Here is a 56,400-nt window from a genome sequence, read left to right on the forward strand (position 1 = left end):
GTTGGGGGCGCGCCCCCCCCCCCCAACCCCGCCCCCCGGGGGGCCCCCCCCCCCCCGGCCGGGGGGGGGGGGCGCGGGCGGCCCCGGCGGGGAGTGGGGGAACGCCTCAGCGGGCGTGCGGGCCGCGACGCTGCGGCAGCGGCACCACACCGCCGGGCGTCCCCTGCTCGACGGTGACCGGCGGCAGGCCGGCGAGCTGGCACAGCAGGTCGCACCAGGCCTCCAGGTGCGGGCCGAGGGCCGGCACCTCGCCCACCTCCGCCGGTGTCCACGAGGCCCGCATCTCCAGCTCGGTGGTGGCCTCCCGGTCGCCGAGGGACCCGAAGAAGTGCGAACCCGCCCGGGTCACCGTGCCCCCGGGCTCGTCGTACGCCGCCCCGCGGGCCTGGAGCGCACCCGTCAGCCACGACCAGCTCACCTCGGGCAGCAGCGGGTCGTTGCCCATCTCCGGCTCCAGATCCGCCCGGGCCAGGGTGACGACGCGGAACCGGCCCCGCCAGGCGTCCTGCCCGGCCGGGTCGTGGAGCAGCACGAAACGCCCGTCGGCCAGTTCCTCGTCCGGGTCGCCGGCCGGGTCCACCACCGAGACCTGCATCGCGTACGCGTGCGGCGCCATGCGTTTGGGCGCCGGCAGCACGCCGGTGGAGATCTCCGGGCGCGGCCGTACCCCGTGCAGGGTCTCGACCGCGCGCCGGAAGAGGACGGCGGCCACGCTCCCCGCGTCGTCCGCGTCGGTGGTCCCGTCCGCACCTGTGGTGCGACCGCCCGCCTGTCCGGGGTCCGAGCCGTTGGGGAAGTGTCCGTGAGCCGCCGCCATGCCCGGAAGATTAGGCCGAGGAGCGCCCGCAACCGGGGAGGACACCCGGTGGGCGGGTCGCCCGTTTGCCGCGTCCGGCACCCGGCGTGGCGCATACCGGACGCAGCCGCCGACCGTGGGTGAGGAGCCCCCTGCCGCCCGTGCGAAAATCGCCCGTGTGAGTGCCAACGACCTTCCCCCCGCGCCCGCTGCCGACCGCACGGCGGAGAACCTCCCGGGCCGGCGGGCCACCGCCGCCGCGGGACCGGACCAGTCCGCGTTCCTCAAGGCGTGCCGCCGGGAGCCCGTGCCGCACACCCCGGTGTGGTTCATGCGGCAGGCGGGGCGCTCACTGCCCGAGTACCGCAAGGTGCGCGAGGGCGTGGCGATGCTCGACTCGTGCATGCGCCCCGACCTCGTCACCGAGATCACCCTCCAGCCGGTGCGCCGCCACGGCGTGGACGCGGCGATCTTCTTCAGCGACATCGTCGTGCCGCTCAAGGCCGTCGGCATCGACCTCGACATCAAGCCGGGCGTCGGACCCGTCGTGCAGGACCCGATCCGCACCCGCGCCGACCTGGACCGGCTGCGCCCGCTGGAGCCCGACGACGTCCACTACGTCACCGAGGCCGTCGGCCGGCTCGTCGGCGAACTCGGGGCGACCCCGCTCATCGGCTTCGCCGGCGCCCCCTTCACCCTCGCCAGCTACCTGGTCGAGGGCGGCCCCTCGCGCAACCACGAGCGCACCAAGGCGCTCATGTACGGCGACCCGCAGCTCTGGGCCGACCTGATGGACCGGCTCGCGGACATCACCGCCGCCTTCCTCACCGTCCAGATCGAGGCCGGCGCCTCGGCGGTGCAGCTCTTCGACTCCTGGGTCGGCGCGCTCGCCCCCGCCGACTACCGCCGCCACGTGATGCCCGCCTCCGCCAAGGTCTTCCAGGCCGTGGCCGGGCACGGGGTGCCGCGCATCCACTTCGGGGTCGGCACCGGCGAACTCCTGGGCCTCATGGGCGAGGCCGGCGCCGACGTCGTGGGCGCCGACTGGCGGGTCCCGCTGGACGAGGCCGCGCGGCGCGTCGGCCCCGGCAAGGCGATCCAGGGCAACCTCGACCCCGCCGTCCTCTTCGCCCCCACCGAGGCCGTCGAGGCGAAGACCGACGAGGTGCTGGCCGCCGCGGCCGGGCTGGAGGGACACATCTTCAACCTCGGCCACGGCGTGCTCCCCACCACCGACCCCGACGCGCTGACGCGGCTGGTGGAGTACGTGCACGAGCACGGCCGGGGGCCGGCGGCCCACTGACCCGGCCGCCCGCCCCCGCCGAGGGGGCGAGGCTCAGCCGACGGCCGCCGCCACCGCGGCGGCGGCCTTGCGGGCAGCCACCAGCACCGGGTCCCACACCGGGGAGAACGGCGGCGCGTACCCGAGGTCGAGCGAGGTCATACCCTCCACCGTCATGCCGGCGGTGAGGGCGACCGCCGCGATGTCGACCCGCTTGCCCGCCCCCTCGCGCCCGACGATCTGCGCGCCCAGCAGCCGCCCGGTGCGGTGCTCCGCCAGCAGCTTCACGTGCATGGGGCTGCTGCCGGGGAAGTAGCCGGCCCGGCTGGTGGACTCCACCGTGGCGGTCACCACCCGCAGCCCGGCTTCGGCCGCCTCGCGCTCCAGCAGGCCGGTGCGGGCGATCTCCAGGTCGCACACCTTGGAGACGGCCGTCCCCACCACCCCGGGGAAGGTCGCGTAACCGCCGGCCACGTTGGCGCCGATGACCTGCCCGTGCTTGTTGGCGTGGGTGCCCAGCGGGATGTGGCGGTGGCGCAGCGAGACCAGGTCCAGGACCTCCACGCAGTCCCCGCCGGCCCACACCGCCTCCTGCCCCCGCACGCGCATGCTCTGGTCGGTCAGGATTCCCCCGTACTCCCCGAGCGGCAGCCCGGCCGCCTCGGCGAGTGCGGTGCCCGGCCGGACGCCCATGCCCAGCACCACCACGTCCGCCGGGTACTCCTCCTCCTGGGTGCACACGGCCGTGGCGCGCCCCGAGGCGTCGGTGCGGATCTCCGTGACCCGCCGTCCCATCGCGGTCGTGATGCCCATGTCCTCCATCGCGGTGCGCACCAGCTCGCCCATGTCCGGGTCGAGGGTGGACATGGGCTGCTCCGCCTGATCCACCAGCGTGACCCGGTAGCCGCGCTTGACCAGGGCCTCGGCCATCTCCACGCCGATGTACCCCGACCCCACGACCACCGCCCGGTCGCCCTCGGTACGGGAGAGGGTGTCCAGCAGGCGCTGCCCGTCCTCCAGGGTCTGCACCCCGTGGACGCCCGCCGCGTCGATACCCGGCAGCGGCGGCCGGACCGGCACCGCCCCGGTCGCCACCACCAGCTTGTCGAACCCCGTCCAGCGTTCCGTTCCCTCGGCCAGGTCGCGGGCCAGCACCCGCCCCCGGTCCAGGTCGATCGTGGTGACCTCGGTGCCCATGCGCAGGTCGATGCCGCGCTTGCGGTGCTCCTCGGGGGAGCGGGCGACCAGCCCCTGCGGCCCGTCCACGTCGCCGCCCACCCAGTACGGCACCCCGCAGGCCGAGTAGGACGAGTAGCGCCCCCGCTCGAAGGCGACGATCTCCAGCTCCCCGGGGCCTCGCAGCCGGCGTGCCCGGGAGGCGGCCGACATGCCCGCCGCGTCCCCTCCGACGACCACCAGTCGTTCGACCATCGCGCTGTCCCTTCGTCGCGGTGTGCTGCCGTGGGTGACGGCTGCCCCGGCAGAGGCGCCGTACGGCACGAGGCTAAGGGGGTCTTGCCAGACCACGCGGCCCGGGCGGGCATATGGCAAGGACCCCTGAGGGCACGCCCCGTCACCTGGGGTGCAGTGCGCACGGCGTCCGGTGCGCACGGCGCGTCCGGGGAGGCGGGCCGGGCCCGCGGTGCCCGCCGCCGGGGACGCCGGGGCGCGGTGAGAGAGTTGGTCTCATGGAAGCAAGCCCGTCGCCCCGGTCCGCTGCCCACCACCGCCCCGCCGCAGGGCCGGGCGACGCCCCGCACGTCGTGGTGGTCGGCGGTGGGATCTCCGGGCTGGCAGCGGCCCACCGCCTCCAGGGGGCAGGGGCCCGGGTGACCGTGCTGGAGGGCTCCGGGCGGCTCGGCGGCAAGCTGTGGGCGGGGGAGGTCGGCGGCGTCCCCGTGGACCTGGGCGCGGAGTCGATGCTGGCGCGCCGGCCGGAGGCGGTCGGCCTCGCCCGGGCCGTCGGCCTCGGCGACCGGTTGCAGTCGCCGACCACCGCCACCGCAGCGCTGTGGTCCCGCGGAGCCCTGCGTCCGATGCCGAAGGGCCACGTCATGGGGGTGCCCGGCGACCCGGCAGCCCTCGCCCCCTCCGGAGTCCTGACGCCCGAGGGCCTGGCCCGCATCGAGGAGGACACCCACCTGCCGCGCACCGAGGTCGGTGAGGACGTCGCCGTGGGCCGGTACGTGGCGCAGCGCCTGGGCCGGGAGGTCGTCGACCGGCTCGTCGAACCGCTCCTGGGCGGGGTGTACGCGGGGGACGCCTACCAGATCTCGATGCGCGCCGCCGTCCCCCAGCTCTACCAGGCGGCCCGTGCCGAACGGTCGCTGCTGGCGGGCGTGCAGGAACTCCAGCGGCGTGCCGCCGAGCGCCCCGCGGCGCAGGGGCCGGTCTTCGCCGGCCTGTCCGGTGGCATCGGCACCCTCCCGGCGGCGGTCGCGGCCTCCCTGCGGGCCGGCGGGGCCGAGGTCCGCACCGGCGCCGAGGTCACCGGACTCGCCCGTACGCCAGGCGGCTGGCGGGTCGTGGTGACCGGGTCCGAGGGCACCCGGCAGCTCGACGCGGACGGCGTGGTGGTGGCCGTGCCCGCACCGGCAGCCGCCGCACTCCTGGTGGACCAGGCGCCGGCCGCCGCCGCGGAGCTGGCCACCGTCGAGTACGCCTCGATGGCCCTGGTGAGCCTCGCCTTCCGCCGCGCCGACCTGGCGACGTCCCCTTCGGGCAGCGGTTTCCTGGTGCCGCCGGTGGAGGGCCGCCACATCAAGGCCGCCACCTTCGCCGGCAACAAGTGGGGCTGGGTCCAGGCCGGCGGACCGGACATCTTCGTGGTGCGCACCTCCCTGGGACGCGCGGGCGAGAGCGCCGTGCTGGACCGCGAGGACGCCGAGCTGGTGGAGCTCTCCCGCACCGACCTGCGGGAGGCGATCGGGCTGGACGCCCGCCCGGTGGACCAGCGGGTGGTGCGCTGGCACGGCGGCCTGCCGCAGTACCCGGTCGGCCACCTGGAGCGGGTCGCACGGGTGCGGGCAGCCGTCGCCGCCGTGCCCGGGCTCGCGTTGTGCGGCGCCTACCAGGACGGCGTCGGCATCCCCGCGTGCGTGGCGACCGCCTCCTCGGCCGCCGACGCCCTTCTCGCGACCCTGGCGACGGCCGCCCGGCCGGGAGAGTGAGAATGGGGGACATGACCAACGCTTCCTCCTCCACCCCCGCGAAGGCCGCGAACGCGGGCAAGAAGGCGAAGGACCTCAACGAGGTCATCCGCTACACCCTGTGGTCGGTCTTCCGGCTCCGCGACGTGCTGCCCGAGGACCGCACCGGCTACGCCGAGGAGGTCCAGGACCTCTTCGACAAGCTCGCCGCGCAGGACGTCACGGTGCGCGGCACCTACGACGTCTCCGGGCTGCGCGCCGACGCCGACCTCATGATCTGGTGGCACGCCGAGACCGCCGACCAGCTCCAGGAGGCGTACAACCTCTTCCGCCGCACCCGGCTCGGCCGTGCGCTGGAGCCGGTGTGGTCCAACATGGCGCTGCACCGCCCCGCCGAGTTCAACAAGTCGCACGTGCCGGCGTTCCTCGCCGACGAGACGCCGCGCAACTACGTCAGCGTCTACCCCTTCGTGCGCTCCTACGAGTGGTACCTGCTCCCCGACGAGGAGCGCCGCACGATGCTCGCCGACCACGGCAAGATGGCCCGCGGCTTCCCCGACGTGCGGGCCAACACCGTCGCCTCCTTCTCGCTGGGCGACTACGAGTGGCTGCTGGCCTTCGAGGCGGACGAACTGCACCGCATCGTCGACCTGATGCGGCACCTGCGGGGTTCGGAGGCGCGTCGCCACGTCCGCGAGGAGGTGCCGTTCTACACCGGCCGCCGCAAGTCGGTCGCGGACCTGGTCGCCACCCTCGCCTGAGCCCGACGACCACGGCCTCGCACGGGCCGGACGGCAGCCCGTCCGGCCCGCAGCGTCTCACTTCACGTGCTTCGCGGCCCGGTCCGCCTTCGCCCGCTGGGTGGGGGAGGGCTCCTTGTGCGGCCCGCAGAAGCTGCTCCGGCCCGCCGTCACGCCCTTGAGCAGGTAGTCCTCGACGTGGCGGTTGACGCAGGTGTTGTCGCCGAAGGCGATGCCGTGCGTCCCCGAGCCCCGCTCGGTCACCAGCGAGGAGCCGCTCAGCCGCCGCTGGAGCTCCAGCGCGCCGGCGTAGGGGGTCGCGCCGTCCCGCTCGGCGGCCAGCAGCAGCACCGGGGGCAGCGCCCCGGGCAGGGTCCCCACGTCCAGCGGACGTTGCAGGTCGCTGACGCGGGCCTTGTGGCCCTTGGGCCAGAACGCGCACGGCAGGTTCAGCCAGGCGTTGTCCCAGGTCTCGAAGGGCGCGCTCGCCGCGACCCGGGTGTTGTCCGCGTCCCAGGTGTGCCAGTCGCGCGGCCAGGGCGCGTCGTTGCACTCGACCGCGGTGTAGACGGCGTTGCCGTTCTCGTCCTCCTTCGCGGTCTCCGGCATGGGCGCCGCCTGAGCGAGCAGCGGCTTCTCGTCGCCCTTGAGGAACGCGGACAGGGCGGCGGCCCGGGGCGGCCAGTAGGCGTCGTTGTAACCCGCCTTGAGGAAGGCGGCCTGCAACTGGCCGGGCCCGACCTTGCCGCCCGCGGGGTGGCGCCGCAGCCGGTCGCGGACCTTCTCGTAGGCCCGCCCGACGGCCGCCTCGTCCCTGCCGAGGTGGTACGTCCCGTCGTGGCGCGCCACCCAGCGGCGGAAGTCGTGCCAGCGCCCTTCGAAGGAGACGTTCTGGGCGAGGTTGTTCTGGTACCAGATCTGGTCGGGATCAGGGTCGACCACGCTGTCGAAGACCATGCGCCGCACGTGGGAGGGGTAGAGCGTGGCGTACAGCGCCCCGAAGTACGTGCCGTAGGAGGCCCCGAGGTAGTTGAGGCGGTCCTGGCCGAGTGCCGCGCGCAGCATGTCGAGGTCGCGGGCGTTGTTGACCGAGTTGTAGTACGGCAGAGCGGGCCCCGCGGAGCGGGCGCAGCCGCGGGCGTACGCCTTGGCCTGGGCGAGCTTGCGCTGCTTGAAGTCCTCGGAGGGGTGCACCGGGCTGTCGGTGGGCGCCTGCGCGAAGACCTTCGGGTCCTGGCAGGACAGGGGTGCGCTGCGGCCGACACCGCGGGGGGCGTAGCCGACGAAGTCGTAGGCCCGGGCCGTCCGCCGCCACGCCTCCAGCTGCCCGTACAGCGGGAAGTCCATGCTGGAGGCGCCAGGCCCGCCCGGGTTGTACACCAGCGCGCCCTGGTGCTCGGAGCGTTTCCCGGTCGCGCGGGCCCGGCTGACGGTGAGCTGGATCTTCCGGCCCTCGGGGTGCGCGTAGTCCAGTGGAACGGTGAGTGTGCCGCACTGGACGGTGGACGGCAGGTGCTCCGCGGCCGGGCAGCGGCCGAAGGTGAGGGGGTGCACGGCGGCGGGCGCGGCCGGGGCGGACCCCGTGGCCTGCTCGGGAGAGGCGTCGGCCCCGGTGGCCGGTGCGGTGACGAGGGCGGTGAGGACCAGGGACCCCGCCACGGTGCCGTACAACGCTCGCGCTCTCACAGGCCGTCCCTTTCGTTCGGTTGACCCAACAAAAGCGATAATTGGTCCGATCGGGGTCGAAGTAAAGCACCGTGCAACGGTGTCGGCGGCTATGCCCCGGATGCGTGGACCGCGTACCGGGCGCGTCGGGGCCCGTCGGGGAGCGCGGGCAGGGAGGTCCGGCGGGCGCGGGCGGCCGGTGCGCCGGACGGGCGGATGGGCGGGGCAGCGCGCACCCGGTGTGCACGAGGCCCCGCGGAGGCGAGGTCGCGCGGGGGGGAGGTGCCCGGGGGAGCCCCCGCCCCGCAGGAGGAGGCCGGGCTCAACCCCCGCAGGAGAAGGAGCATCCGCAGGAAGACGGAGCCCCGCCGCCCTCCGGGGGGCCGTCGGTCCACCAGGAGCCGTTCGGGGACGGGCCCCAGTGGGTCCCGACGGGGAGGGCGCGGCCCGGGGGCGTGCCGTCCGCGGCCGCCCGGCCCGGTGCCTGGCCGGCGCTGTCCCAGCCGTCCGGCGTCCGGCCGCCGAGCGTCGCGCCGCACCAGGTGGTGCCGGTCCCGCGCCCCGTGACCAGGTGTCCTGGGACGCACCGGGCGGCGGCGAACTGGGCGCGGGTGACCGGGTCCGGCAGGGCGTCGGAACCGCGCAGCGCGACGAGCAGGGCCGTGGGGGCGGCCTGGACGGGGCCTGTGCCCAGCCGGGCGCGGTGGCCTGCCAGGGCCTTCTCGCCGGCCGGGCTCAACCGCACCCCCTGGCCGCGCCGGCACGCCCAGCCCACCGCCACCGAGGGGAGGAGGTAGGGCAGGGCGTGCGCCACGAAGGGGGTGCCGTACCCGTCGGCCCAGTCGTCGAGCCGCCCCGCCACGGTCAGCGCCAGCAGTGACGCTCCGAAGACCAGCCAGAGCATGAGGTGGGCGGCCGCCAGCGGGAGGGCCCACCGCTGACCGCGGGGGCGGCGCAGCAGCCCGCCGGCCACCAGCCGGTCCCCGATCTCCGCCACCGCCCGCGTCGCGGCCACCCCGTGGCGGACCCGGGCGAGGGAGCCGTCCGGCACCTCCCGCACCACGCGCGCCACGGCGGCCGCCACCGGGTCCGCAGAGGCTGCCCGGTGCAGTGAGACCACCCCCGGCCCGCCGATCGACAGCCGCCCGTCCTCGTGCAGCGCCGCGATCGCGGCGTCCGCCACCCGGTACGGACCGCCCGCCAGGAACGCGGCCTCCCACTCCGTCCGTCCACGCTGCCGGGGGCCGGGGGCCCGGTGCGGCCGCCGGGACCACCACGTCACCGCGAGGACCGCCGAGGAGGAGGCGCCGGCCGCCGCGGCGACCATCAGTTCCGGGCCCACCGTCCTCACCCCCGGCCCCGTCGCAGCCGCGTCACCACCCGGTGCCCCACGGGCGGTTTCGGCGCGGCACGGACCCGCCGCCACCGGGCGAGCCTGCGGCGCGCGGCCGGCTCGGCGGGCAGGTCCCGCGCGAGGAGGTGGGCGGCGAAGTCCAGGGCGTCCAGACGGTAGCCGCCACGCATCGGGCGGCCCGCCGCGTACTGCGCGAACAGCGGCCGGAAGGCCTCGCCCAGGAGGTGCGGCAGCTCCGGCGCCACCCGCGCCACCACCCCGGCGCGCTTGGCGACCAGCGCCCGGCCCTGCACCCCCAGGCGCCACCCGTCGAAGCCCTCCGGGACCGGGGCGCCCGCCACGAGCGAGGCCAGCAGCGCGGTCTGGGCGAGCGCCAGCCGCTGCCGTGCGCCGCCGCCGTCCCGCGGACCGTCGGGGGCCGCCACGAGGGGCCGGCCCGCCCCGGACGCGGTGGTGGCGGTCCGGGCGGGGGCGTCCGAGCGAAGCTCCTCCCAGGAGCCCCCGCCCGCCACGGCCGCCGGGCCCGGGAGGTGGCCGCGGGCCGCCACCTCGCGGATCGCCGCCAGCTCGCCCGCCAGCACGCCCGGTTCCGGGAAGTCCTCGTCCCGTTCCAGGAGGACGCCCGGCGGGTCAGTGCGGGCGCAGAGCCGTCCGAGGATCTCCAGCACCTGCGGCGGAACCGGATGGGCGTGGCTGTCGTGCCACACGCCGTCCCGCTCCACACCGCCCGCCACGTGCACGTACGCCAGAGCCTCCAGCGGCAGTTCGGCCAGCGCGCGGGCCGGGTCCTCGCCCCGGTTGACGTGGTTGGTGTGCAGGTTCGCCACATCGATCAGCAGCCCTACGCCGGTGCGCTCCACCAGTTCGGTCAGGAACCGCCCCTCCGACATCTCCTCCCCGGGCCAGGCGAAGAGGGCGGCGATGTTCTCCAGGGCCAACGGCACGGGAAGCGCGGCCTGGGCGATGCGGACGTTCTCGCACAGCACCTCCAGCGCGTCCCGGGTGCGGGGCACCGGCAGCAGGTGGCCCGCCTCCATCACGGGTGAGGCGGTGAGCGGTCCGCCCGCCCGGACGAACGCGATGTGCTCGGTCACCAGCGGCGCCCCCAGCGCCCGGACCCGGTCGGCCAGCGCGGCCAGCCGGGCCGGATCGGGACGGTCCGCTCCGCCGAGTCCGAGCGAGACGCCGTGCGGGATCACGGTCTTCCCGCGCTTCGCCAACTCCTCCAGTGCGGGCGGGAGATGGCCGGGGCAGAGGTTCTCCGCCACCACCTCGACCCAGTCGACGTCCAGCCGCGCGACCTCCTCGGCGATCTCCGGCCGCCAGCCGATGCCCGCGCCCAGCCGCGGCCCCGCCGACCCGCCGCCGCGCCCCTTGCCGCCCGCGACCGTGCGGGCCGGGCCCACCGTGTCCGTCTCCGTCATGCCCTCTCCCCCCGTGCCGGTCCGGCCCGCACCGCGGCGCCCGCCGACCCTGGTCCCGCCACCGGCCCCCGCGGTGTCGCGCTGTCCGGTATCTGTGCCGTCCGGGCTCCCGCCAACCCCCGTCCGCCGTGTTCAGAGCAGGAATTGAGCTTCGCGTGCGACGGGGCCGGTCCGCCGCGGTGACCACCTTCGGGGGAGGGCGCGAACGGGGCGGCTGCGCCGGCGCCGGCCGGGAGCTGCGGAGTTCCGGGGTGTCCGCGGTGTTTGCGGTGTTCGTCCCGGACGCGCGGTCCGGGGGTTCCGCCGCGCCGCTGCGGTGGTCGCTGTCGCCGATCTCGGCTAGTCGTGGCGACGGCTCCCCGGGCCGTGGGCGGCAATGCCGACAGGCCGTCATGTGACGTACGGATCACCGCGGTTGGGGAAGACCAGGTCCCCAGGTGGCGTTGACGCGGTTGCCTGGCGGGTTCGGTCGCCGGGTGCCTGGACGTGGCTCGGGAGGGACGGGGGTGGTCGGCGGGCTGCGGTGGGCCGGACGCGCCCAGCCGGTTTGGAACCGATGATCGATAACCGTTAGCATGATCTAGTTGCTGAAAGCAACCATTGGGCACTGCTCTGACGCGTCACGTCACCCGACGGGACCGGCAGACCCCCCACACCGACCCAAGAGCACGTACCGCTGGCGCCGGCACCCGCATGACCGCGCCAGGTCAGGAGGAACCACACATGTCCGACGCCGAACCGGACTTCCGCACCTTCGTGGAGGAGAACCTCGACGCGCTGGGGGCCGCCCCGGAGCGTGAGGCACTGGTGCACCAGGGGCAGCGCATCACCGCCGGCGCCTTCCGCGAACTCGTCTACCGCATCGCGCGCGCCCTGCGCGCCCAGGGCGTCGAGCGTGGCCACACCGTCACCCTGCTCAGCGGCAACCTCCCGGAGGCCATCGCCGCCCGCTACGCCGCCAACCTCATCGGCTGCCGCGTCAACCACCTCTACAACAAGCTCGCCGCCGACGTGCAGGCGACGATCGTCGGCGACGTGGAGACCCACGCGCTGATCGTCGACCCCGACTACGACGAGCGCGCCGCCGAGGTGCTGGCCCAGGCGCCCGTCCCGGCCGTCCTCACCCTGGGCCCCGCCAAGGTGGGGGCCGACCTGCTGGAACTGGCCGCCGCAGAGTCCGGCGAACCCTTCGCCGGCCAGGCCCGGCCGGAGGACGTCTGCACCATCCGCCACACCGGCGGCACCACCGGCCACCCCAAGGGCATCTGCACCACCTTCGAGCAGGTGCAGGCGTTCCGCGGGGCGACCCGCGCACAGCAGGCGGCGCACGACGCCGCGCCCGAGGACCGCAAGGTGGCGAACCCGCTGCCGCAGCCGGGTGAGGAGGCCCCGCGACTGCTGGTGTGCACCACCATCGCCCACGCGGGCGGGATGCTGGCCGACTCGGTGCTCTACGCGGGCGGCACGGTCGTGCTGCTCCCCGACTTCGACCCGGCCGCCGTGCTGGCCGCGATCGAGCGCGAGCGCATCACCCACCTCTTCCTGCTGCCGCCGCTGCTCTACCAGCTCACCGACCACCCGGACGCGGCCACCACCGACACCTCCAGCCTGCGCAGCCTGACGTACGGCGGCTGCCAGTCCTCCCCCGTCCGCATCGCCGACGCGATCCGCCGCTTCGGCCCCGTGCTGGTGCAGTTCTACGGGCAGAACGAGGCGGGCGGCATCAGCATCCTGCCGCCCGAGGAGCACGACGTGGAGCGCCCCGAGCGGCTGCGGTCCGCCGGCAAGGTGCTGCCCTGGGTCGAGGTGGCGATCCGCGACGAGGCCGGCCGCGACCTGCCGCTGGGCGAGCACGGCGAGATCTGCGTGCGGTCCGCGAGCATCATGCAGGGCTACTGGAAGCAGCCCGAGCTGACCGCCGAGGTCCTGCGCGACGGCTGGCTGCACACCGGTGACGTCGGCTTCCTCGACGCCGACGGCTACCTCACCATCGTCGACCGCCTCAAGGACATGATCGTCGTGGTCGGCGGCCACGTGTACACCACCGAGCTGGAGGACCTGCTCAACTCCCACCCTCAGGTGCAGCAGAGCGCCGTCTTCGGGGTGCGCGACGCCGACCGCATGGAGCGCGTCCACGCCGCGGTCGTCACCACCCCGGGCAGCACGCTCGACCAGGAGCAGCTGTGCGCCCTGGTACGCGAGGAGCGGGGCGCGATGTACGTGCCGGCGCAGATCGTCTTCGTCCCCGAACTGCCGCTGACCGACGCCGGCAAGCCGGACAAGAAGGCCCTGCGCCACCAGGTCGAGGCAGAGCAGGCCGCCTGACCGGCGCACCGTCGGATGACATCCGGCCCGGCCCGGGGGAGCTCCACGGCCGGGCCGGCTGCTTCGCGGGCCGGCCCCTGCCACCCGCACGGCACCACGGCCGGTGCATGCGTGGGCCGGTACCGGGGCCGGTCGCCGGGGGTGCCCCGGGGTCAGCGCCCGACGCGCGCCCGCAGGGCCGGGTGGTCGGCCACCACGGTGCACGAGCCGGGAGCCACCTCCGTGAACCCCGCGTCCTGCACCACCGGCAGCCCCGCAGCCGTGGCCTCCCGCCAGACCTGCTCGTCCGCCTCCCGTACCGCGAGCGGGAAGCCCCTTTCCTGCCACGCGGCCCGCTCCTGCGCGTCGAGTTCCCACCACGCCAACTGGGCGCCGTGGCCGACCTGCGCCATCGCCTTGCCGGCGGACATCTTCACCCCCGGGGCGAGCCACAGCACGGGCACGTCGGGGGACGGGTCCGCGGGCGGCTCCGGGTCCGTCAGTTCGGTGCCGGAGACCTGGAGGCGAGCCAGGTCCTTGGGCCAGCCGTCCAGCGGCACCGGCGGGAACACGCGCACCTGGGCCTCCTCGCCCCCGACCGTGATCCCGGGCAGGGCCTCGGCCCGCCGCCACTCCGCCCCACGGGCCCGCCGCACCACCTTGCGGATACGGGCGTCCTGCCAGTCGCGCACCACGGCCGCCCACTCGCCGGCACCGTTCGCCCGCTCGTCGGCCAGCAGGGTCAGCACGGCCCGGGCCGCCGTCTCCAGGGCGTCCACCCGGCGCGGCGGGTCCGCCTTCTCGATGTGCACCACCAGCGGCAGCACGTACTCCCGCGCGGCCTGCGGATCGTCCGCGGCGGCCTGGGCGGCGGCGGTCTCGGGAGCGGGGGCCGCCGAGGCGGCGGGGCGGGGAAGGTCGGTGCCGGTCACGGCACCAGTCTGCCAGCGGGGCGACGCCGGCGGCCGGGGAGGCCCCGCCGCCCCGGGGCCACAGCCGGGGGCCGCACACCTCGAACGGGTCCGGCGAGGGCCTCCCTCCGGCCATCGCCCCGCCCATTCCCCGCTCCCCGCCCCCGACCTCCGCCCCGGACGCTAGCGTGATGGCCGCGCGACCACAGCAGCGCGCCGAGGGTGAGGGCGAGCAACGGAACGGGGGACAAGTGAGGGACACCGGAGCCGTGTTGTCGCTGCGCAGGGTCGGTCGGCGGTACGGGTGGCGGGGGCCGTGGGTGCTGCGGGAGGTCGACCTGGAACTGGGCCGGGGCGACCTGGTGCGGGTGCAGGGCGTCAACGGCAGCGGCAAGTCGACCCTGCTGCGGCTGCTGGCCGGCATCGACGCCCCGAGCACCGGCCGCCTCACCGGACGTCCCCGCACGGCCTACGTGCCGGAGAGGTTCCCCGCAAGCCTGCCGTTCACCGCCGGCGACTACCTGACCCACCTCGCCCGCGTCCACGGCCTGCGCGGGCCCGAGGCCGGTCGCCGGGCCGCGCTGTGGCTGGAGCGGTTGGGGGCCGGCGAGCACCTGCGCACACCGATGGCGCTGCTGTCCAAGGGGACCAGCCAGAAGGTCGCACTCGCCCAGGCGTTCACCGGCGACCCCGACCTGCTGGTCCTGGACGAGGCGTGGACGGGCCTGGACCGGGCCTCCCGCGACACCGTCGACCAGGCCGTCACCGCACTCGTCCGGCAGGGCGCGACGGCCGTCTTCGTCGACCACGACCCGGCCCGGCTCGCGGACGCCGTCGACACCGAACTGCTGGTGACCGACGGCAGGGTGGTCCGGCCCGACCGGGCGGCCCCGGACGCCGGGCCGGTCGCGGTGCTCCTGGTCCGCCCGCCGACGCCCGTCCGCGACCTCCACGCGCTCGCCGCCGCGTTGCCGGGCCGGCCCGGCGTCGCGCACCGCAAGGCAGGCGGGCTGCGTCTGACCGTCCCCGCCACCCACTCCGACGACGTGCTGCGCGCCCTGCTCAACCGCACCCCCGCCTGGCACGTCGAGGAGGTCACCCCGCCGGGGCCGCCCCGGGCCGGAGCGCCGCACCAGCCGGCCGACGCCCGGAGCACCGACCCGACCGACACCCGCGGCACCGTGCCGGCCGAGGCCCCGGACACCGCGCCGACCGACGAGGAGACGCACCGATGATGACCGCACTCCTGCGCTACCAGGGCGCGCTGCTGCTCCGCTCCCGCCGCTGGCTGCCCCCGGTCCTCGTCCTCGTCGCCTTCCTGGCGATCGGGGTGCAGACGGGCGGGCCCGTGCTGGACGGTTTCGGCTACGCGGCGGCCGGTCTCCTGCCGGTCACCGCCTGGCTGGTGCGGGTCTGCGTGACGGCCGAGCCGCAGGCCGCCCGCGACTGCACCGGGGCGGCGACCGGGCCGCACCGGGTCCACCTCGCCTGGGTGCTGACCGCCGGGGGCTTCGCCGCGGTGCTGGCGCTGTGCGCCACCCTCTTCGTGGCGGTCTCCGCCGATCCGCGCTCCACCGACCACCGGGTCGCCGTCCCGCTCTGGCCCGCCGCCGGTGCGGGTTTCGTCGCGGCCCTCGCCTGCGTGCTGCTGGGGCTGGCCGCCGGCGTACTCACCAGCCGACCGGTGCTCCGCAGGCGCGGCTGGGACGTCCTCCTCGGCACCCTTGCCGCGCTGCTGCTCCTGGTCGTCGGCGCCTCCCCGGCCAACGCAGCCGTCACCGGGCTGGTCGCGGGCTCCACCACGGGGCAGGTGACGGTGGCGTGGTGGCCGGTCGTCGCCGCCGCGCTGCTGGCGACCGCCGCGACCGCTGCCGCCTGCCTGGTCAGCCGCCGCCGCACCTGAGCCCCCGCGTGCCTGCCCGTACCGCGGGCGGGCTGACGCGGGGAACCGGGTCGGCGCCGCCGCCCGCCCTGACGCCCACGGGCGTGGCTGCGCTAGCCTCCCGCCATGTCCCTGACCCCCGCCGCCGACCGTGGCCCGCGCACCGCAGCCCCCACCCCGCCGCAGGACCGGACGGAGGGCGGGACGCAGCAGGAGCGGCAGGACGCGTCCCCGCGGGCCGACTGCGTCCTGTGCGGCGAGGTGACGGAGCACCCCGCGAGCCGCCCCGGCGCCCTGCTCTGTCCCGTCTGCGAGTGGCAGGAGGCGCAGCGCAGCGCCTGTTCCGGCTGACGGGCCGCCGCGCGGCCGCAACCGGGCCGAGAGGATGCGCGCACCTGCGCTCAGGAGCCGGCGCCCCCGGCTTGGCGGCTGGGGGAGCGGGGCCGGGGCCGTCCGTCAGGCGTTGCCGGCCAGCGGCGCGGCGTCGCGGGCGAGGGCGGTCAGGCGGGAGATGGCCCGCAGGTACTTCTTGCGGTAGCCGCCCTTCAGCATCTCCTCGCTGAACAACTCGTCGAACGGCTTGCCCGCCGCCAGGACCGGCACCTCCCGGTCGTAGAGACGGTCGGCGAGCACCACCAGGCGCAGCGCCGTCGACTGGTCCGGCACCGGGCGCACGTCCGTCAGGCAGACCGCCCGCAGGCCGTCGCACATCGCCCCGTACCGGCTCGGGTGCACCCGGGCCAGGTGCTCCAGCAGGTCGGGGAAGTCGTCCAGCGAGGCGCCTTCGGTGGCGTGGGCGGCGCGGACCACGGTCTCGGGGTCGTGCGGCTCCGGCGCCTGCGGCAGACCGCGGTGACGGTAGTCCTCACCGTCGATGCGCACCGCCCGGAAGTGCGCGGAGAGCCCCTGGATCTCGCGGAGGAAGTCGGCCGCCGCGAACCGGCCCTCGCCCAGCTTGCCGGGGAGGGTGTTGGAGGTGGCGGCCAGCTTCACGCCCGCCTCGACCAGGCGGCTCAGCAGCGTCGAGACGAGCACCGTGTCGCCCGGATCGTCCAGCTCGAACTCGTCGATGCACAGCAGGCGGTGGTGTTGCAGGGTGCGCACCGTCTGCTGGAAGCCGAGGGCGCCCACCAGGTTGGTCAGCTCCACGAAGGTGCCGAAGGCCTTGCGCTCGGCGGGGGCGGGCACGGCGTGCCACAGCGAGGCCAGCAGGTGGGTCTTGCCGACACCGTAGCCGCCGTCCAGGTAGACGCCGGCCGGCCCGGTCGGGGCCGCGGGGCGCCGCCCGAACCAGCGCCGCCGGCCGCCGCCGGACCCCTCGCCCTCGCCGATGGTCCGGGCGAAGGAGCTGAGGACCTGCACCGCCTCGCCCTGGCTGGGCTGCGCGGGGTCGGGGACGTAGGTCTCGAAGCGGGCCGAGCTGAAGCGTGGCGGCGGCACCAGTTCGGCCACCAGCCGGTCGGGTGGCACGTGCGGGGTGCGGGAGGTCAGCGCCGGCGGGCCGGCGACGGCCGGCGCGTCGGAGGCGTGCGGCGCGGAGCCGGGAGCGGAGGAGCCGGTGGGATCGGCGTGCGAGGACGACACAACCCTCCACCTTAGTAGCCACCCCACCGGCGTGGCCGGTCGCGCGAGGCATGTCACACTGCGCCCTATGCGACGCCTGTTCCCCGCCCCCGAAAACCCCGCTGACCTGCACGACCACGAGTGGAGCCTGGACGAGCTGGCGGATGCCTACGCCTACCCGGCGACAGCGACCGGCACGGCCTTCACCCGGGCCAACATGGTGGCCTCCCTCGACGGCGCGGCCCATCACGACGGGCGGTCCGAGCCGCTCTCCGGCGCAGCCGACATGAGGATCTTCGGCGTGCTGCGGGCGCTGGCGGACGCCGTGGTGGTGGGCGCCGAGACCGTTCGCCGGGAGGGGTACCGGCCGGCGCGCGCCCGGGAGGCGTTCGCGCGGCGGCGCGCCGAGGCCGGCCAGGCGCCGGCCCCCGCCGTCGCCGTCGTCAGCGCCGGCCTGGACCTGAACTTCTCGCTCCCCCTCTTCACCTCCCCGCTCGTCCCCACCGTGCTGCTCACCGGCGCCGCGGCACCCTCCGACCGCGTGGCGGCGGCTCGCCACGCCGGTGCGGACGTCGTCTTCGCCGGGGAGGGCGCCGCCGTGGACCTCGCGCGCGTCCCCGCGGCCCTCGCCGGGCGGGGCATGACCCGGCTGCTGACCGAGGGCGGCCCGCGGCTGCTGGGCCAGTTCGCGGGGGCCGACGTGCTCGACGAGCTGTGCCTGACCGTGGCGCCGCTGGTCGCGGCCGGTGACGCCTCGCGGATCATGAACGCCCCGGTGCTGGAGACCCCCGCCCGGTACGCGCCGGCGGCCATCCTGGAAGAGGACGGGTTCCTCTTCACCCGCTACCGCAGGGCGGTCCCGGCCGCCTGAACCTCCCGGTCCGGTGGAGGGCGCCCCGCGGCGGCGCGGAGGAGGGCGCGTGCGGCACTGGGGGAGGTGTGCGGGTGATCGGAGCTCACGGCAGTTCCCCGCCGCGATCGCTGGGCACACTGTTGACCAGTGAGTCCCCAGGTACCAGGGGAAGAATGGTTTCTGCAGAGTGCGCGGAGGCGCGCCTCCAGACGAGAAGAAGGGGCTGACGGTCGTGTTCCGAAGCGTTTTGATGATCGAGAAGCCGTTGACGCCCGCTGACGTGGAGTTCGTGACCACCCTGCACGAGGAGCCGGTCTCGTTCGTCGTGCTCATGCAGCCGCGAGGCCGGCAGGACGTGCTGCTCCGCGCCATCGACGACGTGGCGCTGGGCGAGTTCGACGAGATCGCCCGCGAGGAGTCCGAGGGGGACGGCGACGAGCAGCCGGCCGAGCGTGCCGTGCACCACACGGTGGCGGCGCTGCGGGCGGTCGGGGCGGAGGCGGTCGGCGAGGTGGTCGAGAACCACCCGCTGGACCGGCTGCGGACGGTGGTCGAGGAGAGAGCCGCTGACGAGGTGATCGTGTTGACCGCCCCGCACTTCGTCGAGGAGTTCTTCCACCGCGACTGGGCCTCCCGCGCTCGCCACAAGGTCGGCGTGCCGGTACTCAAGCTGTTCTCGCACGCGGGCGACGAGGAGCCACCGGGGCACGACCCGGTCGCCGACGCCAAGGGGAGCTGAGCCGGCCCCGTCGCCCTGCGTGGCCGTCCCGCCACCGACAGGCGCCGCGGGCCACCTCGGTGCGGGCGCCGGCGCGTGCCCGCGTGCCGCGTCGGTGCGAGGGCCCGGCCCGCCGCCGGGGGAGCCGCAGGTCGCCGTCGGGGCCCGGCCCGCCGCACCCGCCCCGTCCCGCCCTCGCGACGCGCCACGGCACGCCCGGCGTCGTGTCCCCGCTGCACGGACCGGATGCGAGAATCGTGCGCGCACCGGCCTTCCGTCCGCCGGCGTCCCCGGCCCGGCGCCGGCGGATGTCCCGGACGGGTCGGCGACGACGACCGGTCAGCGGCAGCGGACGACAGCGCGGCACAGCGCTTCAGCGACACAAGAGCACCAGGGAGACACGTATGGCACCGGCCCCCGGCATCCCCGCCACCATGGACCGTCCGCACTTCGTCGGGATCGGCGGCGCGGGGATGTCGGGGATCGCCAAGATCCTCGCGCAGCGCGGCGCGCGGGTGGCCGGCAGCGACGCGCGGGAGTCCGCGACGGTGCAGGCGCTGCGGGACTTCGGCGCCACCGTCCACATCGGCCACGCGGCGGGCAACCTCGCCCCCGACGCGACCGCCGTCATCGTCTCCTCCGCCATCCGCGAGGACAACCCGGAGCTGGCCGCCGCACGCGAGCGGGGTCTGCCCGTCGTCCACCGCTCCGACGCGCTGGCCGCCCTGATGACCGACACCCGGCCCCTTGCCGTGGCCGGCACCCACGGCAAGACCACCACCACCTCGATGCTCGCCGTGGCGCTGAGCACCCTCGGCCTCGACCCGTCCTACGCCATCGGCGGCGACCTCGACGCCCCCGGCTCCAACGCCCGCCACGGCGCCGGCGAGATCTTCGTGGCCGAGGCCGACGAGTCCGACCGCAGCTTCCACCGGTACGCCCCCGAGGTCGCCGTCGTCCTCAACGTGGAGCTGGACCACCACGCCAACTACGCCTCGATGGACGAGATCCACGACTCCTTCGAGGTCTTCGTCGGGCGGGTCCGCCGCGGTGGCACCCTGGTGATCTCCGCCGACCACCCCGGCGCCCGCGAGCTGACCAGCCGGGTGCGGGACCGCGACGGCCTGACCACCGTCACCTACGGCCTCGCCGAGGACGCCGACCTGCGGGTGCTGGCGATCACCCCGCGCGGCCTCACCAGCGAGGTCACCGTCCTCCTCGACGGGCGGGAGCTGACCTTCACCGTCAGCGTCCCCGGCCGCCACTACGCGCTCAACGCCGTGGCGGCCCTGGCCGCGGGCGTGGCGCTCGGCGTGCCCGCGGCCGACCTCGCGACCGCGCTCGGCTCCTACACCGGCGTCAAGCGCCGCCTCCAGCTCAAGGGCGAGGCCGGCGGGGTCCAGGTCATCGACTCCTACGCCCACCACCCCACGGAGATGACCGCGGACCTGGAGGCAATCACCCAGGCCGCCGTCGGCTCCCGGGTCCTGGTGGTCTTCCAGCCCCACCTCTACTCGCGCACCCGGGAACTGGGCGTCGAGATGGGCCAGGCCCTCGCGCTGGCCGACGCCTGCGTGGTGCTGGACATCTACCCGGCCCGCGAGGACCCGATCCCCGGGGTCACCAGCGCGATGATCATCGACGCGGCCCGGGACGCCGGCGCGGACGTCACCGCCGAACCCGACAAGGACGCTGTTCCCGAGGTGGTCTGCGGAATGGCGAAGCCCGGTGACCTTGTTCTCACCATGGGCGCGGGTGACGTCACCGAACTGGGGCCGCGCATCCTCGCCCGCCTGGAGAGCTGACCGAGAGCCGACCGCCCCGCCGAGGAGAGCACAGCGATGGCACACGAGAAGACCTACCCGGTCGACAAGAGCGACGAGCAGTGGCGCGCGGAGCTGTCACCCGAGGAGTACCAGGTCCTGCGCCAGGCAGGCACCGAGCCGGCGTTCGTCGGCGAGTACACCGACACCACCACGCCCGGCGTCTACTCCTGCCGGGCCTGCGGCGCCGAGCTGTTCCGCTCCGACACCAAGTTCGCCAGCCACTGCGGCTGGCCGTCCTTCTTCGACCCCAAGGACACCGACGCGGTGGAACTGCTGACGGACCGCTCCCACGGCATGGTCCGCACCGAGGTGCGCTGCGCCCGCTGCGGCTCGCATCTGGGCCACGTCTTCGAGGGCGAGGGCTACCCGACCCCCACCGACCAGCGCTACTGCATCAACTCGATCTCCCTGCGGCTGAGCCCCGAGGAGGGCTGAGCACCACCACGGGCCGGCCCTGACCGGCCTCCACGGGCGCCCTCGACCTCAGGCGGTGGCGCCGGGCGCCACCCCGCGTCCGGCGCCACCGGTGCGTCCGGCCCCACCCGAGCGTCGAGCAGGCTCCGCCGGATGTCGAGCAGGCTCCGCCCAGCCGGCGCACCCTTCCCGCCTCGTCGCCGGGGAGCGCCGGTACCCTTCCGCCGCCGGAGTGCCCGCGCGGGCACTCCGGCGGCGTACGCCGTGGTGCACGAACGCGATCGCACCGATCACCCGGCGGTGCCCGCACCGCCGCCTTCCCCGCTCAAAGGCGCGGGACGGCCGTGCTCGGGCGTCGCGTACTGAGCGAGGCCCTCGCCGAACGACCAGTCGATCGACGCGTTCTCCGTCAGTGCGACGAACACGTTGCGCGGCTCGGTGCCCGCGTACCGCTCGGCGAGTTCGGCGATGCGCCGGTACAGCGCCTGTTTCCGCGCGGGTGTCCGACCGGCGCGGAGGGTGATCGAGACGTAGACGATGCCCTCGTCGCGTCGAATGCCGGGATAGCCCCCGTAGCGCAGCGTGCTGTGGACGCCGTCGTGGCCGGCCAGGACCTGGAACAGGTCGTCCGGCGGGATGCCGACCGTCTCCACCAGGGCCTCGTGCACCGCACGGCCGAGGGCGTCCAGGCGAGCACGGGCAGCACAGCACACGCGGCCGAGCAGGACTGTCCCCCGTCCGGGCCACGAAGTGTACATACTAGTTGGTACAGCGGTGGGTCGGGTGGGTGCCATGGCATCCCGGGTGCCGATCGGTGTGCGGTCCGCGTTCGGCCGGTGCCCCTCCCGTCATGGCTGGGTGTCAGTGGGGCCCGGGCGGGGTCCAGGGGGTGGTCCGGGTTTTCACTTCGCGAAAAGTTGTCCCGCTCCGCGGGCGATGCCGCAGGCCGCCGATTTCCCCGCTGGTCTGGACCACAGGGGTTTCCCTGTTCCCCTTTACTCGCGCGGTCGTCCATGGGTCACTCATTCCTGACGAGTTCACGTCAGACCCTTCGGGACCGGTGCCCACGCGGTGCACCGCCGGCGCGCACGCCCCCGGACGCCATCCGGGAAGCGGCTCCCGGGCGCCGGCCGGACCGCAGGCCACGGCAGCGGCCCGCCCCACCGCGAGCAACCAGCGGTTCTCGCCCTGCTCACCCCCCACTCGCCCCAGGAGGCACACCTTGTCATCCCGACCCCGCACCCCGCGTGCCGTCCGCCTGAGACTCATGGCGGCCGCGGTGCTCGGTACGAGCGCGATCCTCGCTCCGGTACTGGCGGCCGGTCCGGCCGCCGCGCAGCCGGCTCCGGCGAGCAGCTCCATCCCCCTCGGTGACGGCTACCTGGGGGTCGGCTACCTCCAGGACAAGACGGCGTTCAAGCCGGACACCAGGCAGCTGCGGCTCGACGCCGAGGGCCTGGCAGCACCGTTGGCCGCCCAGCTCCCCGGGATCGACGTCTCCCACTACCAGGGGTCGATCAACTGGTCGTCGGTGAAGTCCGCGGGCATCCAGTTCGCCTACATCAAGGCGACCGAGTCCACCACCTACAAGGACCCCACGTTCAGCACCAACTACCTCGGTGCCTACAACGCCAAGGTGGTCCGCGGCGCCTACCACTTCGCACGGCCCAACCTCTCCTCCGGGGCCGCCCAGGCCACCTACTTCGCCGCCAACGGCGGTGCCTGGTCCCGGGACAACCTGACGCTGCCGGGCATGCTGGACCTCGAAGGCGGCTGCTACAGCATGTCGACCACCTCGATGCGGTCGTGGATCCTCGACTTCTACAACACCTACAAGGCGAAGACCGGCCGGGACGTCGTCCTCTACACCAGCGCCAGCTGGTGGAACACCTGCACCGGCAGCTGGACCGGGATGTCCGCCAAGAGCCCGCTGTTCGCGGCGCACTGGACCACCGCGGCGAACCCCACGATCCCGGCAGGTTTCCCGTACTGGACCTTCTGGCAGTACACCGACTCCGGATCGGTGAGCGGCATCTCCGGAGCCGTGGACCGCGACCGGTTCAGCGGCGGCAGTGACCGGCTGCTGGCCCTGGCCAACAACACCCCCTGACAGAGCGGTCCGCCCCCCGGACAGGCGCCGCCCCGAACTCCCTGACGGGTGCGGCCCGGACGCAGGCGCCGCCTGGGCGCAGACGCCGCCCGGGAGGCAGGGAGCCGCCCCCTCACCGCGCCGGCGGCCCCCTCCGCAAGCCGCGTCCGGGACACCACGTCCCGGACGCGGCGCTGCCGGCCCGCCGGGTCAACGCCCGCCCCACCGCCGCACCAGCCGCCCGAAAGCCCCGGGCCGGTTCCACGCCCGGAAGCGCTCCGCCCACCGTTCGGCGACCCGGGCCAGCTCCTCCTCCAGCGCCAGCACCTCCTGGGGCGAGCGGGCGCGCACCGCCGGCCGCAGCACCTGGTCCAGCAGGGCGGCGCGGGTCCTCTCCCAGGCCTGGCTGGCGCCCTCGCAGCTGTGCCAGGCCACGAAGCAGTCCGCCGCGAAGGCCGCCCCGGTACGCAACCGCTCCCGGCCGTCCGCGCAATCCACCGCCTGGTGGTACGCCGCCAGCAAGGCCTCGTCGCCGGTGGCCGCCAGCGAGTACAGCTGCCCCTCGGGCCGGTCGGCCCGCAGCAGCCGCCCGGCGAGGGCCGCCCCCGCCTGCTCCACCACCACCGCCGGCACCTCCCCGGCCTCGGCGCGCAAGGTCTGCACCCGTGCGCTCCAGTCCTCGTCCGCCGCGGCGCGCCCGGAGCCCAGGTCACCCGCGTAGGCGCGCAGGGACAACGCGGCCCGGGTGGGCGGGGTGAGCAGGTCGAGGAAGCAGCGCAGCAGGTCCGCGGCGAGCTCCGGGGCGGCCCAGTCGTCGGCGGGGGCGTGCAGGGCGGTCGCCACCAGCGTCCGCCAGGTGCCGGCCGCCCGGTGCACGTCCGAACCGGTCTCCTTCACCAGCAGCCGCGCGGCGGCGGCGGACGGCAGGCCGCCCTCCCAGACCAGGGCCAGCGCGGTGGGCAGCACCTCGGGGGCGGCGAACAGCGAGGTCCCCGACGCCCGCAGCACCGACCGCAGCGCCTCGGTGCGGTCCGGGTCGGTGACGCCCGGGCCGGGTCCGCCCGGAGCCGCGACGGCGGCGCACATCCGCAGGTGCGGCAGCGCCCGCTCGGTGTCCAGGTCCAACGGCAGCCGCCGCAGCAGCGCGGCGACGGCGCCCGGGTCCGCCACGGCCCGCTCCTCCAGCGCGTCCAGCACCGGCATCCGCAGCCATCGCGAGTCCCGCAGCACCCCCGCCGCCTCCGGGGTCGCCGTGCCCTCCTCCGCACAGAGCAGTGCCTGCGCCAGCCGGTCCGCCACACCGGGCAGGACGGCCGCACAGTCCACCTCCAGCGACTGGGCGAGGTGCAGCAGACCCAGCGCGCGCGGCAGCTCCGCCTCCGCCAGCTGCCGGCGCAGCGGCCCGGCCAGCCCGGCCGCCAGCGAGCGGCGCAACGGCTCGGGGAGGGCGCCCGGCCGGAGCGCGGGCACTGCCGGGCCGCCCTCGTGCACGGCGTCCGTCAGCACGGCGGCGGTGAGCGGCGCGAGCACGGCGGCCGGCAGGGGATCGGTCAGGACGCCCAGCAGCCGGGCCCGCGCCGCCGCCTCCACCGGGGTCCCGGCGAGCCGCTCCCCGGCCGGGCACAGCGCGGCGAGCAGCGCCTCCCACCGGTCGCCGCCGACCGCCGCGGGCCGCTCGCACAGCAGGTGAGCGGCCGCCGCCCGCGCCGGGGAGTCGAGCTCCACCCCCGCCTCCGCGGCGACGACGGCGAGTGCGCCCGCGTCGAACGGCTGCGGGCTGAGGGCCTCCGCCCGGGCGAAGACCTCGGGCAGCCCCCGCCGCCACACGGCCGCGGCGGTCCGCGCCCACACGTCGTCCTCGCCGGGGCCGCCCGCAGCACCGGGCCGGGAGGCGTCGAGGACCAGGTAGTGCTCCGCGTCACCGAGGACGGCGGAGGAGTCCTCCGGCCGGACGCCGAGGATCTCCTGGGGCGCCAGCCGCGGGTGGCGGGTGTAGGTGGTGAAGGTCAGCGCGTGGGCCCAGGCGCGGGGCAGCACCGCGGCGGCCAGCGCCGTCCAGCGCGCCACGTGGACGGGGTCGTCCTCCACCACCACCAGCTGCGGCCCGGCCCCGGCGAGGCCGCTCGCACCGCCGTCCCCGCCCCCAGGGCCCCGCGTAACCCGGCGCAGGGCGGCGAAGAAGGCGGGCAGGGCGGCCGACCGGGCCAGCGCGAACGCGGTCAGCCCGGCCCGGTCCAGGACGGCCGAGGGGGAGAAGCCCGCCAGCGGGGGCGGCGCCTCCTCCGGCGCCTGGGTGCGCCACTCGGGCGCCCCCCAGGCCGCTATCGGGGGTGCCCCGCCGGGCAGCGGGGTGCCCGGCGGCAGGTACACGGCGTGGGCGTGGAAGGCGCCCGCCGGGTCGCCCTGGCCGCTGCCGGTCGGCACCACACGGGCCAGCAGTCGGCCGCCGTCGGACAGGGCGGTGCAGCTCAACGCCTTCGGCAGGGCCCGCAGCCGCTCGTCACAGAGGTCGGCCGGGGTGCCCTGCGGCGGCTCGTAGCCCAGCAGGGCCACCGCCTCCCGCAGCACCGACGGCGGTGTTCCCGGCGTCACCGCGGTGCGGGCGCAGCCCGGCCCGTCCGGCCCCGCGGGAGCCGGGGTGTAGTGCAACTGCGCCAGGCTCACGCCGGTTTCCCCTTCGTGCTTGTCCGTCTCGCCGCCCGGGGCCTGTCGCGGGCGGCCGCCCGGGGCACCGGGGCGCCCAGCGTACTGGCCGCGCAGCCCGCCGGCGCCGGCCGGTCGGCAACGCCCGGGGCCGGCGGCCCACTTGGGGCCGGGCCGCCGCTCGCCGACGGGGACGCCTCAGGACCCGGCGGCGCCGCTGCCGTGCCGCACCCGGGTGGCCAGCCACAGGTCGAACCGGTCGTCCGCGTCGTCCAGGTGGCGGCCGGCCAGGCGCATCGCCTTGTCGACCCGGTTGCGGACGGTGTGCCGGTGGACGCCGAGCCGGCGGCTGGCGGTGTCCCAGGAGCCGCCCGCGTCCAGCCACACCGCCAGGGTCTCCACCAGCTCGGCGCCGCTGTCGGCGGCGTCCAGCGGCCCGAGCACGGCGTCCGCGTACCCCGACAGCGCGTCCTGCCCGCCGAGCCCCAGCAGCAGCCTGCTGGCGTCGCTCTGCCGGGCCTCCACCGGCGCCCCCGTCGCCCTGCTCACCGCGAGCAGCCCGGTGGCCTGCCGCAGCGAGACGCGGGCGGCCTCCGGCGGGGTGGGCGCCCCGATACCGGCGGGCGCCCGGGGGGCGAGGCGGGCCAGGACGCCGAGCAGGTCCTGGGCGGAGACGGTGTGCGGCGCCACCGCCTGGACCAGGTCGCCCACCACGCGCACCAGGCCCCCGGGGAGCGCCAGCGCCAGATCCGCCGCGGTCTCCCGGGCGGCCACGGCCACCGCCCCCGCCGGCGGCCCGTCCGCCGGGCCGTCCGCCGGGTGGTCGCCGCCGTCGGCCGGGCCGGTGTCCACCACGAGCACCCGGACCCGGTCGGTGGTGACGCCCACCTCGGCGAGGACCTCGTGGGCGCGGGCGGGCGAGGGCGCGTCACCGGCCAGCAGTTCCGTCAGCAGCGCCCCGCGCCGCCGCCGCTCCGGCTCGTCCAGCAGGTGCCGCCGCTCCAGCTCCAGCGACAGCAGGGACACCAGGCCCGGCAGCACGGCCCGGGCCGCAGCGTCGGGCCTGCCGCTGAGCACCAGGACGCCCCGCAGCCGGCGGGCACCCAGCGGCTGCACCTCCAGCCGCAGCCCGTCAGCGGTACCGGCGGCGCTGGACCGGAGCCCCTGCGCCGCCACCCGCCGCACCAGGGGCTGCGCGGCGCGCGGTGGGGCCTGGGAGGTGTCGGAGGCCAGCAGGCGGCCCAGCGGGTCCAGCACGGCTGCGCCCATCCCGGTGGTCGCCGCCCACTCGCGCAGCATCGGCCGCAGCCCGCCGTCGGTGGCCGCCGCCGTCAGGCGCCGCTGGGCGGTGAACGCCCGCCGCACGTTCTCGTGCTCGTCGCGGGCCCGGGCCTGGAAGACGGCCTTGGTGACCGCGACGAACGGCACCTCCTCCGGGACGGTCAGCAGCGTCAGCCCCGCCTCCCGCGCGGCCTCCACCAGCGCGGCCGGCGCCTCCCGGAAGGGCAGCCCCGCACCCAGCCCCAGTGCCAGGCAGGCGGCGCCGCCCGCCACGACGTCCTGGACGTAACCGGTGAGCGCGGGGTCCGCGCCGCCCGCCGGCACGCTCAGCCCCGTCGTCATCAGCAGCTCCCCGCCCTCCAGCCAGCGCCCCGGCCGCTCCAGGTCGCACACCAGGGCGGCCTCCACGGTGCGCTCCAGCCCCCCGGGGCCACCGCTGTGTGCCACGGAGAGGTGCAGGTCGGGACGGGCGAGGAGGTCGCGGACGCGCAGCGGCATGGCCACAGTGTCCATCACCTGCGGCTGCTCGGGACGCGGGGGCCCGCACCGCGCGGCGAGCGGCGGCCGTGGCAGCCGGGCCGGACGTGGTTCGGGGGTGTGCGTGGGGTTTCGCCCGCTTCCGGGCGGCTACGCGGAAGAGGAGAGTCCGCGAGCGCAGCGCCGAGCCGCCGCCCGGTGACGGGCAACGCGTCCCGGCCGGTGGCACCCCTCGCCCGCGGCAGGCACTGACACACGAGCTAAGGAGACGGGTCCCATGCAGGTGGCTTTCCTCGTAGCACCCGAAGGCATCGAGCAGGTGGAACTCACCGAGCCGTGGCAGGCGGTCGAGGGGGCCGACGGCACACCGAAGCTGATCTCGACGCAGTCCGGCAAGGTGCAGGCCTTCCACCACCTCGACAAGGCCGACACCTTCCCCGTCGACCAGACAGTGGAGGAGGCGACGGTCGCCGACTTCGACGGCCTCGTGCTGCCCGGCGGCGTCGCCAACCCCGACGCGCTGCGGCTCAACCAGGCGGCGGTCGCCTTCGTCAAGAGCTTCTTCGACGCGGGCAAGCCGGTCGCGGCCATCTGCCACGCGCCGTGGTCGCTGATCGAGGCCGACGTGGTGCGCGGCCGCACCCTCACCTCCTGGCCGAGCCTGCAGACCGATCTGCGCAACGCCGGGGCCACCTGGGTCGACCAGCAGGTGTGCGTGGACGACTCCGGCGGCAACACCCTCATCACCAGCCGCCGCCCCGACGACCTCAAGGCCTTCAACGACGCCCTGCTGACGGAGTTCTCACGGGCGGACCGCCAGGTCAAGGCCTGACGGCGGATCTCGGCCCCGCCGGTGCAGGACGACCGGCGGGGCCGAGGCGTGCCGCGGACACTCAGCCCACCCGCACCACCACCGCAGACTCCCCGGGCAGGCGCAGCAGCCCCCGTTCCCCCGTCACCTCCGGCAGCGGCCCCGCCCCGGGCCCCCGCCCGTCCGCGCGGTAGGACTCCGGGCCTGGCCAGGCCGCCAGCACCGTCACGTCCGCGGCGTCCAGCGCCACCTGCGCCACCCGCTCGCGGTGCAGGTTCACCGCCACCCGTAGCCGGCCGCGGCGCAGACACAGCCAGCGCGCGTCCTCGTCCCAGGTGACCTGCGCGGACCGCAGGTCGGGGTCGGTGAGGTCCGGCTCGGTGCGGCGCAGCGCCAGCAGCGCGCGGTACCAGGACAGCAGGGCCGCGTGCGGCGCCGCCTTCCGCTCCGACCAGTCCAGGCAGGAGCGGTCCCGGGTGGCCGCATCCTGCGGGTCGGGGATGTCCGCCGCCTGCCAGCCGTGCGAGGCGAACTCCCGCCGCCGGCCGGTGCGCACCGCCTCCGCCAGCTCCGGGTCGGTGTGGTCGGTGAAGAACTGCCAGGGCGTGCGCGCCCCCCACTCCTCGCCCATGAACAGCATCGGCGTGTACGGCGAGCACAGCACCAGTGCCGCCGCGCACGCCAGCAGCCCCGGGGAGACGCCGGCGGCCAGCCGGTCGCCGAGCGCCCGGTTGCCGATCTGGTCGTGCGTCTGGGCGTAGGCCAGCAGCCGGTGGGCGGGGGTCGTGGCCGGGTCCAGGGGGGCGCCGTGGTGCCGGCCGCGGAAGGAGGAGTAGGTGCCGGCGTGGAAGAAGCCGCGGGTGAGGGTGGTGGCCAGCGCCGTCACCGGTTGCCGGGCGAAGTCCGCGTAGTAGCCCTGGTCCTCGCCGGTCAGGGCAGCGTGCAGGGCGTGGTGGAAGTCGTCGTTCCACTGGGCGGTGAGGCCGTGGCCGCCCCGGTCGCGGGGGGTGGTGGTACGCGGGTCGTTCAGGTCGGACTCGGCCACCAGGAACAGCGGCCGCCGCAGGTGCGCGGCGAGCGCGTCGACCGCCTCGGAGAGTTCCGCCAGGAAGTGGCGGGAGCGGGTGTCCACCAGCGCGTGCACCGCGTCCAGCCGCAGGCCGTCGACGCGGAAGTCCCGCAACCAGGCCAGGGCGCTGCCCACCAGGTAGGCGCGGACCTCGTCCGAGCCGGGCGCGTCCAGGTTGACCGCCGACCCCCACGGCGTGGAGTGGGTGTCGGTGAAGTAGGGCCCGAAGGCCGGCAGGTGGTTGCCGGAGGGGCCCAGGTGGTTGTGGACGACGTCCAGCACGACGCCCAGGCCGTGGCCGTGCGCGGCGTCCACGAACCGCTTCAGGCCCTCGGGCCCGCCGTACGGCTCGTGCACCGCCCACAGCGCCACCCCCTCGTAGCCCCAGCCGTGCCGCCCCGGGAACGGGCACACCGGCATCAGCTCCACGTGGGTCACGCCCAGTTCGGCGAGGTGGTCCAGGCGCTCGGCCGCCGCGTCGAAGGTGCCCTCGGGCGTGAAGGTGCCCACGTGCATCTCGTAGAGGACCGCGCCCGGCAGCGGGCGCCCCGCCCACGGGTGGCGCCAGGGGAAGGCGGCGTGGTCCACCACCGCGGCCGGCCCGTCGGGGCCCTCGGGCAGCCGTACCGCGCGGGGGTCGGGCAGCGGCGGCCCGTCGCCCACCCGGAACGCGTACCGGTCCCCGTCGCGGGCCTCGGCCTCCGCCTGCCACCAGCCGGGCCGGGCCGGTTCCCGCTCCAGCGGGACGACCAGCCCGCCGCCGGTCCGGTCCGGGTCGTCGTACAGCTCCAACGCGACCCGCTCGGCCTCGGGGGCCCACACCTCGAACCGCACCCGCACTCCCTCCCACCGACCTGACGGACGTGTCCCCGCCGCCCGCACCGGGGGCGGGACACGCCGGACATCCGGCCGCCGCCCACCGGGGCGTGGCGGCCACCCCTGTTCGTACCCACCCCCGCGCCGCGCGGCACCCCGGCCCGATCCGCCCCGGCCCTCACTCCTCCCGCACCAGCAGCGCCACCGGGTACCGCGCGGTGAGTTCCGCGAGGTCCACGGTCGGGCCCGGCACCCGGCGCCCGGTCAGCTCCTCCCGCCATGCCCGGCCGCCCGTCGGCAGCGTGAGCCGGGTGCCGCGCCACCCGCCGCCTTCGGCCAGACGCAGCGTGAGGCGGGTGACGACGGTGACCGCCCGGCCGCTGCGCGCGAAGGCCACGCAGTGTCCGGCCGCGGGCCCCTCGGCGTACAGCGGACGGTAGGTGGCGTCGGCGCCGAACCACTCCGGCCGGCGGCGGCGCAGCCGCAGGGCCGCCGCCGTCAGCAGCAGCTTCTCGCCGGACAGGCCGGCCGGCGGAGCCCCGTCGTCCAGGTCGGTCAGGAGCTCCGGCGAGAAGCGTGCCGGGGCCCGGTTGTCGGGGTCCACCAGAGCCTCGTGGACCTGCTCCGAGCCCTGGTAGAGGTCGGGCACGCCCGGCATCGTCAGGTGCAGCAGCGCGGCGCCCAGCACGTTGGCCCGCACGTGGGGGGCGAGTTCCGCGGCGAGTTCGGTCAGCGCCCGGCCCGGCTCGCCGCAGGGGCCGCTGCGCACGTAGTCGGCGACCTCCTCCTCCCAGACATGGTCGGGCTCCGTCCAGGTGGTGTGCAGGCCGGCCTCGCGCACCGCCTTCAGTACCGCCGGCACCACCCGCTCGGCGTCGCGGCGCCCCAGCCCGAAGACGGTCTGCCAGGCCGTCCAGGCGACCTGCGGGTCGGGCCCGGTGAGGTCCGTGGGGCCGGGCTCCACCGGTTCCGCTCTTCGCACCGCACCCCCCGGCCCCGCGCTTGCCTGCCCGCCCACCACGGCCCGCCAGCGCTCGGGTGCCTGCGTCAGCACCGCGATCCGGGCCCGGACGTCCGCGCTGCGCTTGGTGTCGTGGGTGGCGAGCACCGTGCCGGTCAGCGGCCAGTCGCGTTGCAGGCGGGCGCAGTGGGAGTGGAAGGCGTCCACCGACAGCGCGGGCTCGCCGGGCTCGCCGCCCACCTCACAGGCCGACAGCAGCGGCACGTACCGGTAGAACGCCCGGTCCTCCACCGACTTGGCCCGCAGCGCCGAGGACACCTGGGCGAACCGGGCGCGGAAGTCCCACTCCTCGTAGTCGCAGCCCGCCTCCCCGGGGCCGTCCACCGCGTCGCCGCCGGCGCCCGGTGCCCGGCCCGGGTCACCGCCGACCACCAGGTCCCGGACGAACTCCAGCGCCCGCGCCGCCTCCTCCCCGCCGAGCGCCTCCCGGGCCTCCTCGGCGGCCCGCGAGACCATCGCCGCGTCCCGCTCCCGGCAGCCGGCGTCCGCGGCGTAGGGGCGGTACACCGGCATCCGCACCAGCAGTTCCTCGACGGCGGCCCGCAGTGTCCAGGGGGCGTGGTCGCCGTGGTGCGGGGCCCGGGAGCTGATCCGGACGGCGGTCCGCACCAGCCGCGACACCTCCGCCGCGAGGTCCCCCCTGACCACCTCCTGGGCGGCCCGGCCCACCGTCTCCTCCCAGTCGCCGCCCGCGTCGGCGAGCGGTGCGACCCGGTCGCGGTAGACGGCGGCCAGTTCCTCGGCGCCGAGCGGGCAGACGAAGAGGGCGTCGATGCGGCGCAGCGAGTCGTAGCCGGTGGTGCCCGCGCAACGCCAGCCGGCCGGGAGCGTCTCGGGGCCGGTGAGGATCTTCTCCACCACCGTCCAGCACCCGTCGGTCGCCGCGGCCAGGCGCCGCAGGTAGCCGCCGGGGTCGGCGAGGCCGTCGGGGTGGTCGACCCGCAGCCCGGTGACGACGCCCTCGGACACCAGGCGCAGCAGCGTCGCGTGGGTGGCGGCGAAGACCGCGGGGTCCTCCACCCGGACCGCGATCAGCTCGTTGATGGTGAAGAACCGCCGGTAGTTCCCCTCCGTGCGGGCCAGCCGCCACCAGGCCAGCCGGTACCACTGGGCGTCCAGCAGCGCGGGCAGCGCCAGGTGCTCGGTGCCGGGCCGGACCGGGAGGACGTGGTCGTGGTAGCGCAGGACGGCGCTCCCGTCCTCGCGGTCGCGCTCCACCCGCAGGTCGCCGGTGACGGCGGCGAGCGGCCCGCCGAGTACCGGCAGCAGGATGCGGCCGTCGTGCCCGCCCTCCTCCCAGTCCACGTCGAACCAGCGGGCGTAGGGGGAGTGCGGGCCCTCGCGCAGCACGTGCCAGAGCGCCTCGTTGCGGGACTCGGGGGCGGGGACGGCCATGTGGTTGGGCACGATGTCGACGACGAGCCCCATGCCGTGCTCCCGCGCCACCCGCGCCAGGTCCCGCAGCCCCGCCTCGCCCCCCAGCTCCGGCCGTATCAACGCGTGGTCGACCACGTCGTACCCGTGCGGCGACCCGGCCACGGTGTCCAGCACGGGGGAGAGGTGGAGGTGGCCGACGCCGAGGGAGGCCAGGTAGGGCACGGCCTTCTGCGCGGCGGAGAACGGGAAGCCGGGCTGGACCTGGAGGCGGTAGGTGGAGGTGGGAACGGTCGGCGGGGCACCGGGCGGTGGCGTGGCCGGGGCGGCGGACGAGGCGGGTGCCGCGGGGCGGGAGGCGCTGCGGTCGGGCGTCATGGCTCATCCGTACCCGCCCGGCGGCCTCTCTTCTCCTGCGATTGTGCCGCCGGGCGCACCCGCACGCCTCAGGACGGCCGGTGCAGGACCACCAGGCTGCGCGCGGCGAGCGTGAGGCGGTCCCCCGCCTGCACCTTCTGGCCGCTGCCCGCCAGTACCGCCTTGGGGTCGGCGGTGTCGACCACGGCCTGCCACTGCCGGCCGTGGTCGACGGGCACCGTGAACTCCCGCTCCTCCTCGTGCGCGTTGAACATCAGGAGGAAGGAGTCGTCGGAGATCCGCTCGCCGCGTTCGCCCGGCTCGGAGATGGCGTGGCCGTTGAGGAAGACCGTCAGCGACTTCGCGTGGGCGGCCTCCCAGTCGTCCCTGTGCATCTCCTCGCCCTCGGCGGTGAACCACGAGATGTCCGAGAGCTCGTCGTGGGTGCCCTCCATCGGCCGGCCGTGGAAGAAGCGGCGCCGCCGGAAGACGGGGTGGTTGCGGCGCAGCCAGACCATCTGGCGGGTGAAGGCCAGCATTTCGCGGTCCAGGCCCGGCTGGACGGCCCCCTCGGCGGCCGGGTCGCCGCCCGCCTCGGGCTCCACCGGCCAGTGCACCCAGGAGAGCTCGTTGTCCTGGCAGTAGGCGTTGTTGTTGCCCTGCTGGGTGCGGCCGAACTCGTCACCGTGGCTGAGCATCGGCACGCCCTGGGAGAGCATGAGCGTGGCCACGAAGTTGCGCATCTGCCGGGCGCGCAGCTCCAGCACGCCCGGGTCGTCGGTCGGCCCCTCGGCGCCGCAGTTCCAGGACCGGTTGAAGCTCTCGCCGTCCCGGTTGTCCTCGCCGTTGGCCTCGTTGTGCTTGTCGTTGTAGGCGACGAGGTCGTGCAGGGTGAAGCCGTCGTGGCAGGTCACGAAGTTGATGGAGGCCAGCGGCCGGCGCCCGTCACCCTGGTAGAGGTCGGAGGAGCCCGTCAGCCGGGAGCCGAACTCGGCCAGCGTCGCCGGTTCGCCCCGCCACAGGTCGCGGACGGTGTCGCGGTAGCGGCCGTTCCACTCCGTCCACAGCGGCGGGAAGTTGCCGACCTGGTAGCCGCCCTCGCCGACGTCCCAGGGCTCGGCGATCAGCTTCACCTGGGAGACCACCGGGTCCTGCTGGACCAGGTCGAAGAACGAGGACAGCCGGTCGACCTCGTGGAACTGGCGGGCCAGCGTCGCCGCGAGGTCGAAGCGGAAGCCGTCCACGTGCATCTCGGTCACCCAGTACCGCAGCGAGTCCATGATCAGCTGGAGGACGTGGGGGCTCCGCATGAGCAGCGAGTTGCCGGTGCCCGTGGTGTCCATGTAGTACGCGGGGTCGTCGGTGAGCCGGTAGTAGGAGGCGTTGTCCAGGCCGCGGAAGGAGAGCGTGGGCCCCAGGTGGTTGCCCTCCGCGGTGTGGTTGTAGACCACGTCCAGGATGACCTCGATGCCCGCCTGGTGCAGGGCCCGCACCGCGGACTTGAACTCCAGCACCTGCTCGCCGCGGTCGCCCCAGGAGGCGTAGGCGTTGTGCGGGGCGAAGAAGCCGATGGTGTTGTAGCCCCAGTAGTTCGTCAGGCCCGCGTCCACCAGCCGGTGGTCGTTGACGAACTGGTGTACGGGCATGAGTTCCAGGGCCGTCACGCCGAGCCGGGTGAGGTGGTCGATGATCGCCGGGTGGGCCAGCGCCGCGTAGGTGCCGCGCAGGTCCCGGGGCAGCTCCGGGTGGAGCATCGTCAGGCCCTTGACGTGCGCCTCGTAGAGCACCGTCTCGTGGTAGTCGGTGTGCGGCGGCCGGTCGTCGCCCCAGTCGAAGTAGGGGTTGACCACCACGGAGGTCATGGTGTGCGGCGCCGAGTCGAGGTCGTTGCGCACCTCGGGCCGGCCGAACCGGTACCCGTAGACCGCCTCGTCCCAGTCGATGCTGCCGCTCACCGCCCGCGCGTAGGGGTCCAGCAGCAGCTTCGCCGAGTTGCACCGGTGGCCGGCGCCCGGCTCGTAGGGGCCGTGCGCCCGGAAGCCGTAGCGCTGACCCGGCATGATCCCGGGCAGGTAGGCGTGGCGCACGAAGGCGTCGGACTCGCGCAGTTCGACGGCCGTCTCCGACCCGTCGTCGTGCAGCAGACACAGCTCGATGCGGTACGCCGCCTCGGAGAACACCGCGAAGTTGGTACCCGCCCCGTCGTACGTGGCACCGAGGGGGTACGCCCGTCCTGGCCAGACCTGCATACGTCGACTCTTCCACTTCTCGAGGGGCAACCGCCACGGATCGTCACGGCGTGCGGGGGCCGCACCGCATCCTTCCCCAACTCGCACCCGACCGTGCCTCTTTGACGCAAGAATCGGAACCGGACCTCGCGGCGCACCGCGGCCGCGGGAGCCACGCGCCCACCCGGGACCCGCCGGCGCGGCCCCGTGGCACGCGTACGGCCCCGGGGGCAGTATCCGACAGCGGCGGCCCACCGCCCGTCATCTTCCCGCCCCGGGGCCCGTCGTGCCGCCGTTGCGGTGAACCGCCCGCCGCGGCCCGCGTCAACCGTGCGCCCGTCCCCTCGCCCGCCCAGGGGGCGCGCGGGCACGCCGCACGCGGCCGGTGCGGGTTCGCGCCGCTCGCACGGGCCGGATGCCCTCACAGAACGCGCACAACCACCTGCGGATGACCCGCCGCCGCCCAGGGAAGGGAGCCATCCGGTCGCACCGCCGCGACACGCGCAGTAGGGTGCGGTGATCGTTGACACGGGGTGAAGGGAAGGCGGTGTACGGGTGAGTTCGGGCGGGCTGGAGTTGCCCCCGGGTGAGGAGGACCAGGAGGTCCCCGAGGGCGGCCCCCTCGACACACCGCCGGGTGCGGTGTCCGTCGCACGGCCGATGGAGATCGGCACCGAGCTGGACTGGGACGCGGCAGCCTGGAGTGAGGTGCGCACCCGCGTCCGCCGGGCCGGCCGCGCCTACATCTGGCTGAACCTCGTCGAGCAGCGCATGCGGGCCCTGGTCGCCGCGGTGCTGCGACCGATCTACGAGCCGGTGCACGGCGACGACTGGGTCGTGGCGGCGGCCGGCCACACCGGGCAGGAGTGGGTGCAGCGGGCGGTGGCGGTGCGCGAGGTCAGTCGCCGCAAGGGCTACCTGCTGGACCCCGCCGACGACAACATCGTCAGCTTCCTGACGCTGCCGCAGCTGCGCGAGCTGATGGTGCAGCACTGGCCGTGCTTCGAGCCCTACGTCGAGGACCGCCGCGACGTGGAGCTGGCGCTGGACGAGCTGGAGGTGGCGCGCAACGTCGTCTCCCGCAACCGGGCGCTCTCCGAGACGGTGCTGGCCCAGGCCGAACGCGCCTCCGCCCGGCTGCTGGCCCTGCTCGGCGCCGGGGGCGGCGGCCGGGGGACGGGCCGGCTGCCGGGCGACGCCGTCGAGGACCTCGTCGGCGACCGCTACGCCGACGTCGTCGGGGTCCACCCCGACCGGGTGCGCCTCCAGCGCCAGCTCCCCGCCGAGGACCTCTTCGGCGGCGCGCGCCGGCTCGACGCCGTGGGCATAGGACTGAACCTGCTGGTGCAGAACTACTCGGGCCGCCGACTGGTGCGGCTGGCCGAGTCCGGCTGCCGGGTGCGCCTGCTCTTCCTCAACCCGGCCTCCAGCGCGGTACGCCGCCGTGAGCGGGAACTGGGGCTGCGCAAGAGCGAGCTGAGCCGGTCGGTGGAGATGAACATCCGCCACATGCGCAGGGTCCGTGCCGGACTGCGCGACCCCGGCGCCTTCGAGATCCAGGTCTTCGACGAGACCCCCCGGTTCACCGCCTACCTGGTGGACGGCGACGGGCCCGACGGCCTCGCCGTCGTCCAGTCCTACCTGCGGCGCAGCCGCGGCATCGAGTCCCCGGTGCTGGTGCTGCGCGGCAGCCGGCGGGAGGTCGTCACCGGACCCGGCGACCAGGAGAGCGGTCTGTTCCAGACCTACCGGGAGGAGTTCGAGCAGGTCTGGGCCGACGCCCGCCCGGTCTCCTGAGGACCCCGGGGGACGGCCCCGCCGTCCCCCGGCCCGGGAGTTGCGCGCGGATCAGCCGGGTGGCCGTGGCGCGCGGACGCCTCAGTCCACCAGAGCCTGCTGCACCAGCCCCCGCAGGACGGAGCGCAGCGGCAGCGTCCCCGCGGGCAGCAGCTGGGTGAGGAAGAGCACCGTGATCTCCTCCACCGGGTCGACCCAGAACAGCGTGGAGGCCGCCCCGCCCCAGGCGAACTCGCCGGCCGAACCCAGCCCCCGCAGCGCCGCCGGGTCCTGCACCACCGAGAAGCCCAGCCCGAAGCCGTGCGCCTCGGGCGAGGCCTCGGCGAACAGCGGACGGCCGAAACTGCCCAGGTCGGCGCCGCCCGGCAGGTGGTTGCGGGCCATGTAGTCCACCGTCCGCGACCCCAGCAGGCGCACCCCGTCGAGTTGGCCCCGGCCCAGCAGCATGCGGGTGAAACGGTCGTAGTCGGCCGCGGTGCCCACCAGCCCGCCGCCGCCGGAGAGGTGGTGCGGCGGACGGTTCGCCACCCGCCCCATGCCCGGCAGGAGCTGCGCGCGGCCGTCCGGCCCGGCCCCGTACAGCGTGGCCAGCCGCTCGGCCCGGTCCTCCGGGACGTGGAAGTCGGTCTCGTGCATGCCCAGCGGCTGGAGGATCCGGGTGCGCAGGAAGTCGTCGAGCCGCATGCCGGAGACGACCTCCACCACCCGGCCCAGCACGTCGGTGGCCACCGAGTAGTTCCACTCCGCACCCGGCTGGAAGAGCAGCGGGATGCGGGCCCACGCCTCGCAGCTGTCCGCCAGGTCGAAGCCCTTGGGGTGCGCCCACTCGAACCCCGCCGCGCGGTACATCTCGTCGACCGGGTGCGCGCGGTGGAAGCCGTAGGTCAGGCCCGCGGTGTGGGTCAGCAGGTGCCACACGGTGACCGGTTCGGCCGCCGGGACGGTGCGGGGCCGCGTCGCGTTGCCGCCGTCGAACACCTGCACCTCGGCGAAGGCGGGTATGTAGTCGCTGACCGGATCGGTGAGGGCGAGGCGCCCCTCCTCGTACAGCATCATCGCTGCGACGCTGGTCACCGGCTTGGTCATGGAGTACAGGCGCCACAGTGTGTCGACACCCACCGGCGCGCCCGCCTCGACGTCCCGGTGGCCGTACGTCGACAGGTGCACCGTCCGCCCTGCCCGGCCGACCGCCACCAGCCACCCCGGCAGTTGCCCCGCGTCCACCCAGGCCTTCAGACGGGTGTCGATCCGGGTCAGCCGCTCCGGGTCGAAACCCAGCTCCGCGGCCTCCGCGTCCACCCCGAACTCCGTCACGTCCACTCGCCTCCTGGAAACGTCCGGCGGCGGCCCTCGCCACCGCCCGAAGACCAGCACGCCGACGCGGCCCGGGGCAAGACCCGATCGGCGCCGGCGGGTGGGGGAGCGGGCCGCGGACTCAGAACGGGTACCAGCGCACCGCCGCGTCCCCCTCGCGCAGCGAGGCCACCCGCCGCCGGAACTCGGCCGCTGCCGCCGGGTTGCCCGGCGCGTGCTGGGCGACCCAGGCGCAGCTCGCCGTCTCCCGCGCACCGCGCAGCACCGCGCAGCCCGCCCAGTCCCGCACGTCCCAGCCGTAGACCTCGACGAACGCGGCGTACTCCGCCTCCGGCAGGCCGTAGCGGTCCCGGCTGAGCGCCATCACCACCAGGTCGTGCTCGCGCAGGTCGTCGGCGAAGGTCTCCAGGTCCACCAGGACCGGGCCGTCGGGGCCGACGTGCACGTTGCGGGTGAGCGCGTCACCGTGGACGGGCCCCGGCGGCAGGTGCGGTTCGAGCGCGGTCGCGGCGGCGGCGTAGGCGTCCCGGCGGCCCCGCAGGTACTCGGCGTCCGCCGCCGAAACCGCGTCCCCCGCCAGTCGCAGCCAGCGCTCCACCCCGCCCAGCAGGTCGCGCCGCGGCAACGAGGGCCCGGGCGGCGGCTTGGGCAGCGCGTGGACGCGGCGCAGCAACCCGGCGAGGTCCGCGGGCGCCGCGGGGCGCACCGCCTCCGGCAGCCGCTGCCAGTAGGTCACCGGGTGGCCGTCCACCAGCACCGCCTCCGGTTCCGCGGCCCGCACCGCCGGCACGCCCTCCTGCTCCAGCCAGGCCGCCACCGCCACCTCCCGGCGGGCACGCGGCAGCAACTCCGCGTCCCGCCCCACCCGCACCACCGGACCGGACTCGCCCACCGCGAACACGGCGTTCTCGCCCAGCGCCAGCAGCCGTGCGTCGGCGGCGACGTCGGGGCGCCCCGCGACGGCCAGCACGGCACGGGCCCGCGCCTCGGTGAAGGGGGTGGTCTGCGCCTCGCTCATGGTGGAAGCCGCTCCTCGGTGACAGGTTTCGACGGTGCTGCCGCGGCTGCCGGCACCGGCACCCAAGGCCCGGTCGCGCCGGCAGCCGGGAACAGTCTCCCACCGGGCGCGGGGCACTTGCGGCGGCGGCCGGGAACACACGGCCTACCCGACAATGCGGCCATCCCGGACACCGGCCGTCGCGGCGCTTGACGGGAGTCGCCCAGGTCACGACGATGACGGCGGCTGTTCGGCAGCCGACGGGGGCGCGCGGCCCCCTCGCGGGCACCTGCCCCGGGCCGCGCGGAGAAAAGGGGAGTGGAGTTGAGCCTCGCGACCGCGACGGGCCGGCCGCCCGGCCAGGGCCGCCGGCCCGAAGGGGGCGGGCGGTCCACGGGGACCTGGTTCCTGGTGCTGCCCGCCGTCCTGCCCATCCTGGTGCTGAGCGTCGGACCGCTGCTCTACGGCATGTCACTGGCGTTCACCGACGCCCAGTCCGGCCGCACCGCGCCCACCCACTTCGTCGGCGTACTCAACTTCGCCGACCTGCTGCACGACTCCCTGTTCTGGGAGTCCTTCCGCATCGGCATGGTGTGGGCCGTGGGCGTCACCGTCCCGCAGTTCCTGCTCTCCCTGGGCCTCGCGCTGCTCCTGACCCAACGGCTGCGGCTGCGCTGGCTGGTCCGCGTCCTGGCGATCGTGCCGTGGGCGATGCCGGAGGTCGTCGTCGGCGTGATGTGGCGGCTGGTCTACCACCCCGACGCCGGGGTGCTCAACGAGACGCTGCGCCGCCTGGGCCTCAGCCACCTCCTGGGACTGGAGGACGGCCGGGACTGGCTGAGCGGACTGGGCACCGCGCTGCCCGCCGTCATCGTGGTGGGCGTGTGGGCCGGCATGCCGCAGACCACGGTGGCGCTCCTGGCCGGCCTGCAGAACGTCCCCGGTGAGCTGCGAGAGGCCGCCACCGTGGACGGCGCCGGAGCCTGGCGGCGCTTCACCACCGTCACCTGGCCCGCGGTGCGCCCGGTGGCCCTGGCCATCACCGCCCTCAACTTCATCTGGAACGCCAACTCCTTCGCGCTGGTCTACGTCCTCACCGACGGCGGTCCCGGCGGCCGTACCCGGCTGCCGATGCTCTTCGCCTACGAGGAGGCGTTCCGCTACGGCCAGTTCGGCTATGCCGCCGCCATGGGCATGGTCCTGGTCGCCGTCGTCGCGGTCCTGCTCGGCGTGTTCCTCGCCGCCCGGCTGCGTGGCGACCGGACCTACCGGGTGGAGGAGCGGTGACGACCACCCCGGCCTGCGAGCCCCTCACCCCTGCAGCGCACCCCCCGCCCGCCGGCGCCCCCGCCCGCCGCCGCCCCCGGCGGCCCGCCCGCCGGGCCGCCGGACGCGCCGGCCAGTACCTGGCGCTGCTGGCCTACACGGCCTTCCTCGCCTTCCCGTTCCTGTGGCTGGTCTCCACGGCCTTCAAGCCGCCCCGCGAACTGGCGCGGCTGCACCCCACCTGGATCCCCGACCACCCCACGCTGGACAACTTCCGGCAGGCCCTGCGGGAGCAGCCGCTGCTGAGGTCGGCCGGCAACAGCCTGCTGACCGCCGCGGCCTGCGCGGTGGTGGCGGTGGTGATCGCCACGCCGCTGGCGTACGTGCTGGCACGCCGCCGCACCCGGCTGACCCGCGCCGCCTCGGCCTGGGTGGTGGTCAGCCAGGCGTTCCCGCTGGTCGTCCTGATCATCCCGCTGTTCCTGCTGCTGAAGTCCTGGGGCCTGGTCGACTCCCGGGCCGGGCTGGTCATGGTCTACGTGGTGTGGTCCCTGCCGTTCGCGCTGTGGATGCTGACCGGTTACGTCCGCGCGGTGCCGCGGGAGCTGGAGGAGGCGGCGGCCGTGGACGGCGCGGGCCGCCTGCGCGTACTGGTCTCGGTCATCGCGCCGCTCCTGGCCCCCGGCATCGTCGCCACCACGCTCTTCGCCTTCCTCACCGCCTGGAACGAGTTCTTCTTCGCCCTCGTCCTCCTCAAGTCCCCGGACGAGCAGACCCTCCCGGTGGTGCTCACCCACTTCATCGGCGCCGGCGGCACCCCCGACCTCGGCCCGCTGGCCGCCGCGGCCCTGCTGGCCACCCTCCCCGCTCTGGTGCTCTTCGCCGTCATCCAGCGCCGGATCACCGACGGCATGCTCGCGGGGGCGGTGAAGGCGTGAGGGGCACGGACACCGACCGCGAGACCGGCGGCCAGGACGGCACGACGGGCGGCGGCACCACCACCGCGGCGGCTCCCGCCACTGCCCCCGCCCCCTCCCGCCGCACCGTCCTGGCCGCCGCCGCCCTCCCCGCCGCGGGGCTGCTGGCCGGCTGCTCCGGCACCGGCCGGCAGCGTGGCGCCAGGGGCGCGGTCACCCTGCGGTTCCAGTCGCTGGCCTGGCAGCAGGAGTCGGTCGAGGCCAACAAACGGCTCGTCCAGGAGTGGAACGCACGCCACCGCACGGTCCGGGTCGAGTACGTCCAGGGCTCCTGGGACACCGTCCACGACCAGCTGCTGACCGCCTTCGAGGGCGGCGAGGCACCCGACGTCATCCACGACGCCTCCGACGACCTTGCCGACTTCGCCTACGGCGGCTACCTCGCCGACCTGACCGACCTGCGCTCGGACCGGCTGCGCGCCGACATCCCCGAGGCGAGCTGGCGGACCGGCACCTTCGCCGGCCGGGTCCACGGCGTGCCCTTCCTCCAGGAACCCCGCGTCCTGCTGGCCAACCGGGCCCTGCTGCACGCCGCCGGGGTCGACGAGCCGACGCCCGCACACCCGTGGAGCTGGCCGGAGTTCGAGGCCGCGACCCGGCGGCTGACCGGGCACGGGCGCCACGGCATGGCCTGGCCGCTCAAGGAGCCGGTCTCCCTCACCCTCAACCTCGCCCTGTCCACCGGCGGACGCGTCTTCTACGCCGGCGAGGGCGGCGACTGGCAGGTGCGGTTCGACTCCGCCGACTCCCAGGTGGCCCGAGTGGTCCACGACCAGATCACCGTGGACCGCACCGCCTCGCGCACCGCGCTGGGGATGAGCGGCTCGGACACCCTGCCCGCGTTCTTCGCCGGCCGCTACGCCATGGTGCCGCTGGGCTTCTCCTACCGCCAGCAGATCGTCCAGCAGGCCCCGAAGGACTTCGACTGGACAGTGCTGCCCTCCCCGGCGGGGTCCGGCCCCGGCCAGGGCGTCAGCCCGCAGACCCTCTCGGTCGCCGAGACCTGCCGCCACAAGGAGGCGGCGATGGAGTTCGTCGACTTCCTCCTCTCCCCGCCGAGCATGGTCCGCCTCGCGCTGGGCGACTGGATGCTGCCCACCGGCACCACCGCGCTGCGCGACCCGCGCCTGCACACCTCCCGGTACCACTGGGCGACGGGCACCGCCCTGGCACCGACGCTGCACGCGGCACCGGCCCAGGCGGTGCGCGGCTACGCCGAGTGGAAGGACAAGGTCGCCACCCCGGGCCTCCAGGAGTACTACAGCGGCGCCGTGGGCCTCGGCGAGCTGCGGCGCCGCCTCGTCGAGGACGGGAACCGGGTGCTGGCCAGGTACCAGCGGTGAAGGGGCGGCCCGGGCGCCGGTACGGTAAAGCGGTTGCGGGTGCGGTCCGGCGTCGGTGAGGATGACGGCATGTGCTTCTCCTCCAGCGCGCAGGGCGCTGCGGGCCCGGTGGTCTTCGACCGCTCCGGCCGCACCCTGCCCGCCCGTCGGCTCCGAGCGGTCACCCCCGTCTCCACCCCGGTGACCGCCGCCGCGTAGTTCCCGCCCTCCTCCTCGGACCGGGCCCCGCCACGGGCGTCCGTACCGCCCCGTCGAGCGGCGCCCCCCGTCCCGGACCCCGGTGTCCGAGGCCGGTGGCGCAGCCCTTCGGTGTGCCGCACGCACCTCCACCCCTGACGCACCGTTGCCGAGGGGGTCGCGGACCGTGCCGTCCCTGAGGAGCGGTGCCCTGAGGACCCCGCGGTGAGCTGCTGTCGCCGGACGTGTGGGCGATACGTCCCCACCCTTCGACGAACTCGAAAGAAGCCACATGCCGACGCGCAAGCCTGCCCACATCGCGATGTTCAGCATCGCCGCACACGGTCACGTCAACCCGAGCCTGGAGGTGATCCGCGAGCTCGTCGCCCGCGGCCACCGCGTGACCTACGCCGTCCCGCCGGCCTTGGCCGACCTCGTCGCCGCCACCGGCGCCGAGGTGAAGGCCTGGCACTCCACCCTGCCCACCGGCGACCGGCCGGAGGAGTGGGGATCGGAGACCATCGACTACCTGGAGCTCTTCCTGGCCGACGCCGTGCAGGCGCTGCCGCAGCTCTCCGCCGCCTACCAGGACGACCGGCCCGACCTGGTCCTCGCCGACATCACCGCCTACCCGGCGCGGGTCCTCGCCCACCGCTGGCAGGTCCCCTTCCTCCAGCTCTCCCCCAACCTCGTGGCCTGGGAGGGCTACGAGGAGGAGGTCGGCAAACCCATGATGGACCCCATCCGGGCGACGGAACGGGGCGCCGCCTACTACGCCCGCTTCACGCAGTGGCTGTCGGACAACGGCCTGGAGATGGACCCCGACCACTTCTCCGGCCGCCCCGACCACAGCCTCGTCCTCATCCCCCGGGCGCTCCAGCCCCACGCCGACCGCGTCGACCCCGGCCGCTACACCTTCGTCGGGGCCTGCCAGGGGGACCGCAGCGCTCAGGGCACTTGGACGCGGCCCGCCGGCGCGGAGAAGGTCCTGCTGGTCTCGCTGGGCTCGACGTGGACCAGGCAGCCGGAGTTCTACCGGGCCTGCGTCGAGGCCTTCCGCGACCTGCCCGACTGGCACGTGGTCCTGCAGATCGGCCGCCACGTGCGCCCCGAGGAACTCGGGCAGGTACCCGCGCACTTCGAGGTGCGGTCCTGGGTGCCGCAGCTCGCCGTGCTCAAGGAGGCCGACGTGTTCGTCACCCACGCGGGGGCCGGCGGCAGCCAGGAGGGACTGGCCACCGCCACGCCCATGGTCGCCGTCCCGCAGGCCGTCGACCAGTTCGGCAACGCCGCGGTGCTCCAGGAACTCGGCGTCGCCCGGCACCTGCCCAAGGAGGAGGCCACGGCCGCCGCGCTGCGCGAGGCGGTGCTCGCGCTCGCCGGCGATCCCGAAGTGGCCGCCCGCGCCCGGGAACTGGCCGCTCAGGTGCAGTCCGAGGGCGGCACCCGCCGGGCGGCCGACCTGGTGGAACAGCGCCTGCCGCGCGTCTGACAAGGCCGGCCGGGGCGGACGAGGACCGCCCCGGCCGCGCCACCCCCGCCTATCCGGCCCGTGTACCGGCCGCTCGGGGACAGAAGGCCAAACAGATCACGAACCATGTCGTGAGGTGGCATTTAAGCGCCGGTAGCCGAAGCAGGCAGTGCCTACCGCCACGGCCCTGCCCGACCGGATGCCGAGCCGTTTCCCGCAACTGCGCGGCCGGGTACGCCCGGGGGCTTCCCGTCCGGCGGGCCGGGCGGGGGGTTCAGCGGTGGCTGGCGAGGAGCAGCGTCCACCAGGGGCCGCCGCTCCCGGTGCTGACCCCGACACCGGCGTCCCGGTAGGCGCAGGTCAACACGGTCGCCCGGTGCTCGGTGCTGGCCATCCAGACGCGCACCACGTCGCCGGCGCGGTCCTGTCCGCGCGCCACGTTCTCGCCCACCCGGTGCCACCGGTAGCCCGCCGCGGCCACCCGGCGGCCCGGTGCAGTGTGTTCGGGCCGGTTGTGGGAGAGGGAGTGGGCGCGGGCCATCGCCTTGCTGTGCCGCTGTGCGGCCCTGGCCAGCGTGGCGTCGACACGGACCGGGCCGCAGTGGGCGTGGGCCCGTTCCCGGTTGACCAGGCGGACGACCGTGGCCGGCGCCTCGCGCAGAGCGGTCCTGCGGTGCGCCGGTCGCCGGTGGGCCGCGGGCGGGTTGCGGTGGGCGGGCTGCCAGGGGGAGTGCCACAGCGGAGGCGACTGCGCCAGGTCGGGCAGCGGACGGAGGGTGAAGGACGGCGGGCTCAGGTGCCATCCGTCCGGCGGGCCCGGTTCGGACGCCGCCGGGAGAACCGAGGAGGCATCCCCGTGCGCCGCCGCCACGCTGCCGGCGCCGAGCAGCGTCCCCGCCGCCAGCAGGCACGCGGCGATGCGCCTCGCGGCCCCGGCTCTGCCTTGTCCGGTGCCCCTGGTGGCCGTCATGTCACCCTCCGCTCCCTGTCACGTCGACCTTCCCCGGGCGATTGCCTACCCGGGGGTGCGGCAACGGCGGCCGGTTGCCGCGGAGGCTCACCGGAAAGGGCCAACCGGTCCAGCCCGGACATCCAGGCCCGCGCTCCCCGGGCGCTGCGCGGGCGTCGGGCGGGTAAGCCGAGCAGAGGTCACGGGATCGTGCGTTCCTGTGCGTTTCCGACCCGAGCGGCGAGGCTCAGGCGCGCTGCGCGGGCGTCGGGCCCCGCCCCTCAGTTGCCACCGCCCTGCTTCCCGCCTCACCGATCCGGCGGGGTGGAGATCGGACTGGGCGATCAGCGGTGCGGTGCCCGCCGGTGACGGGAGGGGCGTGGGCGGTTGCCCGGACGGCCCCCTCACCCCCGGCATGCCGTCGCCACCGAAGCCGGAGCCTTCGGGGCGGCCGGCGCGGTGGCCGGGCCGGCCGGAGGCACCACCAGGGACAGCACCGCGGCGGCGGCGCAGGCCGCACCCAGGACCAGCCAGACCGGGCCGTAACTGCCCAGCGCGTCGCGGGCGGCGCCGCCGAGGAAGGAGGCCAGCGCGGCGCCGACCTGGTGCGCGGCGCCGGCCCAGCCGAACACCAGCGCGGCGTCCTCCCCGTAGAAGGCCCGGCACAGCGCGACGACCGGCGGCACGGTCGCCAGGTCGAGCAGACCGAAGAGGACCACGAAGGCCATCATGGGCGGGCCCACGGTGGCGGTCATGATCAGTGGCAGGCCGGCCAGCAGCAGGCCGCGCAGCACGAAGCAGACGGCCAGCAGCCGGCGGGCGTCCACGCGGTCGGTGAGCCAGCCGGAGAGGACCGTGCCGACCACGTTGAAGACGCCGATGGCCGCCAGCAGCGAGGAGGCGGTGGTGACCGGCATGCCGTGATCGTGGGCGGCCGGCGCGAAATGGGTCCACATGATGCCGTTGGTGGACGCCCCGCAGATGGCGAACGCCCCGGCGAGGAGCCAGAACGGCCCGGTGCGGGCGGCTGCGCGCAGGACGGCCACCGTGCGGCGGGCGGCGCCCGGCACCGGCGCCGGACGGGGGACGAAGACCTTGCTCCCGTAGGGGCGCCGGCCCAGGCCGGCGGGGTGGTCGTGCAGCGTGAGGGCGACCAGCGGTGTCACCGCCAGGGCGGCGAGGGCGAGGCTGACCAGCGCGGGCCGCCAGCCGTGGTGGTCGACCGTCCACGACAGGGCGGGCAGGAACACCATCTGCCCCAGGACGCTGCCGGCGGAGAGGACGCCGGTGACCAGGCCGCGGCGGTGGACGAACCAGCGCTGGGTGACGGTGGTGCCCAGCGTCATCGACAGGGAACCGGTGCCCAGACCGACCAGGAAGCCCCAGTAGAGCGTGAACTGCCAGGCGGCGTGCACGGTCGTGGTGAGAACCGCCCCCACGGCGACGGCACCCAGGGCCGCGAGGACGACCCGGCGTATGCCGAACCGGTCCATCAGCGCGGCGGCGTAGGGGGCCGTGAGGCCGTAGAGGACCATGTTGAGCGAGGAGGCCAGCCCGATCGAGCCGCGTGACCAGGTGAACTCCTGGCGCAGGGGGTTCTGGAGGATGCCGGGCGCGGTCGAGAAGGCTCCGGCGACGACGATCGCCAGCGCGGTGACGGCCGCCACCCACCAGGCGCGGTGCGGGGACTTCCACTTGAGACGAACGGTCGTGACGTGCATGTCCTCATCGTTGGGCGGGCGGTGCACCCGGACCACTGGCCGGACAGACAGGTAGTGAAAGAATCCGGCCATGACCGCAGTGAGTGACCAGTCCGTGCACCGGGTGGCGGTCCTGGTGCGCCCGGGCCTGCTCCCGATGGAACTCGGCATCGTGCACCGGCTGTTCGGAACCGCGGTGGACCCCCTGGGGCAGGCCCTGTACTCGGTGGTGACCTGCGCCCCCGAGCCCGGTGAGATCGCCACGGACGCGGACTTCACCGTCAGCGTCGCAGCGGGACCGGAGGCGTTGCAGGACGCGGACACGGTGGTCGTGCCCGCCGCCGTCGAGGACTACCGGCCCCAGCGGCGCGGGCGGTTGGACCCGTCGGTGCGCACCGCCCTGGAGCAGGTGCCGGCCGGGGCGCGGCTGGCGTCCATCTGCACCGGCTCGTTCGTGCTGGCGGCGGCCGGGCTGCTGGCGGGGCGGCGGGCGACGACGCACTGGAAGTCGTGTGCCGAACTCGCCGCGCTGTACCCGGAGATCGACGTCGACCCCGACGTGCTGTACACCGACGACCGACGGGTACTGACCTCGGCGGGGGTCGCCGCCGGGATCGACCTGTGCCTGCACATGATCCGCAGCGACCACGGCGCCGAGGTCGCGAACACCGTCGCCCGCAACACGGTCGTCCCACCGCACCGGGAGGGCGGACAGGCCCAGTACATACGACAGCCCGTGCCGGAGCCCGAGGGCAGTGCCACCGCCGCCGCCCGCGCCTGGGCGCTGGAGCACCTGGGGGAGGCCCTCACCCTGGCGGACCTGGCACGCCGAACCTCGACGAGCGTGCGCACGCTGACCCGCAGGTTCCGGCAGGAGACCGGGGTGTCCCCGATGCAGTGGCTGGCCCGGCAGCGTCTGGACTACGCCCGCCGCCTGCTGGAACGCACGGACGAGCCCGTGGACCAGGTCGCGGCCCGGGCCGGTTTCGGAACCGGGACCGCGATGCGTCAGCACTTCCGCGAGGTGCTGGGCGTCTCACCGCGCGCCTACCGCAACACCTTCCGGGGCGCGGAGTGAGACCGCGTGCAGGGCGTCGGGCCACCCGGAGCGGACGGGCCGCGGCCCTTGCCGGTGCCTACCGCACCGCCTGGGCGGCGAGCAGCGCGAGCACTCCGTCCACCGCCTCGTCGAACGGGGCGGGGGACTCCGCGGCACGCGCCAGGACGTAACCGCCCTGAAGGACGGCCACGACGGTCGAGGCGGTCGTCGCGGGGTCGAGCCGGCGGCTGAGCTCACCGCGCTCCACGCCCTGCCGCAAAACCTGGGCGATCCGCTCGCGCAACCAGCCGAAGGTCTCCTGGACGGGCCGGCGCAGCACCGGGTCAGCCATGACGTCCGGGTCCTGGGTCAGCCGCCCGACGGGACAGCCCCGCAGCACCTCCCGCTCGCGCCGCAGATAGGAGGTGATCCGCTGCACGGCCGTCCCCTCGGCGGCGAACTGGGCCTCCGCGGCGGCCCGCATCTCCTGGGCGGTGGCTTCCAGGGCGGCGAGGGCGAGGGCGGGCTTGCCCTCGAAGTGGTGGTACATGCTGCCCTGGCCGACCCCGGAACGCTGCTGGATGGCCTTGGGGCTGGTGCCGACGTACCCCCGCTCCCACAGGAGTTCCCGGGTGCTCTCGATCAGTCGCTGCGCGGTGTCCACAGCACAGAGCCTACATACCGGTAGGTACAGGGGTGAACTCCGGCGCGGGCCGGGACGGCGGGCCGGAGGCGTCACCTCTCGCCGACGCCTTTGGCAACCGCCCGGATCAGGCGCTCAGCCGCAGCTCGGGCGCCGCCCACGCCTCGTCGTACCGCAACCCCACCAGGCGCGCCAGCTCCGGGCTCGGACCCAGGACCTCGGCCAGGAGGTCGGCGCCGGCCTCCCGGGCGCCGGCGGCGATGCGGTCGGGCAGCCGGCCCGGCGCCAGAACATAGGGGGCGACGACCACGCGCCGCACCCCCGAAGCCCGCAACCCGCGCACGGCCTCAGCCGTGCGCGGGAGGGACGCGGAGGCGAACGCGGGTCGCACGGCGCACCATCTGGAGGTACGCCGCCACTCCCGCGCGGTGTGGGCGATCGCCGCGATCGCCTCCGGGTCTGAGGAGCCCGCCGAGGCCAGCACGACCCCGGTCGAGGCATGGTCGCCGGGGTGCAGCCCGGCCTCGTGCAGCCGCCGCTCCAGGCCCGCCGTCAGCAGCGGCGACGGGCCCAGGACGTCGGCCATCCGCACCGACAGCCGCGGCAGCCGCGCCCCGGCGCGTCCCAGCACGGCGGGGATGTCGGTCTTGGCGTGGAAGGCGCGGGTCAGCAGCAGCGGCAGCGCCACCACCTCCCGGACGCCCTCGGCGGCAAGCCGCTCCAGCAGCCGCTCCACACCCGGCGTCTGGAAGTCGAGGTAGCACGGCTCCACCCGCAGGCCCGGACGGTCGGCCCGGACCCGCTCGCACAGGGCGGTGACGGTCGCCGCGTGCCGCGGGTCACGGCTGCCGTGGGCGATGACCACGAGGGTGGGGGAGGAAGGAGGGTGCATGGCGGGTCCTGTGGGTTCCTTGACCGGTCCTGGCTCAGCGAGCCGTGGCGAGCAGGCCGCGGCCACGCAGCACCCGGCGTTCGACGGGGGCGAAGACCAGCAGCTCGATGCCGACGCCGACGACGAGGATCAGCACGATCGCCGCCAGCACCAGGGACATGTCGGAGTTGACCCGGCCCTGGTCCAGCAGCTGTCCGAGCCCGGCGCCCAGGTCGGGCGAGGTGGCGATCAGCTCGGCGGCCATCAGCGACCGCCAGGAGAACGCCCAGCCCTGCTTCAGGCCGGCCAGGTACCCCGGCAGCGCGGCCGGCAGCAGCACGTGCCGCACCCCCGACAGGCCCGTCGCCCCCAGGGTACGTCCGGCGCGCAGGAACAGCGGCGGCACCTGGTCCACCCCCGAGACCAGCCCGTTGGCGATGGAGGGCACCGCCCCGAGCAGCACCACGGCGTAGATCGTGGCGTCGGTGATGCCGAACCAGATGATGGCGGCCGGTACCCAGGCCACCGAGGGCAGCGACTGCAACCCCGACAGGATCGGCCCGATGGCCGCCCGCACCGGCCGCACCCGCGCCACCAGCAGCCCCAGCGGCGTGCCGATGACCAGGGCGACGGCGAAGCCCAGGGCGCCGCGCGAGACGCTCTGCCACACGTAGGAGAGCAGCGTGCCCTCCAGCCACTTCTCCTGCAGCGCCCGCCCCACGTCGGCGGGGCCGGGAAGCTGGTAGTGCGGCTTGACCTGGAAGTGGTAGGCCGCCTGCCAGCACGCCAGGACGATCGCCACGGCGATCAGCGGCGGCAGCGCCTTCGCGGCCAGCGTGCGCAGCAGCGGGGCGCGCTGCGGGACGGCGGACTCCAGCGCGTCGAGCCCGGCGTTCAGGCCCTCCGTGTCGGCCGCCCCGGGGCCGGCCCCGGCGCCCTGCCGGGTCTTCTTCTCCGTGCTGACCGGTGCCCGGGCGCTCTCGCCGCCGGCCGGTGCGGTCCCCTCCGCCTCGGCGGGGGTGACCGGCGTGTCAGTGCTGGCCATGGCGGCGGATCTCCCCTCGGAGCTGCTCGGTGATCTCGACGGACAGTTCGGCGACCGCGGTGTCCTCGATGCGGCGCGGCTGCGGCAGGTCCACCGTCCACTCCCGGGCGACGCGCCCCGGGCGGGAGGACATCAGCACCACGCGCTGTCCCAGCCGCACCGCCTCGCGCACGTTGTGGGTGACGAAGAGGACGGACAGGCCCGTCTCGGCCCACACCCGGGTCAGCTCGTCGTGGAGCACGTCCCGCGTGATGGCGTCGAGCGCGGCGAACGGCTCGTCCATCAGCAGCACACCGCTGTCCTGCGCCAGCGCCCTGGCCATGGCCACCCGCTGGCGCATGCCGCCGGAGAGCTCGTGGACCCGCTTGCCGTGGGCCCCCTTCAGCCGTACCAGCTCCAGCAGCCGCTCGGCCTCCGCGCGCCGCTCACCTCGGGGCACGCCCCGCATGCGCAGGGCCAGTTCGATGTTCTTGCCCGCCGTCAGCCAGGGGAAGAGGGCGTGCTCCTGGAACATCAGCGCCGGCCGGCTGCCGGGCACCTCGATGGTCCCGGACGTCGGCCGGTCCAGACCGGCCACCAGGTTCAGCAGCGTGGACTTCCCGCAGCCGGAGGCGCCCAGGAGGCACACGAACTCGCCCGGCGCCACGTCGACGCTGACGTCGTCGAGCACCTGGGTGAGGGCTCCGGCACGGCCGAACGACTTCGAGACGTGGTCGATGCGGGCGGCCGGGACGGTCGCGCCGTCCGTGCCAGTGGCGGCGGACGCGGGCTGCGGGGGCAGCGTGGTGGTCGTCATCGGTGTCACCTCCAGGGAACCGGACTCGTAAGGGGCCTCAAGGTCACTTGACGCCGAGACCGGCGTCGTCGACGGTCGGCCGGCCCTCGCTGCGCAGCACCCGGTTCAGCAGCGTCAGGTCGTAGATGCCGCTCAGCTTCGGCTTCTTCAGCAGGCCCGCCTTCACCGCGTGCTGCGCCTCCTCGCGCAGCGTCGCGGCGTACGGGTCGTCGCTGACGTCGACGGCGGCGAAGGCCGGGTCGAGCACGTTCTGCGGCAGCGCACTGCCGCCGTCCTGCTGGAGCTGGGAGTTGAGCGCCTTCTTCGCCTGGTCGGGATGGCTCCTGATGAAGGCGTTGGTGGCGACCGAGCCGCGCAGCACCGCCTCCACGACCTTCGGGTGCTCCTTGAGGAACTGCTGGCGGACGACGATGTTGGTGATGACGAACCTGCCGTCCTTCCACAGGTCCTTCTCGTTCAGCAGCCGCTTGCCGCCCTCGGCGACCAGCTTCGACGCGGTCGGCTCGGGCACCCAGGCGCCGTCCACCCCGCCCTGCTGGAACGTGGCCGGTATCTCCTTGTTGTCCTGCCGGAGCACCGACACCTCGCCCTTGCCGGTCTGGGCGTCGACCTTCCAGCCCTTCTCGGACAGGTAGTTCAGCAGCGCCACGTCCTGGGTGTTGCCGAGCTGCGGGGTGGCGATCCGCTTGCCCTTGAGGTCCTTCAGGCTGTGGATCTTCTTCGGGTCGACGACGAGCGACACGCCGCCGGAGGCCGAACCGCCGATGATGCGCAGGTTCCGGCCGCCGGCCTGGGTGTAGCCGTTGACGGCCGGGGAGGGGCCGAGCCAGCCGATGTCGATGGTGCCGGCGTTGAGCGCCTCGATCTCGGAGGGACCGGCGTTGAAGACGTACGGCTTGACCTTCGTGCCGCCCAGTTCCTTCTGGAACAGGCCCTCGTACTGGCCCACCAGCGGTGTGGCGTGGGTGACGTTGGCGAAGTAGCCGATGCGGACGGCGGAGAGACCGTCGGTCCTCGCGCCCCTGGCGGCGACCTTGGGCCGCTCCTGCTTCTTGGCCTGTGAGCCGTAGCCGCAGGCGCCGAGGGCACCGGCCAGGAGGGGCACGGCCAGTACGGCGGCCAGCAGACGGGTGGGTGCAGCGGACACGGGAGGGGGTCCTCTCGCAGGGCCGGACACCGCGCTCACGCGGGCCGGACGGCTGGGTGGCGCCGCCCGGTGGACTACCGGGCGGGACGTGCGGGGGTGGTACGGGGTGCGGTGGGGTGTGCCGGGAAGCGCACACATCGCCCCACCCCGCCCTGTCCGCTGCCGAGCCGCCCGCTGCCGATGCGGCCGCCCTCCTTGGCGAAGGTGGCGAAGACGTCCAGGGCACGCGTGAGGTGCACCGGGCACCGCGCCGCACGCAGCCGTGCGGTCGGCGCACCGGTGTGCGCGCTCGTGACGTCCCGGGCAGCCATGGCTAGAAGTCCCAGCCGTCCTCGTCGTCGGCGCCGGTGCCGTGACCGGCGGCCGCGGTCGCCTGGGCGGCCTCCGCGAAGGCGTCGCCCGCCATGCCGGCGGTCAGCGTCAGACCGTCGGAGGGGTCGATGAGCAGGAAGGAGCCGGTGCGCCGGGAATCGGCGTAGGCGTCCACCGCCAGCGGCTCGGCGGTGCGCAGCACGACCCGCCCGATGTCGTTGGCCACCAGCTCACCGGGGGAGGGGTGCTGGGAGAGGTCGTCCAGCGTCAGCCGGGACGGGATCTCCTTGACGATGGCCTTGACGGTGCGCGTGGTGTGCTTCAGCAGCACCCGCGAGCCCACCTTGAGCGGCTGGTCCGCCACGTGGCAGACGGTCGCCCGCACGTCCTGGGTGGGCGTGGGCGCGGTGGCCGACTGGGCGATCAGGTCACCGCGGGAGACGTCCAGGTCGTCGGCGAGGCGGACCGTCACCGACTGGGGCGCCCACGCCACGTCCACGTCCTGGCCGAGCGCCTCGATGGCCTCGATGCGGCTGGTGCGGCCGGACGGCAGGACGGTGACCTCCTCGCCGACGCGCAGTACGCCGGAGGCGATCTGGCCCGCGTAGCCGCGGTAGTCGGGGAGTTCGGGGGTCTGCGGCCGGATGACGTACTGCACCGGGAAGCGGGCCGGGCAGTCGGTCAGGTCGTGGCTGACCGGGACCGTCTCCAGGTGCTCCAGCACGGTCGGTCCGCCGTACCAGCTCATGTTGGCCGAGGCCGTCACCACGTTGTCGCCGGCCAGCGCCGAGATGGGGATGGCGGTGATCTCCGGGACGCCCAGGGAGGCCGCGTAGGCGGTGAACTCCTCGGCGATGGCGGCGAAGACGGGCTCGGCGTAGTCGACGAGGTCCATCTTGTTGACGGCCAGCACCACGTGCGGGACGCGCAGCAGGGCGGCGACCGCGGCGTGCCGGCGGGTCTGCTCCACCACGCCGTTGCGTGCGTCGACCAGCACCACGGCCAGTTCGGCGGTGGAGGCGCCGGTGACCATGTTGCGGGTGTACTGCACGTGCCCGGGGGTGTCGGCGAGGATGAACCGCCGCCGGGGCGTGGCGAAGTAGCGGTACGCCACGTCGATGGTGATGCCCTGTTCACGCTCGGCCCGCAGGCCGTCGGTGAGCAGCGCCAGGTCCGGTGCCTCCTGGCCGCGGGCGGTGGAGGCGCGCTCGACGGCCTCCAACTGGTCGGTGAGGACGGACTTGGAGTCGTGCAGCAGGCGGCCCACCAGGGTGGACTTCCCGTCGTCCACCGACCCGGCCGTCGCGAAGCGCAGCAGCGAGGTCGCGGTCGCCTCGATCGCGGTCGTCGTCATGGTTAGAAGTACCCCTCGCGCTTGCGGTCCTCCATGGCGGCTTCCGACATCTTGTCGTCGGCCCGGGTGGCGCCGCGTTCGGTCAGCCGGGACGCCGCGATCTCCGTGATCACGGCCTCGATGGTGGCGGCGTCGGAGTCGACGGCGCCGGTGCAGGACATGTCGCCCACGGTGCGGTACCGCACCAGGCGCTTCTCCAGCTGCTCGCCGTCCTTCGGGCCGCCCCAGCCGCCGGGCGAGAGCCACATGCCGTTGCGCGCGAACACCTCGCGCTCGTGGGCGTAGTAGATGGCGGGCAGCTCGATGCCCTCACGCTCGATGTACTGCCAGACGTCCAGCTCGGTCCAGTTGGACAGCGGGAAGACGCGCACGTGCTCGCCGGGGGAGTGGCGGCCGTTGTAGAGCTGCCACAGCTCCGGGCGCTGCCGGCGCGGGTCCCAGCCGCCGAACTCGTCGCGCAGCGAGAACACCCGCTCCTTGGCGCGGGCCTTCTCCTCGTCGCGCCGGCCGCCGCCGAACACCGCGTCGAAGCGGTTGGCCTCGATGGCGTGGAGCAGCGGGACGGTCTGCAGCGGGTTGCGGGTGCCGTCGGGCCGCTCGCGCAGCTCGCCGCGGTCGATGAACTCCTGCACCGAGGCCACGTGCAGCCGCAGCCCGTGCTGCTCGACCGTGCGGTCGCGGTACTCCAGCACCTCGGGGAAGTTGTGGCCGGTGTCGACGTGGAGCAGCGAGAAGGGCACCGCCGCGGGGGCGAACGCCTTCAGCGCCAGGTGCAGCATGACGATGGAGTCCTTGCCGCCGGAGAACAGGATCACCGGGCGTTCGAACTCCCCCGCCACCTCGCGGAAGATGTGGACGGCCTCCGACTCCAGCGCGTCGAGGTGGGAGAGCGCGTAGGGGCTCTCGTCACCGGCACCGGAACCGGTCTCGTGCCGGGTGGCCGCGGTCGTCATGCCAGACCCCTCTCGTTCAGCAGCGTGTGCAGCGCCTGCACGGACTCCCCCACCGTCTGGGTGTGCGACTCGATCCGCAGGTCGGGCGAGTCGGGGACCTCGTACGGGTCGTCGACGCCGGTCAGCCCCGATATCTCGCCTGCCGCCTGCTTGGCGTACAGGCCCTTCACGTCCCGCTCGGAGCACACCTCGACCGGGGTGGCCACGTGGACCTCCAGGTAGCCGGTGCCCTCGCTCTGGTGACGCTTGCGCACCGCCTCGCGGCTGTCGGCGTACGGCGCGATCACCGGGACCAGCGCCAGCACGCCGTTGCTGGCGAGGAGTTCGGCGACGAAGCCGATGCGCTGGACGTTGGTGTCGCGGTCCTCGCGGGAGAAGCCGAGCCCGGCGGAGAGGAAGGTGCGGATCTCGTCGCCGTCCAGCACCTCCACTCTTCGCTCCGGCCGCTCGGCGCGCAGCCGCTCGGCGAGAGCGTGCGCAAGTGTGGTCTTTCCCGCGCTCGGCAGGCCGGTGAGCCACACGGTGGCGCCCGTCTCAATCGTCATCGTGGCCTCCCGGCCTTCCGGTTCGAAGGTCTGGCTCGCTCATGTGTGCAGGCCGCACTCGGTCTTCTCGGTCCCGGCCCACCGGCCGGCGCGGGCGTCCTCGCCGGCCAGGACGCGGCGGGTGCAGGGCGCGCAGCCCACCGAGGCGTACCCGTCGGTGAGCAGCGGGTTGGTGAGGACGCCGTGCTCGGCGACGTAGGACTCGACGTCCGCCTGCGTCCACCGCGCGATCGGGGCGATCTTCACCTTGCCGCGCCGCTCGTCCCAGCCGACGACCGCGGTGTTCGCGCGGCTCGGCGACTCGTCGCGGCGCAGGCCGGTGGCCCAGGCGTCGTAGCCGCGCAGGCCCTCCTCCAGCGGCGCCACCTTGCGCAGCGCGCAACACAGGTCGGGGTCGCGGTCGTGCAGCCTGGGGCCGTGCTCGGCGTCCTGCTCGGCGACGGTCTGCCGGGGCGTCAGGGTGAGGACGTTGACGTCCATCACGGCTGCCACCGCGTCACGCGTGCCGATGGTCTCCGGGAAGTGGTAGCCGGTGTCGAGGAAGACCACGTCCACGCCCGGCATCGCCCGCGAGGCCAGGTGCGCCACGACCGCGTCCTCCATGGAGGAGGTCACGCAGAACCGGTTGCCGAAGGTCTGCGCGGCCCACCGGAGGAT

The 56,400-nt window shown here is 75.1% G+C and carries 47 protein-coding genes (1 of these 47 only partly in view); 20 read left to right on the forward strand and 27 right to left on the reverse strand.

Annotated elements, in window-relative coordinates:
* Positions 1 to 106 precede the first annotated feature (106 nt).
* Positions 107 to 817 carry a DUF3000 domain-containing protein gene (locus tag ACFV3R_RS27955; RefSeq protein WP_385588894.1) on the reverse strand — a complete coding sequence of 237 codons (711 nt, stop codon included), beginning with the start codon at positions 815 to 817 and terminating at the stop codon, positions 107 to 109.
* Positions 818 to 974: 157 nt separating this feature from the next.
* On the opposite strand from ACFV3R_RS27955, the gene hemE reads away from it, so the two are divergent.
* Positions 975 to 2,099, forward strand: a complete 1,125-nt coding sequence (gene hemE, locus ACFV3R_RS27960; RefSeq protein WP_385588896.1) for a uroporphyrinogen decarboxylase — start codon at positions 975 to 977, stop codon at positions 2,097 to 2,099.
* A 33-nt stretch (positions 2,100 to 2,132) separates the two neighbouring features.
* On the opposite strand, the gene ACFV3R_RS27965 is transcribed toward hemE, so the two are convergent.
* Positions 2,133 to 3,509 carry an FAD-dependent oxidoreductase gene (locus ACFV3R_RS27965; protein ID WP_385588898.1) on the reverse strand — a complete coding sequence of 459 codons (1,377 nt, stop codon included), beginning with the start codon at positions 3,507 to 3,509 and terminating at the stop codon, positions 2,133 to 2,135.
* A 257-nt stretch (positions 3,510 to 3,766) separates the two neighbouring features.
* Here ACFV3R_RS27965 and hemG point away from each other — a divergent pair, with 257 nt between their 5' ends.
* Positions 3,767 to 5,248: a protoporphyrinogen oxidase gene (hemG, locus tag ACFV3R_RS27970; RefSeq protein WP_385588900.1), complete on the forward strand. Its 1,482-nt coding sequence runs from the start codon at positions 3,767 to 3,769 to the stop codon at positions 5,246 to 5,248.
* 11 nt (positions 5,249 to 5,259) lie between these two features.
* Positions 5,260 to 5,988, forward strand: a complete 729-nt coding sequence (gene hemQ, locus ACFV3R_RS27975) for a hydrogen peroxide-dependent heme synthase (RefSeq protein ID WP_385588902.1) — start codon at positions 5,260 to 5,262, stop codon at positions 5,986 to 5,988.
* A gap of 57 nt (positions 5,989 to 6,045) precedes the next feature.
* Here the strand turns inward: hemQ and ACFV3R_RS27980 are convergent, their stop codons facing one another.
* The 3 genes from ACFV3R_RS27980 to ACFV3R_RS27990 form a co-directional block, all read right to left on the reverse strand.
* Positions 6,046 to 7,653 carry an alpha/beta hydrolase gene (locus ACFV3R_RS27980; protein ID WP_385588904.1) on the reverse strand — a complete coding sequence of 536 codons (1,608 nt, stop codon included), beginning with the start codon at positions 7,651 to 7,653 and terminating at the stop codon, positions 6,046 to 6,048.
* Between the two features lie 301 nt (positions 7,654 to 7,954).
* Positions 7,955 to 8,974, reverse strand: a complete 1,020-nt coding sequence (locus ACFV3R_RS27985; RefSeq protein WP_385588906.1) for a TIGR04222 domain-containing membrane protein — start codon at positions 8,972 to 8,974, stop codon at positions 7,955 to 7,957.
* 5 nt (positions 8,975 to 8,979) lie between these two features.
* Complete coding sequence (locus tag ACFV3R_RS27990) at positions 8,980 to 10,410, reverse strand: DUF692 domain-containing protein (protein WP_385588908.1); 1,431 nt, start codon at positions 10,408 to 10,410, stop codon at positions 8,980 to 8,982.
* Between the two features lie 723 nt (positions 10,411 to 11,133).
* Between ACFV3R_RS27990 and ACFV3R_RS27995 the strand changes: the two genes are divergently transcribed.
* Positions 11,134 to 12,735 carry an AMP-binding protein gene (locus tag ACFV3R_RS27995; protein WP_385588910.1) on the forward strand — a complete coding sequence of 534 codons (1,602 nt, stop codon included), beginning with the start codon at positions 11,134 to 11,136 and terminating at the stop codon, positions 12,733 to 12,735.
* A 152-nt stretch (positions 12,736 to 12,887) separates the two neighbouring features.
* Here the strand turns inward: ACFV3R_RS27995 and ACFV3R_RS28000 are convergent, their stop codons facing one another.
* Positions 12,888 to 13,646 (reverse strand): aminoacyl-tRNA hydrolase, encoded by a 759-nt coding sequence (locus tag ACFV3R_RS28000; protein WP_385588912.1) that lies wholly within the window; start codon positions 13,644 to 13,646, stop codon positions 12,888 to 12,890.
* A gap of 170 nt (positions 13,647 to 13,816) precedes the next feature.
* On the opposite strand from ACFV3R_RS28000, the gene ACFV3R_RS28005 reads away from it, so the two are divergent.
* The 3 genes from ACFV3R_RS28005 (at position 13,817) to ACFV3R_RS28015 (ending at position 15,858) form a co-directional block, all read left to right on the forward strand.
* Complete coding sequence (locus ACFV3R_RS28005; RefSeq protein WP_385588914.1) at positions 13,817 to 14,860, forward strand: ATP-binding cassette domain-containing protein; 1,044 nt, start codon at positions 13,817 to 13,819, stop codon at positions 14,858 to 14,860.
* Positions 14,857 to 15,528, forward strand: coding sequence for an ABC transporter (locus ACFV3R_RS28010; protein ID WP_385588916.1), 672 nt, complete (start codon positions 14,857 to 14,859; stop codon positions 15,526 to 15,528). The genes ACFV3R_RS28005 and ACFV3R_RS28010 overlap by 4 nt, the downstream gene beginning before the upstream one ends.
* A gap of 105 nt (positions 15,529 to 15,633) precedes the next feature.
* Entirely contained in the window at positions 15,634 to 15,858 is a 225-nt protein-coding gene (locus ACFV3R_RS28015; protein ID WP_385588918.1) for a hypothetical protein, read from the forward strand.
* 105 nt (positions 15,859 to 15,963) lie between these two features.
* Here ACFV3R_RS28015 and zapE read toward each other — a convergent pair whose 3' ends face one another.
* Positions 15,964 to 17,091, reverse strand: coding sequence for a cell division protein ZapE (gene zapE, locus ACFV3R_RS28020; RefSeq protein WP_385588920.1), 1,128 nt, complete (start codon positions 17,089 to 17,091; stop codon positions 15,964 to 15,966).
* A gap of 67 nt (positions 17,092 to 17,158) precedes the next feature.
* On the opposite strand from zapE, the gene ACFV3R_RS28025 reads away from it, so the two are divergent.
* The 4 genes from ACFV3R_RS28025 to msrB all read left to right on the forward strand — a co-directional run bounded on the left by ACFV3R_RS28025 (position 17,159) and on the right by msrB (position 20,902).
* The gene (locus tag ACFV3R_RS28025; RefSeq protein WP_385588922.1) at positions 17,159 to 17,941 is read left to right on the forward strand and encodes a pyrimidine reductase family protein; all 783 of its coding nucleotides are present in this window, start codon (positions 17,159 to 17,161) and stop codon (positions 17,939 to 17,941) included.
* A gap of 232 nt (positions 17,942 to 18,173) precedes the next feature.
* Complete coding sequence (locus ACFV3R_RS28030; RefSeq protein WP_385588998.1) at positions 18,174 to 18,662, forward strand: indole-3-glycerol phosphate synthase; 489 nt, start codon at positions 18,174 to 18,176, stop codon at positions 18,660 to 18,662.
* Positions 18,663 to 19,045: 383 nt separating this feature from the next.
* The gene (gene murC / locus ACFV3R_RS28035) at positions 19,046 to 20,446 is read left to right on the forward strand and encodes a UDP-N-acetylmuramate--L-alanine ligase (protein ID WP_385588924.1); all 1,401 of its coding nucleotides are present in this window, start codon (positions 19,046 to 19,048) and stop codon (positions 20,444 to 20,446) included.
* Between the two features lie 36 nt (positions 20,447 to 20,482).
* Complete coding sequence (msrB, locus tag ACFV3R_RS28040) at positions 20,483 to 20,902, forward strand: peptide-methionine (R)-S-oxide reductase MsrB (protein ID WP_385588926.1); 420 nt, start codon at positions 20,483 to 20,485, stop codon at positions 20,900 to 20,902.
* Positions 20,903 to 21,171: 269 nt separating this feature from the next.
* On the opposite strand, the gene ACFV3R_RS28045 is transcribed toward msrB, so the two are convergent.
* Positions 21,172 to 21,639 carry a tautomerase family protein gene (locus tag ACFV3R_RS28045; protein WP_385588928.1) on the reverse strand — a complete coding sequence of 156 codons (468 nt, stop codon included), beginning with the start codon at positions 21,637 to 21,639 and terminating at the stop codon, positions 21,172 to 21,174.
* 509 nt (positions 21,640 to 22,148) lie between these two features.
* On the opposite strand from ACFV3R_RS28045, the gene ACFV3R_RS28050 reads away from it, so the two are divergent.
* The gene (locus tag ACFV3R_RS28050) at positions 22,149 to 22,991 is read left to right on the forward strand and encodes a GH25 family lysozyme (protein WP_385589000.1); all 843 of its coding nucleotides are present in this window, start codon (positions 22,149 to 22,151) and stop codon (positions 22,989 to 22,991) included.
* 189 nt (positions 22,992 to 23,180) lie between these two features.
* Here the strand turns inward: ACFV3R_RS28050 and ACFV3R_RS28055 are convergent, their stop codons facing one another.
* Both ACFV3R_RS28055 and ACFV3R_RS28060 read right to left on the reverse strand, forming a co-directional pair.
* Entirely contained in the window at positions 23,181 to 25,634 is a 2,454-nt protein-coding gene (locus ACFV3R_RS28055) for a GTPase-associated protein 1-related protein (protein ID WP_385588930.1), read from the reverse strand.
* A gap of 177 nt (positions 25,635 to 25,811) precedes the next feature.
* Entirely contained in the window at positions 25,812 to 27,407 is a 1,596-nt protein-coding gene (locus tag ACFV3R_RS28060) for a PucR family transcriptional regulator (protein WP_385588932.1), read from the reverse strand.
* A 241-nt stretch (positions 27,408 to 27,648) separates the two neighbouring features.
* On the opposite strand from ACFV3R_RS28060, the gene ACFV3R_RS28065 reads away from it, so the two are divergent.
* Positions 27,649 to 28,203: a type 1 glutamine amidotransferase domain-containing protein gene (locus ACFV3R_RS28065; RefSeq protein WP_385588934.1), complete on the forward strand. Its 555-nt coding sequence runs from the start codon at positions 27,649 to 27,651 to the stop codon at positions 28,201 to 28,203.
* Positions 28,204 to 28,264: 61 nt separating this feature from the next.
* Here ACFV3R_RS28065 and treZ read toward each other — a convergent pair whose 3' ends face one another.
* The 3 genes from treZ to glgX all read right to left on the reverse strand — a co-directional run bounded on the left by treZ (position 28,265) and on the right by glgX (position 35,068).
* Entirely contained in the window at positions 28,265 to 30,085 is a 1,821-nt protein-coding gene (gene treZ, locus ACFV3R_RS28070; RefSeq protein ID WP_385588936.1) for a malto-oligosyltrehalose trehalohydrolase, read from the reverse strand.
* Between the two features lie 160 nt (positions 30,086 to 30,245).
* The gene (treY, locus tag ACFV3R_RS28075; RefSeq protein WP_385588938.1) at positions 30,246 to 32,840 is read right to left on the reverse strand and encodes a malto-oligosyltrehalose synthase; all 2,595 of its coding nucleotides are present in this window, start codon (positions 32,838 to 32,840) and stop codon (positions 30,246 to 30,248) included.
* A 68-nt stretch (positions 32,841 to 32,908) separates the two neighbouring features.
* Positions 32,909 to 35,068 carry a glycogen debranching protein GlgX gene (gene glgX / locus ACFV3R_RS28080; protein ID WP_385588940.1) on the reverse strand — a complete coding sequence of 720 codons (2,160 nt, stop codon included), beginning with the start codon at positions 35,066 to 35,068 and terminating at the stop codon, positions 32,909 to 32,911.
* A 534-nt stretch (positions 35,069 to 35,602) separates the two neighbouring features.
* On the opposite strand from glgX, the gene ACFV3R_RS28085 reads away from it, so the two are divergent.
* Positions 35,603 to 36,844: an SAV2148 family HEPN domain-containing protein gene (locus tag ACFV3R_RS28085; protein ID WP_385588942.1), complete on the forward strand. Its 1,242-nt coding sequence runs from the start codon at positions 35,603 to 35,605 to the stop codon at positions 36,842 to 36,844.
* A gap of 81 nt (positions 36,845 to 36,925) precedes the next feature.
* On the opposite strand, the gene ACFV3R_RS28090 is transcribed toward ACFV3R_RS28085, so the two are convergent.
* Both ACFV3R_RS28090 and ACFV3R_RS28095 read right to left on the reverse strand, forming a co-directional pair.
* Positions 36,926 to 38,158, reverse strand: coding sequence for a serine hydrolase domain-containing protein (locus tag ACFV3R_RS28090; protein WP_385588944.1), 1,233 nt, complete (start codon positions 38,156 to 38,158; stop codon positions 36,926 to 36,928).
* 121 nt (positions 38,159 to 38,279) lie between these two features.
* Positions 38,280 to 39,176, reverse strand: a complete 897-nt coding sequence (locus tag ACFV3R_RS28095; protein WP_385588946.1) for an aminoglycoside phosphotransferase family protein — start codon at positions 39,174 to 39,176, stop codon at positions 38,280 to 38,282.
* Positions 39,177 to 39,479: 303 nt separating this feature from the next.
* On the opposite strand from ACFV3R_RS28095, the gene ACFV3R_RS28100 reads away from it, so the two are divergent.
* From ACFV3R_RS28100 to mgt, 5 genes are all read left to right on the forward strand, one after another.
* Positions 39,480 to 40,442 (forward strand): carbohydrate ABC transporter permease, encoded by a 963-nt coding sequence (locus ACFV3R_RS28100; RefSeq protein WP_385588948.1) that lies wholly within the window; start codon positions 39,480 to 39,482, stop codon positions 40,440 to 40,442.
* A gap of 119 nt (positions 40,443 to 40,561) precedes the next feature.
* The gene (locus ACFV3R_RS28105) at positions 40,562 to 41,359 is read left to right on the forward strand and encodes a carbohydrate ABC transporter permease (RefSeq protein ID WP_385589002.1); all 798 of its coding nucleotides are present in this window, start codon (positions 40,562 to 40,564) and stop codon (positions 41,357 to 41,359) included.
* Between the two features lie 110 nt (positions 41,360 to 41,469).
* The gene (locus ACFV3R_RS28110; protein ID WP_385589004.1) at positions 41,470 to 42,741 is read left to right on the forward strand and encodes an ABC transporter substrate-binding protein; all 1,272 of its coding nucleotides are present in this window, start codon (positions 41,470 to 41,472) and stop codon (positions 42,739 to 42,741) included.
* A 69-nt stretch (positions 42,742 to 42,810) separates the two neighbouring features.
* On the forward strand, positions 42,811 to 42,939 hold the full coding sequence (locus tag ACFV3R_RS28115) for a hypothetical protein (RefSeq protein WP_385588950.1): 129 nt from the start codon (positions 42,811 to 42,813) through the stop codon (positions 42,937 to 42,939).
* A gap of 271 nt (positions 42,940 to 43,210) precedes the next feature.
* Entirely contained in the window at positions 43,211 to 44,410 is a 1,200-nt protein-coding gene (gene mgt, locus ACFV3R_RS28120; RefSeq protein ID WP_385588952.1) for a macrolide-inactivating glycosyltransferase, read from the forward strand.
* Between the two features lie 253 nt (positions 44,411 to 44,663).
* Here mgt and ACFV3R_RS28125 read toward each other — a convergent pair whose 3' ends face one another.
* Both ACFV3R_RS28125 and ACFV3R_RS28130 read right to left on the reverse strand, forming a co-directional pair.
* Positions 44,664 to 45,359, reverse strand: coding sequence for a CAP domain-containing protein (locus ACFV3R_RS28125; RefSeq protein ID WP_385588954.1), 696 nt, complete (start codon positions 45,357 to 45,359; stop codon positions 44,664 to 44,666).
* 383 nt (positions 45,360 to 45,742) lie between these two features.
* Positions 45,743 to 47,059 carry an MFS transporter gene (locus tag ACFV3R_RS28130; RefSeq protein ID WP_385588956.1) on the reverse strand — a complete coding sequence of 439 codons (1,317 nt, stop codon included), beginning with the start codon at positions 47,057 to 47,059 and terminating at the stop codon, positions 45,743 to 45,745.
* A 70-nt stretch (positions 47,060 to 47,129) separates the two neighbouring features.
* Between ACFV3R_RS28130 and ACFV3R_RS28135 the strand changes: the two genes are divergently transcribed.
* A complete protein-coding gene (locus ACFV3R_RS28135) occupies positions 47,130 to 48,116 on the forward strand; it encodes a GlxA family transcriptional regulator (protein WP_385588958.1) in 987 nt (328 codons plus the stop codon).
* 58 nt (positions 48,117 to 48,174) lie between these two features.
* On the opposite strand, the gene ACFV3R_RS28140 is transcribed toward ACFV3R_RS28135, so the two are convergent.
* The 10 genes from ACFV3R_RS28140 to ACFV3R_RS28185 form a co-directional block, all read right to left on the reverse strand.
* Positions 48,175 to 48,741, reverse strand: a complete 567-nt coding sequence (locus tag ACFV3R_RS28140; protein ID WP_385588960.1) for a TetR/AcrR family transcriptional regulator — start codon at positions 48,739 to 48,741, stop codon at positions 48,175 to 48,177.
* A gap of 106 nt (positions 48,742 to 48,847) precedes the next feature.
* On the reverse strand, positions 48,848 to 49,612 hold the full coding sequence (locus ACFV3R_RS28145; RefSeq protein WP_385588962.1) for a sirohydrochlorin chelatase: 765 nt from the start codon (positions 49,610 to 49,612) through the stop codon (positions 48,848 to 48,850).
* 34 nt (positions 49,613 to 49,646) lie between these two features.
* Entirely contained in the window at positions 49,647 to 50,636 is a 990-nt protein-coding gene (locus ACFV3R_RS28150; RefSeq protein ID WP_385588964.1) for an ABC transporter permease, read from the reverse strand.
* Entirely contained in the window at positions 50,623 to 51,432 is an 810-nt protein-coding gene (locus ACFV3R_RS28155; RefSeq protein WP_385588966.1) for an ABC transporter ATP-binding protein, read from the reverse strand. The genes ACFV3R_RS28150 and ACFV3R_RS28155 overlap by 14 nt, the downstream gene beginning before the upstream one ends.
* A gap of 43 nt (positions 51,433 to 51,475) precedes the next feature.
* A complete protein-coding gene (locus tag ACFV3R_RS28160; protein WP_385588968.1) occupies positions 51,476 to 52,579 on the reverse strand; it encodes an aliphatic sulfonate ABC transporter substrate-binding protein in 1,104 nt (367 codons plus the stop codon).
* A gap of 74 nt (positions 52,580 to 52,653) precedes the next feature.
* Positions 52,654 to 52,890, reverse strand: a complete 237-nt coding sequence (locus ACFV3R_RS28165) for a hypothetical protein (protein ID WP_385589012.1) — start codon at positions 52,888 to 52,890, stop codon at positions 52,654 to 52,656.
* Positions 52,891 to 52,892: 2 nt separating this feature from the next.
* Entirely contained in the window at positions 52,893 to 54,245 is a 1,353-nt protein-coding gene (locus ACFV3R_RS28170; protein ID WP_385588970.1) for a sulfate adenylyltransferase subunit 1, read from the reverse strand.
* Between the two features lie 2 nt (positions 54,246 to 54,247).
* Positions 54,248 to 55,198: a sulfate adenylyltransferase subunit CysD gene (gene cysD / locus ACFV3R_RS28175; protein WP_385588972.1), complete on the reverse strand. Its 951-nt coding sequence runs from the start codon at positions 55,196 to 55,198 to the stop codon at positions 54,248 to 54,250.
* Positions 55,195 to 55,743 (reverse strand): adenylyl-sulfate kinase, encoded by a 549-nt coding sequence (gene cysC, locus ACFV3R_RS28180; RefSeq protein WP_385588974.1) that lies wholly within the window; start codon positions 55,741 to 55,743, stop codon positions 55,195 to 55,197. Before cysC ends, cysD begins: the two co-directional genes overlap by 4 nt.
* A gap of 39 nt (positions 55,744 to 55,782) precedes the next feature.
* Positions 55,783 to 56,400, reverse strand: the 3' portion of a protein-coding gene (locus ACFV3R_RS28185) for a phosphoadenylyl-sulfate reductase (RefSeq protein WP_385589006.1). 57 nt of this gene lie beyond the right edge of the window; only the last 618 of its 675 coding nucleotides appear in the window; its start codon lies off the right edge, out of view; the stop codon is at positions 55,783 to 55,785.

The sequence above is a fragment of the Streptomyces sp. NPDC059740 genome (assembly GCF_042733155.1).
Taxonomy (GTDB): Bacteria; Actinomycetota; Actinomycetes; order Streptomycetales; family Streptomycetaceae; genus Streptomyces.

What these genes read in the sequence shown, in the direction of transcription:
- ACFV3R_RS27955 (WP_385588894.1), bottom strand. Translation starts at nt 817, where the DNA reads ATGGCGGCGGCTCACGGACACTTCCCCAACGGCTCGGACCCCGGACAG.
- ACFV3R_RS27965 (WP_385588898.1), bottom strand. Translation starts at nt 3,509, where the DNA reads ATGGTCGAACGACTGGTGGTCGTCGGAGGGGACGCGGCGGGCATGTCG.
- hemG (WP_385588900.1), top strand. Translation starts at nt 3,767, where the DNA reads ATGGAAGCAAGCCCGTCGCCCCGGTCCGCTGCCCACCACCGCCCCGCC.
- hemQ (WP_385588902.1), top strand. Translation starts at nt 5,260, where the DNA reads ATGACCAACGCTTCCTCCTCCACCCCCGCGAAGGCCGCGAACGCGGGC.
- ACFV3R_RS27990 (WP_385588908.1), bottom strand. Translation starts at nt 10,410, where the DNA reads ATGACGGAGACGGACACGGTGGGCCCGGCCCGCACGGTCGCGGGCGGC.
- ACFV3R_RS27995 (WP_385588910.1), top strand. Translation starts at nt 11,134, where the DNA reads ATGTCCGACGCCGAACCGGACTTCCGCACCTTCGTGGAGGAGAACCTC.
- ACFV3R_RS28005 (WP_385588914.1), top strand. Translation starts at nt 13,817, where the DNA reads ATGGCCGCGCGACCACAGCAGCGCGCCGAGGGTGAGGGCGAGCAACGG.
- ACFV3R_RS28010 (WP_385588916.1), top strand. Translation starts at nt 14,857, where the DNA reads ATGATGACCGCACTCCTGCGCTACCAGGGCGCGCTGCTGCTCCGCTCC.
- ACFV3R_RS28015 (WP_385588918.1), top strand. Translation starts at nt 15,634, where the DNA reads ATGTCCCTGACCCCCGCCGCCGACCGTGGCCCGCGCACCGCAGCCCCC.
- ACFV3R_RS28025 (WP_385588922.1), top strand. Translation starts at nt 17,159, where the DNA reads ATGCGACGCCTGTTCCCCGCCCCCGAAAACCCCGCTGACCTGCACGAC.
- ACFV3R_RS28030 (WP_385588998.1), top strand. Translation starts at nt 18,174, where the DNA reads ATGATCGAGAAGCCGTTGACGCCCGCTGACGTGGAGTTCGTGACCACC.
- murC (WP_385588924.1), top strand. Translation starts at nt 19,046, where the DNA reads ATGGCACCGGCCCCCGGCATCCCCGCCACCATGGACCGTCCGCACTTC.
- msrB (WP_385588926.1), top strand. Translation starts at nt 20,483, where the DNA reads ATGGCACACGAGAAGACCTACCCGGTCGACAAGAGCGACGAGCAGTGG.
- ACFV3R_RS28045 (WP_385588928.1), bottom strand. Translation starts at nt 21,639, where the DNA reads ATGTACACTTCGTGGCCCGGACGGGGGACAGTCCTGCTCGGCCGCGTG.
- ACFV3R_RS28050 (WP_385589000.1), top strand. Translation starts at nt 22,149, where the DNA reads ATGGCGGCCGCGGTGCTCGGTACGAGCGCGATCCTCGCTCCGGTACTG.
- ACFV3R_RS28060 (WP_385588932.1), bottom strand. Translation starts at nt 27,407, where the DNA reads ATGGACACTGTGGCCATGCCGCTGCGCGTCCGCGACCTCCTCGCCCGT.
- ACFV3R_RS28065 (WP_385588934.1), top strand. Translation starts at nt 27,649, where the DNA reads ATGCAGGTGGCTTTCCTCGTAGCACCCGAAGGCATCGAGCAGGTGGAA.
- treY (WP_385588938.1), bottom strand. Translation starts at nt 32,840, where the DNA reads ATGACGCCCGACCGCAGCGCCTCCCGCCCCGCGGCACCCGCCTCGTCC.
- glgX (WP_385588940.1), bottom strand. Translation starts at nt 35,068, where the DNA reads ATGCAGGTCTGGCCAGGACGGGCGTACCCCCTCGGTGCCACGTACGAC.
- ACFV3R_RS28095 (WP_385588946.1), bottom strand. Translation starts at nt 39,176, where the DNA reads ATGAGCGAGGCGCAGACCACCCCCTTCACCGAGGCGCGGGCCCGTGCC.
- ACFV3R_RS28115 (WP_385588950.1), top strand. Translation starts at nt 42,811, where the DNA reads ATGTGCTTCTCCTCCAGCGCGCAGGGCGCTGCGGGCCCGGTGGTCTTC.
- mgt (WP_385588952.1), top strand. Translation starts at nt 43,211, where the DNA reads ATGCCGACGCGCAAGCCTGCCCACATCGCGATGTTCAGCATCGCCGCA.
- ACFV3R_RS28125 (WP_385588954.1), bottom strand. Translation starts at nt 45,359, where the DNA reads ATGACGGCCACCAGGGGCACCGGACAAGGCAGAGCCGGGGCCGCGAGG.
- ACFV3R_RS28130 (WP_385588956.1), bottom strand. Translation starts at nt 47,059, where the DNA reads ATGCACGTCACGACCGTTCGTCTCAAGTGGAAGTCCCCGCACCGCGCC.
- ACFV3R_RS28135 (WP_385588958.1), top strand. Translation starts at nt 47,130, where the DNA reads ATGACCGCAGTGAGTGACCAGTCCGTGCACCGGGTGGCGGTCCTGGTG.
- ACFV3R_RS28145 (WP_385588962.1), bottom strand. Translation starts at nt 49,612, where the DNA reads ATGCACCCTCCTTCCTCCCCCACCCTCGTGGTCATCGCCCACGGCAGC.
- ACFV3R_RS28150 (WP_385588964.1), bottom strand. Translation starts at nt 50,636, where the DNA reads ATGGCCAGCACTGACACGCCGGTCACCCCCGCCGAGGCGGAGGGGACC.
- ACFV3R_RS28155 (WP_385588966.1), bottom strand. Translation starts at nt 51,432, where the DNA reads ATGACGACCACCACGCTGCCCCCGCAGCCCGCGTCCGCCGCCACTGGC.
- ACFV3R_RS28165 (WP_385589012.1), bottom strand. Translation starts at nt 52,890, where the DNA reads ATGGCTGCCCGGGACGTCACGAGCGCGCACACCGGTGCGCCGACCGCA.
- ACFV3R_RS28170 (WP_385588970.1), bottom strand. Translation starts at nt 54,245, where the DNA reads ATGACGACGACCGCGATCGAGGCGACCGCGACCTCGCTGCTGCGCTTC.
- cysD (WP_385588972.1), bottom strand. Translation starts at nt 55,198, where the DNA reads ATGACGACCGCGGCCACCCGGCACGAGACCGGTTCCGGTGCCGGTGAC.
- cysC (WP_385588974.1), bottom strand. Translation starts at nt 55,743, where the DNA reads ATGACGATTGAGACGGGCGCCACCGTGTGGCTCACCGGCCTGCCGAGC.